The organism is Microscilla marina ATCC 23134 (assembly GCF_000169175.1).
Lineage (GTDB): Bacteria > Bacteroidota > Bacteroidia > Cytophagales > Microscillaceae > Microscilla > Microscilla marina.
Genome location: NZ_AAWS01000024.1, coordinates 1 through 57671, shown reverse-complemented (window position 1 = coordinate 57671; position 57671 = coordinate 1). Strand labels below are relative to the sequence as shown.

Sequence of the window (57671 nt, the reverse complement as noted above, 5' to 3'; positions counted from 1 at the left end):
ATATACCACGAAGCAAACAAGTAGTAACTTAAGTAAGTTATAAAGAATTGTTTATCTGATTTTGAATCCAATTGATGGACATTTTACCCCCTAAATAACGATCATTTTACCAAAGTTCAAAATAAGGAATGGCATAGCAAAAGTTAATCTGCCGAAGCAGTAGTAGTAAAACCACAAGTAATGGCTACTCTTTGGGCTTGTGCCATGTGACGTTGGTTGTGTGCCACCACAAAATGGATACAGTCTCCCAAACGAAGTTTGACCAATGGATGCAAAGAAGTGCGGGTTTTGAGCTTGTTTAAATGCACGTGTTTGGCTTGTGTTATGAGCTGGGTTAAAGTGTGTTGATGCTGCAAAAACTCCTGGTAAACATGCTGAGGAGACTGTAGACTGATGATGGGTTCAAACTTTTTCACCGTACGGGCTTTTTTTATAGGTACGCCTGCCTCATTGAGTTTTACCCCGTTGATTGAAAACTTACCCAACCAGTTGGAGTGTACTTGCTCCACGGGCTTTTGGTAAGCAGCAGGGGCTTGAGCCAATACTCGTTTGATTTCGGAATGGTAAAAACGAGCGTAAATATTCAAGTGCTCCAGGCACTCTGCCATACTCCAGCTTTGAACAGCAGGAGACTGTTGCCATTGCTCAGTGGTAAGGTTTTGCCAGTCTTGTTGCAACGTTTGTATGACTTGCTCAGTGGTGGTGTGTACATATTGATACCAGTTTTGTAGGGTCATTGTTATATCGCGTTAAGTTTGTTAGAGCTTGTTTAAGTTTTCGCATTTAGCGTAATTTTCGATGAGCTTTGTTCTCAGATGCGTTAAATTTTGAGGGAATAGCAGCGCTATTACAAATAAATTTAACAATATATGAGGGCAAAAATCACGTAAAGTGCCTATTAGGTGAAGTTTAAACAAGCTCTTAAATTCATTCGTACAAAATTAGCGGAAAACAACATTTAGACCTGTGACTCAACAAGACAAAAAAAAGACCATGCACGACAAAAGCCTGCCCCAACACCGCACCCTGATGACCATTATTCGTGATTTGGTGCTTGCTGTGACCGAACGAGGGCACAACCAACAGACATTTTGTCAGCGCATAGGACTCACCCAAAAAGAATTACAACAAGACAACACTTGGGTAGACCTGGAAACCGGGCATCAAGTATGGCAGGCGGCACTGGAAGCCACCCAAGACCCTTATTTAGGTTTATACATTGGGCAAAAAAGCAATGTATCGGTAGCGGGTACGGTGGCTTACCTTATTCAAAGCTGCCCCAATTTGCTCACCGCGTTTAACAAAATGTGTGAGTACAACGCTGCCTATACTACAATGTTTGACTATGAAACCGAGGAAAAGGCACCACACGAGGTTTGGATTCATTATACCCCTATACACGAGTGGACAAGTAGGTACCCGGCTACTGCCCAACAAGCTATAGAAACCAGCATGACGCGCACTTGTGCCCTACTACGCCTGCTATCAGGTAAGCACTTGGCACCACTTCGGGCTTTTTTTAACTATCCACTTCATAAAAATGTGGTAGTATATAAGCAATTGCTTTGTGAAAAAGTATATTTTGAACAAGCTCAAAACAGTTTAGTATTTGCCTGGCAAGACTTACAGCAGCCAGTACTTACTGCCAATGCGCAGCTACGCGAACATTTTGAGCAGCTTGTCAAGGAGGATTTGCTCACAAAAAAACCGCAAGAATGGGTAAAAAAGGTAAGGCAAGTTATTTTAAACCAACCTATCAATCACCTCCCTTCGTTGCATCAGGTAGCTCACGCACTTCATCTTACACCACGGTCGCTACAACGTAAGCTCAAACACGAAGGGCATACTTTTTTGGTGATTGCCAATGATATACAACAACAAAGGGCGATGCATTTGCTGCGTCAAACTCAACTCAATGTATCTGAGGTGGCTTATATGCTAGGCTACGCCGAACCCAGCGTTTTTAGGCGGGCTTTTAAACGTTGGACAGGGAAAACACCTAAAGAATACCAGCAGAGCTTTCCCCTTTCTTAAGGTGAGTACCGTATATTATATCAGTATTTAAAAAAATTAAAACCTAAATATGAGAAAATTAGCAGGAGTTTTTGCGTTGTTTTTGATGTGTTCGGTGGCAAGTGCCCAAACAAGCTCTTTGAACACCTCTACAATGAACGGACAGGGTGGCTTGGAAGACTGTATTGAAGAAGTAGCATACATAAGCCCCAGCGGGCAGGCTTTTACCAAAACTGAATACAAGGAAGCCTTGGTGTACATGCTCAAAACAGGTAGTTGTAGTTACAAAGGCATTAAACTCTACGGTAAAGTAAAGTTTGTAACTTCGTTTCCTGATATTAAAATTCAGTATGTAAGTTCATTTCCTGACATTAAAGTGCAGTTTGTAGACTCGTTTCCGGATAAGTGTGGCAAATGGAAAGAGGTAAGTTCATTTCCCGATTTTAAAGTAGAGGTAGTGAGTTCTTTCCCTGACCTGAAAGTAAAAAAAGTAACTTCTTTTCCTGGGATGAATTAGGTTCACTCAATTTATCAAACCTATCAAAAGCCAGGCAAATTATATTTACCCAACAGGCTTGGCTTGTTTATTTTACCACCTGATGTACCATAGTCAGCCACGGTTCCAACCTGGGCTATTTGGGCTTTTCCACAAAGTACATATCTACATTTCCTTTGTTTTTGGCATTAATTTTTCCCCGGTACTCACATTGAAAATGATCTTTGATCAATGCGTAGGTGTCGCCCGATATATTTACTTTGCCTGCCTCTCCTCCCGACTCCATTCTTGACGCCAGGTTTACCGTGTCGCCCCAAATATCATAAGCAAATTTTTTCTTGCCAACCACCCCTGCAATAATTTCCCCGGTATGAATACCCAGGCGAAGCTCCCACACGGGCAACCCTTGAGCTTCTTTGTCTTTTTTCCAATGTACCATAAACGCTTGCATTTCAAGCCCAGCTTTTACAGCATCTACCGGGTTGGTTTGGTTGGCCAAGGGAATTCCCCCAGCTGCCATATAAGCATCGCCAATGGTTTTTATCTTTTCCAGGTTATGCTTCTCCAAAATTTTATCAAAGGCAGTAAAGCAATAGTTGAGTTCTTCGATTACTTCTTGTGGGGTAATCTTTTCGGCAAGCTTGGTAAACCCTTTAAAATCGGTAAATAATACTGATACCAGGTCGTAATGCTGAGGGGTGGCATAGCCTTTTTCTTTGAGCTCGGTGGCGGTTTGCTCAGGCAAAATATTCAACAACAACTCGTCAGACTTGGCTTTTTCTTTTTCAATCAATGTATTTTGCTGCTGAATAAACTCGTTTTTTTCGCTCAACTCGTAGTTCGACAGTTCTACCATTTTATTTTGGCGGCTAATTTGGTCGTTCAGCTCAGCAAGGTTGTCTCTTTGTGCTTCTATTTCTTCTTTTTGTTGCTCTATTTCTGCAGTACGTTCTTTTACTTTCTCTTCCAGTTTGCGGTTGGCATTTTTTTGCATTTCAATCACTTCTTCCTGCGCCTGGAGCTTTTCATCTTCTATCACACGAATGCGTTGCCCCAAACCCAATGAAAAGAACAGTATCTCTAGAAATACACCAAACAGGCTAAATACATACCAGTTGACCATTACAGGAATTTTCAACGAAGTAAATATAAAAGGAATAAGGGTAGACAAACTTAACAATAAGGTACCCGCTAAAAAGAATAAAAGCACCTTGTTTTTGGGCAAGCGAAGGTATAGTAAAACCAAAATAACAATTAACAATATATCTCCCAAGGCATTGGTGTAGTATACAATATTGGCAGCCAACGGACGATTAAAGCTGCTCGCCAAAATGCCCACTACCCCTACCAACAACACCAAACGTAAGGCAACCCAAATCGAAAATATTTTATCAACTAAAGGAGCGGTTTTTCTTGTATTGAGAAAGTACCGACTAAACAAAAAGTAAAAAATTTCTACAGTCATGCCAAACACCACTTCTATATAAAAAGCAGCCAACGGTGAGTTATCAAGAAAGTAATCGGTCAGAAAACCACCTTCCGATAAATTGGCAATGGCAATGGCTAATAAATAAAAAGTGTAAAATAGATAGGTGCGGTCACGGGTGGGTATAAAGATAAATAAATGATACAAAAGCATTATCCATAAAATACCCTGAAAAACACCCTGCAACAGGTTACGTATGGTGTTTTTTTGATAATACTGGGTTTGGGCAGTCATAGGCACCGCAAGCGCCAGATTAAACACAGGGGGCGTATAATCTATGCTTTTGAGCTTGACATAAAGCACTACCTGTCGGTTGCCAAACAAAGATATTTGCACTCCCGCTCGTTTAAACGGAATATTGTCTGTTTCGCTCCCCGGACGAAGGCTCCCGCTTTTTTTAACAAAATATTGTTGTTGAATGTCAGGTACATAACACTCTATAAAATTTGCTCCTCCTATATTTAGAAACCAGTCAGTGTCCCAGTTGAGTTTGTTTTGGATCACTACCCGCCCCCAATAAGTACTGCCAGGGCGAAGGTTTTGCCCAGGTTTAAACAATTGGTACTGAGGCTGTAGTTGGGCAGAAGCTACTTTTTTAAACCCTATTTGATTGGTGGTATCTTCATAAATATAAAGATAAGGGGTAAGGCTTTGACTCTTGATGTTTTCTAATTGAAAGGCTGACACCTGTGTTTGGGCGTAGGTAGTCTGAGATGCTCCCCATAGAACCAACAAAAACAGCCAAAACTTCAAAAAAAGACGGTAATTGATATAAAATAAATGCATGATATGTGCTAAAATACTCAAGTCAAATGGTACAACTATGGTAGTAATATGTTTAGTACTTGGTCAAGTATTGAGATTTAGTGAAATAGTAAAGTTCGCTTTTTGAACTCCAATGCACGCCAGTACCTGAGCTACGTGATTTTTTCGCAACGAAGAAAGACAACACTATTCCGTAAATATATACTTAAATTTGGTCTTGACTGAGTACTAATAATTTTTAGAGTTTGGCTATTTATTTTAATTCTTTCTACTTGGATTTACCAATATAGTGATTCCCTCCGTTTTTTAAATGACCTAAAGGAATTATTAATTTTATGGGTCTAAAGTGTATGCATAAATCCTATCCAATTATGTACACGCTCAGACATTCTTTGACCATAACGTATAATAATCTATAAAAAAATAATTAGGCAATGTTAAGATTTAAAAAGCTGTTTTTTGTACTTGTTGTATTGGCGGTTACCAACACTGTAGGCCATAGCCAGGAACTGTTGACCACTGAAGATTGTGATTTTAAGGTAATGATTGTGAAAGACCGTTATTTGTTTGGGAAGGCTTTTCTCAAAAACGAAAAAATAAGGCGAACCAGCGTCAAGTTTACAGCTAAACTGGTGAAAATAAAGGTGCCTTATGGTAAAAAATCTATGTTGTTGGCCATAAAAAACACCAATTGCCGGGCTTATTGTCCCAGGGCAAAACGCATCCGTCAACTTCATTCGGGCGATGAACGTTTATTAATAAGGTTATTAAAAAAACGAAAAAAAAGTCTTTTGAATCAACTTAATGATTGTAATTTTTAAGCCATATTCAAGAGTTGTTATTAGCACAATGCCCAGTATTAAAAGTCATTTGTATAAAGTTGGCTTATTATGGATGAAAGCCAAACGAAAAGGCCGCCCTTTTACCCTACAAGAAGGTAGGCTATGGTTAGAAAAAGCAGGACGAAAGTTTCCTGTACCCCCCAGTACATCTATTACTCCTGTATCGGCACAGGGCGTTCCCTGCGAATGGATTGATACGCCACTGTCTAATACCCACAAGGTAACCTTGTTTTTTCATGGAGGAGCCTATGCGGCAGGCTCGTTGCACTCACACCGAGGGTTGGCTAGTCGTTTGGCACGGGCAACAGGTAGCCGGGTGCTTTCGGTAGATTATCGTTTAGCACCCGAACACCCTTTTCCTGCGGCCATCAGCGACACAGTTACTGCTTACCAATGGTTGCTCAAGCAATGTAATGCTTCACAAATAGCACTTGCCGGCGATTCGGCCGGAGGTGGGCTGGTACTTGCTACTTTGCTCAAGCTCAAAGAAGACCAACTTGAGCTCCCCACGGCAGGGGTTCTTATTTGTCCCTGGCTTGATTTGACTTCTCAAAACCCTAACTTGGACAAACTTGCCAGTCGTGACCCTATTTTGTATAAGTCGGGGCTTCACAGGGCAGCACAAATGTACGCCAAGAAACAAGACCTGAAAAACCCTTACATTTCTCCACTATTTGGCAATTTATCGGGTTTGCCGCCTTTACTGGTACAAGTAGGAGCGCTGGATATGATTTCGGTAGATGGCATAGCGCTTGCCAACAGGCTCAAAGAAATGAATGAACGGGTACAGTTCGAGCAGTGGAAAAATATGGTACATGTATGGCACTTCCTGGGCGACAAGCTTCCTGAAGCTACTCAAGCAATGGAGCGAATCGGTCAGTTTGTAAATACTCACTGGCACTGAGGTTCTAGCGGCTAGGTGCAAGGTTCTAGGTACATCCTGCTCCATAGGTAGCCAATAAATTTATAGCACACTTATTTTCAGTTAGATAGAGACCTGTAAAACTTCTGAGACCACCCCTTGTAACTTATACACAAAACAAGCTTTTTGTGTGTTCCCTACATATTTGTCAATAGTTTTTTGACCACTGCTTGTAAGGCAGGCACTACCTCATCTTCAAACCAAAGGTTTTTTCGTTGCCACATCAGGTTACGGGGCGAGGGATGCACCAAAGGAAAATAATCGGGTTGGTATTCGTGATAAGCACGTACAGTTTCGGTCAGGTTTTTCTTGCGTTGTTTGCCCAGGTAATACTTTTGAGCGTATTGTCCAATCAATAAAGTAAGCACTAGGTCGGGCAGTTGCTCCAGTAAACGCTCGTGCCAAAGTGGGGCACATTCAACACGTGGGGGAAGGTCGCCCCCTTTGCCCCTGCCCGGATAACAAAACCCCATAGGCATAATGGCAATTTTACTGGTGTCATAAAACGTTTCCTTATCTACCCCCATCCATTCCCGAAGGCGTTGGCCACTGGCATCGTCCCAAGGCACACCGCTGGCGTGTACTTTGGTGCCAGGGGCTTGCCCTATAATCATTATTTTGGCACTGGTTTGTGCACTTACTACCGGGCGAGCTCCCAAGGGCAGATTTTCTTCACATACTTTGCAGGTGCGTATTTCAGTCAATAAATGGTCTAATGCAGGCATATTTCCTATAAATCTCTTATAATCATAATAATTCACTGATAAGGCTTATTTCATCAATCACTTTGGCACAATATCATAAGCAATATCTTTGGGATCTTCGGTATAAAAATACTTAAAGTTTTCACGCAATTTATCCCACTTGCTTTCGGTAGCATACATTTGGTTCATGATGTCTTCCCAGGCAAGGCGCATTTGCAATGCACACACCATGCCCGACACCTGCCCTACCCCAGTACCTAAGCCCGGAACAGCTATGGTTTTTACAGCTTCACTTATATTGGCACCATCGTCAAAGTGTCCATCCCTGACCAAAATGAGAATAGCGCGCATGGCGTGGTATACATTGGGGGTGCGATTAATGCTCATGGGCAACCGCATAGTGGGTGCCGAAATCAAGTAAGGAAAATCTTCATGTTGAGTCTCAATAATTTCGGCTTGCCCTACCAACAACTCTCCATAGTGTTTTTTGCGGAGTTTCTCTTGCAGCAAGGTCTCTATATGCCAACCCAATGTTTTAGAAATGGCAAAATCGATGCCGCCATTCATATGACCATAGCTATTTGCCGGGCTTACCAAAGCATCGCAAGGATGGTCGAAAATAGACCCTGACTGAACGTTTACTTCGGGTACATCGGCAAATACTTTAGCCCAGGCTTGTACCACTTCGGGGTTAATGTCTACTAAGGTTAAATGCATATCATTTTTGATTTAAATATAAAATGGGTTTTTTGCTATTTCAAGCTACAAATAGCTAAAAACAAATTTAGCGATTGTTTCAAGTTTATCTTATAGGAGGTTGAGTTATGCTGCGTTTTTTGACCACGCCTTTCAGCAAAATAGTGGCTTAAACTATAGAACTTTACTTTTGTACTATTTACAAGACAAAAATTTCACGCAAAGTAGTATTATTTTAAGCTTGCTTGTAATAACTTGAGAGAAAAACCGGGGAATTATTCACCCAACTATTAGCGATTGTTTGCCAATAACTAACCAATCTTCTAACCTCCTTGCTTCTGTAGTTGCAAACTACTATTATTGTTCTATTATAAACCACCATAGATGATGACAAAAATGATACACCTCAAAATATTACAAACACCTATTCAAACCGCAGTACAACTGCCCTCGTCGAAAAGTGAAAGCAACCGTGCGCTGATTATTCAGGCATTGGCAAAATACCAGCAAGCGGCCGCCAACATTAAATTGAGCAATATCTCAGAAGCACGCGACACCCAAACCCTGCAACGTTTGCTGGGCGAAGAAGGCAAAATCCTTGATGTATTAGACGCAGGTACTACCATGCGCTTTCTCACCGCCTTTATTGCCGTGACTCAACAACATAAAATACTCACTGGTACGGCACGTATGCAATCGCGCCCCATTGGTATTTTGGCAGAAGCCCTCAAAAGTCTGGGAGCCTCTATAGAGTTTCTCAAACACGCAGGCTATCCCCCAATAGAGATTCACCCTAAGCACCCACTACAGGGCAAAGCCATCCAAATGCGTGGAGACATCAGCAGCCAGTACATTTCGGCTTTGTTAATGATTGCCCCTTTGTTGCCCGAAGGACTAGACATAGAGCTTACCGGAAAAATTAACTCTCGCCCTTACATAGAGATGACACTACAGTTGATGATGCATTTTGGCATTCAAAGCTCGTTTGAGGGCAACCATATAAAAGTAGCACACCAGACCTACCAAGCCAACCAGTACGCCATTGAATCTGATTGGTCGGGAGCCAGCTATTGGTACGCTATTGTGGCATTGTCTGAAAACACTACTACTAAGATCACCCTTAAAGGGCTACGGGCTGATTCGCTACAGGGCGACCGGGTGATTGTAGAGCTGATGCAGCATTTTGGTGTAAAAAGTACTTTTGTTGCCGATGGAGTGGTGTTAGAAAAAGTAGCCATTGCTCCAGAGAGCACTCCGCTGGAACTAAACTTTGCGCAATGCCCTGACCTTGCCCAAACTGTAGCTGTGGTGGCAGCTGCCAAAGGAATGCCCCTGCAAATGAAAGGGCTTGAAAGTCTTAAAATTAAAGAAACTGACCGGGTAAATGCCCTGCAACAAGAACTTAAGAAAGTGGGCTCACACCTGGAAGAAAAAGAGTCACAAGCGGAATGGTTGCTACACCCTGGAGCCGAGCTCCCTACGGTACCTATCACTATTCAGACCTACGAAGACCACCGGATGGCGATGGCTTTTGCTCCCTTGGCTTGTTTGCTCAACCTAAACATAGAAGACCCCGAAGTTGTGGCAAAATCTTATCCTCGTTTTTGGGATGACCTACAAAAGGCAGGAATGGAAACCAAGGTGTTGTAACACGCTTTTAATTTTTCACTCCTGACACTGTAAACTAAATATCTTATCATTGTTATAGTTTCTCTGGCATGCGTCGAGACTGTAAGCTTTTGTCCTTGGCATTTTTTTTTAATCAAGGTTTACAGCGATACAATGACGAGTTTCTAAACCCTCCGAATCAAGTTCAGGGTTGTAAGCTGAACTTGACTTGGAGCTTTGCCAAAGGCTACAAACAAAATACTTCTAAGTAAAACTACAAAAATAACCTAGTCCACAAAACGACATCTCTGGCAGGGGTGCTTTTTCAAAAAATAGTTCCATAGCTTTGGCTATGCAAAGATTTTTTTCATCGCCCACCTACCAAATATTTTGTTCTACTGGAATACTTTATTTTTTACGTTTTACTAAATCAATTGGCAACTTAATTTACAGTATACTTATACTCAACAACTTATGAAAAAATCATCTATTGTTCTTCTCGCTATTTGCATGTGGTTGTTGCTCAATGGATGTAGTATCGATTCATCTGAAGACTCAGGGCAACGGGTAACTTCGGTAGATACTACCCCCAACGACTCGATGGACATCCCCTACAACGCCCAACCAAAGGTGCCCAAAATAGACAACATGAAGCTACACAACAGCGAAGTAGCATATTGCCTGACTCACCATCGTCAATCGCCCATTAACCTAAACACCCCGGGCAAAAAAGCAGCACATACGTTGACCTTCAACTATGTGAGTTCGCACGAGGTGGTCAAAAACCTGGGGCATACCGTAGAGCTGGAGTATGACAAAGGCAGTTCGGCAGTGTTTGACGATAAGACTTATCAGTTGATTCAGTTTCATTTTCATACACCGTCTGAACACCGCATAGACGCCGAACGCTATCCAATGGAAGCACATTTGGTACACCAGGCTGCTGACAGTACTTTTTTGGTTATTTCGTTGTTATTTGAAGAAAAGAAAGAAAATACTTTTTTGAAGAGTTTTATCAATGACATTCCTAAAACCGCAGGAGACTCTACCGAAAAAAGCCAGGAAATAGACCTCACTAAATTCTTTCCATCCGATCAGCGATTTTACACTTATTCGGGTTCTTTAACCACCCCTCCTTATACCGAGGGGGTGCGTTGGGTCATTTTTAAACAACCCGTCAGTTGCTCGAAAGCCCAACTGGATATATTCAAAAAAACAGAGGGGTTTAATGCCCGAAAGCTACAACCCATGAACCTGCGTAAGTTAGAAGAGTTTTAAAGATTAGTATAAAAACATCAACGTTCCTGCTCCTGAGTCGTATGTTTTATAAAAAAACACTGGTACGCTGAATACTTTATACACTTAGTATTCAAAGTACTGGTATAAATTTAAACATACGACTTATCATTATGAAAATTTACAAACCTCTCCTTGTTTTACTGGTTGCCCTGTTTGCATTCTCTTCTTTTGTGCCGCTGCCCAACGATCGGAAAAAACTCTTGGTTCGGAAATGGAAACCCGTAAAAATGGAGGTAAACGGTAAACTAGAAGAAGAAGGAAGTGATGACGAAGCCGACATGGAGTTTAAGGCCGATGGAAAAATTTTCTCTGAGGGGGAAAAGGTGGGTTCCTGGAAGCTCAAATCTGATAATAAAAGCTTGGTAATTTATATTGATGACGATGGTGAATCTGCCACTATGACCATCGAAAAACTTACTAAAAAGGTGTTGGTTTTGGCAATAACAAGGGGAAGCGACAGTGCCAAAATGTACTTTACCGCCCTGTAATCACATACCTACCTTTCAACATTCGATATTTATTATCAGGCCTACTCATCACTATTTTTGCGGTAACTTCTTATACTTTTTCAAACAGTGACCAACGCAAGTTGTTGACAAAAAAGCAGGAATCGACCGAGTTAATAGAGCATGTTGTTAAACAGGTGCTATGAGGTTACAACTCATTCATTTTACCAAATATGACCACTGTTGGGCTGATGGAGAAAATAAAGGACAGTGGAAACTGTTGCCAAAGCAATCAACCATTGTGATAGGCTACGCTTCTGGCTAAAACAACGATACCATTTCTATTAGTCAATCTTACGTTAAGAGAGCTGGTGCTTAGCCAGCAAAAAGATTATAACTGAGTAGTCATTTACCTAAGATCAGTAAAACCACCTTCTCTCATTCCAGCAAAGAATGCACAAACAAAGCTGTTGATAAAGCAGTGAAAGTTAACAAACTATTGTATACAGGCAAAGCCAAGTAGGATAACGGTATTATAACACTGGTACTGAAACCTAATGGAGAGTTTGAGGATAAAAAGTGGACAATAGGCATTTGGAAGTTTACAAAAAAAAAAAATGCTTTTATTGCGTTACAATAATGATGGTGCTGAGCTTACTTGTAAGGTAAAAAACTTACTAAATGGCTACCTATAATGAGTTTTTATTTAAAAAATAAATCAGTACAAACACACTTAGCACCATTTTAAAACACTTTATATTATTAAAATTTAACCTATATACATTATGAAAACTTACACAAAAGCAATGATAACTTGTTTTACCTTATTGGTTGCTTTATCGGCGTTTACTCCTGTGGTTGATGCTGGCAAGGAAAAATTATTGATTCGTAAATGGATGCCTGAAAAGATAGTAATGGGTGAACATACTAAAGAGTTTGACCTAGATGATGGCGAAGAGCGTAGCATTGAATTTAAAAAAAATGGCAAATATGCCAAAGATGGAGAACCTGATTCGGGAAGTTGGAAACTGAGCGAAGATGGAAAAAAACTTATCATGGAGGGGGGCGAGTTTGGCTCCGAGTGGACCATAGATGAATTGAGTAAATGCCGTTGTACTATTACTACTGGTAAAAATGGTGAAAGTGCTACTTTGTACCTGATTCCTTATAAAGCCCCTGTCAAGAAAAAGGAGTAGTTTTGACTCGCTACTTTTAACCCACAAAAGGAGCCAATAGGGGCGACACTTGTGATTTAATATTGACCTGTATTCAACTATAGCCCCATTTGCGAGATTCCAATTTATTTTATATTGTATATATATGGAAACACTAGAAATCACCAAAGATACAGATATAAAAGAATACCGTCGTCAATTAATAGTACGTCTCTCAAAGCATGATTTAACTCAGGAAGAAATAGCTGATGTAGTGAGTTGTAGTCAAGGTTTGGTCAGTCAGACCTTACAAAACTATGCTACTGATGGGTTTTCTGGTATAGCCCCTGTGCCTCATAGCGGACCAACCTCAGGCTTAGATTCCTCAGACTTGGCAACACTTGAGCAATTACTATCCAAAGGAGCTTCTGACTATGGATATTCAGAAGATTACTGGGATCGCAGCCGTGTTCAAAAGTTAATTTCTTCTCATTTTGGTTTGGATTATTGTTTGTCCAATATTAGTAAGATTTTACAAAAAATTAGGTGGAGTTGAACTAAACCTGACACTTACTGCCCTAAACAGGATGCCAAAAGTGTCAAAACGTGGAAAGAACAACGTTTACCAGAATTGCGCAAACAAGCTCAAAAAGAGGGTAGAGTGATCTTTTATGGTGATGAATCCAGTTTTTTGCTTAACCCTTTAAAGCAACGAAGCTATTCTCCTGTGGGAAAAACTCAGCACCTACCACTTTGGGATAAAGGTTTTAAAAGCTATATGGTTTGTGCAGCAATTTCTGAAAAAGGACAATTAGTGTATACACACCAAAAAAAGCCTTATGATGGGGAGGCAATCGTAGAGTTTCTAAAAGTACTGATTAAACAAACTGATATCCCTGTTACTCTGATATGGGATGGAGCGAGTATCCACCATTGTAAAATAGTGCAGGAGTTTTTGGAGACATTACCAGAAGGTAGGTTGTTATTGGTCAAACAACCTAGCTACTCTCCTGAGTTAAATGCTTCTGAGCAAGTATGGAATTATCTAAAAAATGTAATAATGAAAAATCAGGTATTTCCAACTGTCAAAAAATTAGGCCGAAAGCTAAAGCAAATACTTCGGGAGTTTAAAAACAAAAAAAGCATCATCAAGAAGTTTTTTGAAAATCCTGATGTTGCTTTTTATTAATTATCCAGTGTCGCCCCTAATGGCTCCTTTTTTTGCTAATAAACCTACTTTGTCAAGTAGCAACCAATTACTTTACCTGAAAGCTTCCCAAACTTATCTCTTTTTTACGCCCTTGATTTACTTTAAACAAACGCCAGTAGTGTTTGCCACTTTTTAGTTGTCCCGTAAACTGGTATTGACTGGTAGCTCCATCAATTTTAATAATTTGGGGCATACCCTGCGTATTTTTAGTGAACAATCTCAGCTCAAAGGCTTCAGCTGCCTGGCTACTGTCCCAGCTAAATCCAATAGATTCACCAGCCTTAAACGTAGCACCTTGTTGGGGTTGGCTTGCCTTCTGGTTACCCCTGTTGTGGGTATTTCGCTGAATCTTTTGGTCTAAAAATGCAATAGCATCGTCAAAAACAGGTGCAGGTGGGTTTTGAACTACCTCTTTTACTTTAGGTGGTTCATTACTCTTTTGCTTTGCCGAATCAATGTTTTTCTCTGCCAATTTATTGGGGTGAGTCTTCACAGACTTGTCTTTGACCGAGGGAGTGTTACGGTTGGTATCTGATACATTTTGATTGGCAATCCCTGGATTTGTAGCGGGCTTTTTGTTGATGTTTTGTGCCACCCAGAAACCTGCTACCAACAAAACAACCACACTGGCAGCTACTGCAATTTGCCTTTGTATGATGCCTGTTCTACCTTTGGCTTTAACGGTTGTTATTGGCTTTACAGGAGTCTGTTTTATGGGTTGCTCGCTTACCTCCTTATTATCAAAATAAAAATGATTTGCCAGTTCAGCAATATCATCCTCTTTCTTAAACTCATAATAATCAAATACACTCATTCGGCATTGACTGCACAGTTCGAGATGTTCTTGCAGTGCTTCGGGTAGTTCAAGCTCTCGCTGTAGCCGCATTGCATCTGCCCAAAGCATTATTCCGGCATCGTTGAGATGTCCCTGTTCATCAAAAAAGTTGGAATTTTTATTCATAGTTGACTTTTGAATGCCAAATAACTGTTTTACTCTTTATCAACACTACTTACTGGTTGTGCTCCTGGAAAATGGAGATTTAGGTAACATTTGAATCAAGTTTTTTAGTTTTTCTTTGTCATATTCCCGCTCCCCACCCTCGTTCAACATTTTCATGAGTTCTTGAGTACGGTCATTGATCCATTTGCGTAAAGCATCGGGGGTATTTTTTTTCTGGTCACAGGCATTAAACAAAGGGATCACATCATTGTATACTTCTTTGTCTTTTTTGTTGCTGTAAGGCACACCATAAGTTGCCAAAAAATCTTTGAGGGTTTTTGCCTGAATCTTGGGACAATAGCTGGTCAAGTCGTTTTTATCGAGCACAATGCGGGCATACAGCTTGAGCAACAGCAACAACCTAAACTTGGTGCGGGTAAACATGCGCAGGTAGTCTTTTAGTTTATTGACCTCCCCTTCTAATATTTCCTGAAAAATAAGTTTACTTTCAGGGTTGGCATTTTGAGGTTTGATCATATAACCCTCCAACGCCTCCTTGCGGTTTTCTTGCTGGTGTATGCTCAACTTACTAATGTCAATGCACTTGTTATATACAGCACGCTCAAAGTAACTAATCAACAAGCCATCGTTGGGCTTATAGTTTTTTTGAATATACGCCATTTTTTGGGTCAAAAACGCCATATTAAGTTCTTGTTGCAAGTCGTCTACTGCAAACCCTTTAAAAAAACCCCGTTTCATAAATTTATATACCACCCGTTTCATTACCTGTTGGTAATCGTCCCGCACGAGCAGTTTGTCGGGGTGGGCGTGCAACAAATTGTAGTCTTCAATATTATTATCCATAGTGTATAGGTTTGGGACTTATTTTTCTTCGCTCACAATCACTCCATCTTGCATTGTAATGCTATGGTCTATCATTGGGTGGTCTTCTACCAAAGGATCGTGGGTAGTCAATATCAAGGTTTTTCCCTGAGCTTTTAGCGCAGCAAATATATCTAAAATATTCACCGAAAGCTTTCGATCGAGGTGCGCAGTAGGTTCATCGGCAAGAATAATTGTAGGGTTGTTTACCAATGCCCTGGCTATAGCTACCCGCTGTAGCTCTCCTCCCGACAGGTGGTCTACCTTAAAGTGCAAGCGATGCTGTAGGCTTACCTGAGCTACTACCTGCGCCACCATTTGGTTCATTTTACTTTGCTTTATTTGTTGGGGCACCAGTGGCAAAGCTACATTCATTGCAGTGGTAAAACCTTTGACCAATTGAAAATGCTGAAAAACCACTCCAATGTGCTGTTGCCTAAAACGGGTGAGAAACTTTTCAGACCACCGCGATACGTGTTCGCCCATACAAATGTGTTTACCCGAGGTAGGTTTAGCAAGGCAGCTCAACAGGGTAAGCAGGGTGGTCTTGCCCGACCCCGAAGGACCTTTGAGCACCACACAACTATTTTCTTTGATCTGGAGGTTTACTTCACGCACTGGGCGTACCTCGTTGGGTTTGCCTGCATTAAAAGTTTTTACCAACTGATGGGTCTCTATAATATTCTCCACGGTCTTTGTTTTGGTAATGTACAGAGCAAATAAATTGATAAAGTCATTAAAATGCAATTTAAGTACTCATTAAGCTATACGTCTTTAAGCGTTAACTTTTGGATTTTATTTATTTCAAAATCTTGTCTATAGTCCATCACTGGCAAGTCAAATTTTAACAATGCGCTTCTTACTGAGTTGGTTTTCAGGCTTTACTGCCCGAAAAAAGCACCGAAAGTACCAGCACATCAATAAAATGCTTGAGTTGTTTTGTCAACCTTGCCAAATTCAGTGGCATAATTTTAGCCGTAGGTGGGTAAAATTATTTTGAATGGTTGCTGGCTTATTAAAAAATATTTTAGTTGTATTCTTATCTGTCTTGTTATTGGAGGGCTGTATTGCCAAAGCCGAAAACGAGATTACAGACCGGGTAAAGGTGGCGCTCACCCAAAGCAACTACCACATGCTTTCCCGTCAATTTACCGAAAGGGTAAGCCTTAGCATCAATCACGAAAACTTCCTCTACAGTAAAACTCAGGCTACTTTTGTGATGCGTGAGTTCTTCAGACAATACCCTCCAGTAAACTTTCAATACTTGCACCAAGGCATTATGAAGTCGGGGCGTCACTATACCCTTGGCACCTATAAATCGTATGGCAAAAACTACAGCCTGGCAATGTTGCTTGTTCCTCACCAAAAAGATTTCCTGATCGAAAAGCTGATCTTTGTAGAAACGTTTTAATTGAGTTGCGTAGCTGTAGCGGCTCCAAGGCACTCTCAAATTTACAAATACGATAAAAAGGCTTGTCTCTTCAGCCTCGGGCTGTGTCTTCACACCCGATCGAGACCTCGAACTTGGTAAGCTTCAGAGAGATTTCTCATTTTTTATAAGAAAGCCCTATGGGGGCTTAAGGCTTATCTCTATTAGGGCTCTCGACTAAAAATTATACTTTTGCTGTATGAAAACTCAAGAACTAACATATTTAACTCCCGAAAATATCGAGCAGTTTATCCAAACTGCTTTGATAGAAGATGTGGGTGAAGGTGATTTTTCTTCGCTTGCCTCTGTTCCCGCCGATGCTGAGCGTCAGGCACGTTTAATTATCAAAGACGACGGTATACTCGCTGGGATAGATCTTGCCCGGCATATATTTCGTCAGGTAGATGCTGACCTTACACTGGATGTAAAAATAGAAGATGGCACCAAGGTAAAGCATGGAGACATTGGTTTGATAGTGACAGGCAAAGCACAGTCTATTCTCAAAGCAGAGCGTTTGGTGCTCAACTGTATGCAACGCATGAGCGGTATTGCTACTTATACCGACCAGATTAACCAACGTATTGCCCACACCAAGGCAAAGCTGCTGGATACTCGAAAAACTACGCCTAATTTCAGAATGCCCGAAAAATGGGCGGTGGCAATTGGTGGTGGAGTCAATCATCGCTTTGGTTTGTATGATATGATCATGCTCAAAGACAACCACATTGCGTATGCAGGGGGCATCGAACAGGCAATCAACAAGACCCTACAGTTTTTGCAAGCCAGTGACAGAAAACTCAGAATAGAGATTGAAACTCAAAACCTTGACGAGGTAAGAGAGGTGCTGCGAGTGGGCAATATAGATGTGATCATGCTCGACAATATGTCGGTAGAGGATATGACCACTGCCGTGGGATTGATCGGAGGTAGGTTTACCACAGAGGCTTCGGGAGGCATTACGCTCGAAACCATCAAAGAAGTGGCCGAAACTGGAGTCAATTTTATTTCGGTAGGGGCGCTTACCCACTCTATCAAAAGCTTAGATATTAGCCTTAAGGCGATTGATTAATGATATAAGGTTCCAGGGGCGCTGGGTTCTAGGTACACCCTAACTGCGTTGAACTCATTACAGCAAGCTGCTGCCCCGATAAATATAAATCGGGATTTAGAAATAGGTTCAGTTCACGGGTAGCTAACTAATTCATAGTACACTTATTTTCAATTAGTTAGTAGGTAGTAAAAAAAATCCCGTTTCAGACATTCCTGAAACGGGATTTGTGCTTTAGAGCTTGTCATTTAATCATCACCTTTTGGGTGATTTTGTATTTTAATATGATAAACCCAATAAGCTTATAATAAGTAACAAAGTTTTTCTTGCCCTTTACTCTTTTACTACCTTCCTTACATACAGCTTCCCTCCTACTATTACTTTCATCAGATAAGTGCCAGTGGGCAAACTATGGATACGAGCATTCAAGGCATTTTGTACCTCAGACAGGTCGCCTTTGGTGCTTATCATTGTTTTACCCTGTAGGGTAATGATCGCTACCCTTAAAGGTAACTTAGTAGCAAAACTGCCGCTCAGACTCAACGTCATTTGTTGGGCAAAGGGATTGGGGTATATCACCAGGCGAATCAGGTCGTTTCCTTGTACAAAGCGTACCTGACTATAAGTAACCTCTCCGTTTATATCTACTTGCTTTAGGCGGTAATATGCCGATGATGAAGCATTGTTGTCTATAAATTGGTAATACTTTTTTTCCACACTATTGCCCGCTCCATCTACAAAACCAATGCGTTTGTAGGCTGTCCCCTGCTCGCTTTTTTCTATGGCAAACCCTGCATTCTCGTGCTCCGATATAGTGGCCCAACGCAATTGCACCTGGGCATTTGTTTGACGTTTGGCTTCAAAACTTCCCAACACTACTGGCAAACCAGACGTACCGTCGCTGCCTACCAATACCTGACTAAATGAGGTAAAGCCGGTGAGGTTGCTAAAAGTAATCACTTTGGTGGTGTTGCTGGCGCTGGCTGCCCCACCTAAAGCAGCGCCCCAACTACCATCGGAACCAGAAGCCCGTTTAAATAATTTGATGTTTGCCGGCGTAAACTCATCCTCGTTAGATACCTCATCGCCAGAAGGCAAGGTAACCTCTACTGTGGCAAGGTTGGTAAAAGTAGGATTTGCTCCATAATTGTGGATCACCCAATAGGTACTGGCAGTAGTAAGGGTAGGCGAAGTATTGGCGAAAGCATCTAAACGGGTAACTACTACATCGCCCCCCGGCACCTCGGTATTGCCAAATACAATGCGTAGGCGGGTAGCGCCAAAGGTAACGTCCTGACTCACTGTAGATACATCGGTGGTATTGCTTGCGCCTCTGCCTATAGGTGCGGTAGAAGTAGTAATTGCCGGGGTATTGTTATGAGTAGCGTCAAAATCACCCACATAGTCAAAGGCAGTACTACCGCTGGTTTCATTCAACTGCCAGTTGGCAATCAAGTCAGCTTCATTGCCAAAATTAATCAAGTGCATGCGTTCTCTTATCTCGATAATGGTACGGGCAACACTCCACATACGCCACTCGTCTAAACGCCCGTTGAGGTGTTTTGCTCCGCTGGTACCTCCACCCAAGGTAGCGCTTACTGTGGGTACACTGGGGGTACTGGCATTGCTCAGGTCAAACTCTACCCCATCTACATAAATAAACCAATTGGTGGCTCGACGTACCAAGGCTATATGCACCCATTCGCCTGCTGTAAGTGCCTTGCCCGAGCTCAGCTCGGTAAGGGTTGCTGTACCATTGCCAATAAATGCGGTAACGGTATTGGCTTCGTTGATACCTACCCCATACCCTGTGGTAGCCGTCAGATTCTCAGAATCGCCATTATAAAAAAACAAGCGATCGGCAGTGCCTCCACCGTCCCAACGTACCCATCCTTCTATAGTAAAGTTATCTTGTGCATTGGTCACTACAGTAGCGGTACTCAAATATTGGGTAGTTCCATTGAAGCTCAAACAATTGCCCGCGCTACCTGTAGGGGCAGCTTCGGTAGTACGCACCACCATATATTGTCCTATGTCGTTGATACCCTCAAAAGTAATAGAAGTGCTGGTGATAGAGGTAGCCTGTGCCACTGCCAGTGTCCAGGTACCATCGGCACCCACATTGCGGCGGTACAAAGCGTAGTTTGCCGCAATGAACTGGTCAAGAGTATTGGCAGGAAAAGTAAAGGTAATATCTGCCGTAAACGTAGCCGTTGCATCCGCCTTGTTGATTGTCCACATAGGGTTCTGATACAAGGTAGTGCCCGTAATACCCACCACTGCATTGGGGGCAAACTGCTGATAAGTAACGGTAAAGTTTTCGGTCGTCGAGTGTGCTGTAAAACTCACACTTACATTGGCGGCACTAAAGTTTTGGGTAGAAACTCCTGTAGCAATACTATGGCTTTCGGTAGCTCCAGGTCTGCCTACGTTTACAGTAGAGTTGGCCGCAATGCTGGCGTTGCCGTTGAGGGTACCATTATTTGTCCCAATGTCGTCATTGCTATCTCCGTTAAACTGATAATAACTCACAATGCCAGTCTCTGAGCCTCGCAAGGTCAGGTGCATTGCCTCTCTTATTTGGTCCTGACTTCGTACGGTGTTCCAAAGCCTCACCTCATCTATAAAGCCTTGAAAGAAATTGGTTCCCGCTACGTTTGCCCCAATGCGCAACGCCAAGGCATTGCTTGGGTCTATTACTGCCTGGTTTGCCTGTACAGGGTTTTGCCCATTGATGTATACACTTGCAGCTCCAGTAGTACCATTATAAGACACCGCCACATGCGTCCACTCTGCCGCACTTAAGGTAAAACTATTTACGGTGGCGGTTGCTATGCCTCCTGCGCCATTGTCTACGATAAACTCCAATTGACCAGAGGCTTGTTTATAGATCAGCTCATAGCCTGCTCCTCCACTGCGTTTGCTTATCAGGGGTTGGTCGTCACTGCCTCCATTGGCTTTTGCCCAAAGGCTTATGGTAAAGTTTTGTCCCGCAAAATCAAGGCTGTTGTTGTCGGCTATTTCTACATAGTCGCCCACACCATCAAGCGTAAGCATAGTTCCCCGACTCCGATCGGGAGCCACTTCGCTAGTGCGCACTACCATCAACTGCCCTATGTGGGTATTATCGAATCCAGCAAAAGTAATGGTGTTATCAGTAATTGATGTAGCGCTCAAGTTGGTAATTACCCAGGCACCGTCAGCACCCATATCACGGCGATACAGTTCATAATTGACCAAAACATAGCGGTCGGCAAATACATTGGTGGGGAAAGTAAAGGTAATGTTGCCAGTAAATGTGCCATTGGAGGTAGACTTGTTGATCGTCCACATCGGATTATCCAACAAGGTAGTACCTGTAATGTTTGTATTGGTATTGGGGGTAAACTGTTGATAAGTGACGGTTATATCATCGTTGGCCACTGCCTGCGCCGCAGTAATGGAGATTGATACATTGGCACTTGCCGTAAAATCTTGATTGCCAGTAGCAGCCACGGGCACGTTTACTGTTTGCGAAGCACCACTACGTCCAACGTTTACAGTAGAAGCCACCGTAACCGAAGCATTGCCATTGAGGGTGCCATCATTGCCCCCAATATAGTCTCTGGCGTCGTTGTTAAACTGCCAGTAATTTACCAGGTTGCTTTCAGTACCCAATAAAGTCAAGTGCATGTTTTCTCTCAACTCGTTGGCGGTTCGGAGTGTGTTCCACAAACGTACTTCGTCTATGGTTCCCTGAAAAAAGTTTGCTCCAGCGCCATCTGCTCCAATACGCAAAGGCAAAGCATTACTGGCATCTAAACCGGGAGTTCCAACCGTAGTAATGGGCGTCAAACCATTGACATATATGCTTGCTTCGCCATTGGTGGCATTATACGATGCCGCCAAGTGAGTCCAATTAATGGTACTTAAAGTAAAACTACTCACTGTAACACTTGCCAAGCCTGCTCCGGCATTTTGCACGGTAAACTCCAACTGGTTGGTGGCCGATTTATATACCAACTCATACCCGGCGGCTCCGCTTCTTTTACTTACCAAGGTTTGATCGCCCCCACCCCCGGTTGACCTTGCCCATAGTTCTACAGTAAAACTTTGGTTATTAAAATTAAGGTTGGGGTGATCAGCTACTTCCATCTGATCACCAGTACCATCCAGGCTAAGCATTTGCCCCCGAATAGTGTCAGGTTTGTCTTGCTCACGCACCACCATAAACTGTCCTACTGTAGTGACCCCATCAAACTTGATCGTGTTGGCAGTCATAGCACTGGGCACCATATTTAATTTAATCCAGGTACCATCAGCACCCATTGCCCGGTTGTATAACACATAGTTGCGGGGTACTAAGTTGTCAAAAGTATTGTCAGGATATTGGAAGGTGATATCAGCGACAAAAGTACTGGCATCATTGGCTTTGTTGATAGTCCAGCGGGGGATGCTATAGTTGGTTTCTGACACAGTAATGCCGGTAGTAGCATTGGGCGCATACTGCTGATAAGTTGCCGTAAACTTTTCGGTGACTGAATGTGCCGAAACACTCATGGTCAGGTTGGCATCGTTTCCTGTGGTAAAATCTACACTTATAGGGAAACCAGCCGCACCTACCGTTTGGGTGTTGCTAGTACCATTGCGCCCCAGGTTAATAGTAGAAGTAATAAAAGTAGCATTGCCATGCAATGTCCCGGTAGAAAACCCAATCAACTCGGCAGTAGTAGTGCTTCCGGCGGCTTCGCTCAACTGGTAATACGCCACCAGACCGGCTTCATCGCCTAGCAGGTTCAAGTGCATATTTTCTCTGATCTCATCTTCGGTACGTGCCGATGTCCAAATACTCAACTCGTCTATTGCACCATTCAACCCATTGGCTCCGGCATCATCGGCACCTATTCTTAAAGTAGCCGTATTCGACAAATCAAAACCTGCGGCTACTCCAGCACTGTTTGCTCCCTCTACTCCATTTACATACAGGGTCAAGTCGCCATTGGTACTATTAAAGCGTGCGGCAATGTGGGTCCAATCGGTCACCGAAGGGGTAACTACATAAGAAACGCGCTGCTCGTTGTTGCTTCCGTTTTCTACAATAAAATTAAATTGGGTGCCATCATAATTAAGTTCATAGCCCTGTCCGGCGCCCGTTCTTTTCTTTAAAAGGGTTTGTGTACCTGTAGTAGCGGCAAACTTTGCCCAAAGGTCAATCGTCAGATTTTCGCCACTGCCCCCGTCAATATCCAGCAAGTGGTTATCTGCTGCTTCTACATAATCGCCCGTGCCATCCAACGACAAAGCATTGGTGCGGGCATTCAATATGGCATAGGCTGTTACCTGAATGTCATCCAGGGCTATTTCGTCGGCTTCAGCGGCCGCTGACAAGGTATTGCTCCAGCGAAGGTATAAAAACGCGCCCCCCGCCAAACGCAAACCACTGATAAACCCACTCAAGGCATTGGCTGACGACCAAGCCGCCCCAGTGCTGATAGTAGGTGAAGTAAAAGTAAAATCAGGAACGGCAGTGTAACTTACCCCATCGGTGCTGTACTCCAAATTGATGGTAGAGGCAATGTCCTGGTCGTTGAACACAAACAAATTATACGCAACTTGTACCGCCGTAATGGTAGAGCCTGTTTGGTTTTGCAAACGTAGTACAGCTTTTCCGTTGTCAAAGTCAGTCCCATTGGCTTGCAATCCAAAAGCAGTATTTCTATTAATGTCAAAGGCGTATAACCCCGCAGTACTCACTCCACCAGTACTGGTGCCTTGGGCATAGTCCCCGGTAGTGTTGGTTTCACCGTGCAGCACCTGTCCATCGCTCATTCCTGAGAAAGCCCAATTGGTAGAGTGTAATTGAGCAATGGTAGGATTGGCAGAAACCCCTGTTCCGGTATAATTCCTAAAATCCAAGGTCACTGTTTTTTGCAGCGCCTCTATTGCCAACGGCGCCCGTGGTGTACCTGTACCCTGCACAGTGAATGTATACAGGTTTTCATCGCAATCGTTGCTGCGAATGGTCACCGTGGCAGCGAGTGTGCCTACATTATTAGGAGTAAATTTAATGGCAAAAGTCTGACTACCTCCCCCCACAATGCTTCCAGACGCAGGTTGCTGGGCAATACTAAATACACTTGTACCTGCTCCCGAAAGCGTTACATACGCACCAGGGTTGGTAAGGCTCAAGGTTTCGCTCCCTGTATTCTCAATAGTAAAGATTCGGGTAAGGGCGGTGTTGGCGCTTACCTCACCAAAGTCAGTGTCATCGGTGATTACAGGAGTAATATCGCCACTGGCTATAGCAATGCCGTTGCCTCGCAGGTTTATCTCTCGGTTGGTATTGACAGCAGCACTGCCCGCTACAAAATTGGAGGTGGCATTGCCCATCGTCAGGTCAAAATTATTGAGGTCGCCATGGCGGGCATTGGCGGTGGCATCGTTGAGGGCAGTAATAAAACCATTGTTATCTTCAGCCACGCCTTGGTTAAAGTTATAATAAGCTTCGAGTCCGGTTTCGCTGCCTGTAAGCTCACAGCGCATTTTTTCCAAAATCTCCAGTGGGGTACGTGCCACACTCCATATTCGCAGCTCATCTATAGTACCCTCAAAAAACCGGGTATCATCGGCATTTTTTCCAATCAATACCGTACTGGATAAAATATTTGTGTTAAACGAACCACTTACTACCAACGATGACGCGTCTACTACGCCGTCTACATACAGCAGGGCATCGCTTATATTGGGGGTGCCATCATTGGCAAAACTTACCGCTACATGGTGCCAATTACCATCGGCTATATAAGCCGTACCAGCATTAGACTTGCCATTGGCCACTACCTGAAGCTTACCCTCAGTTACTTGTACCAACCACTCTTCGCCATTGCTGGCTCCCCATCGGGTAATCACTTGAGTACTGGTGTTGCTGGTTTTTATCCAAGCTTCTACGGTGCGGGCATTGGCACCACCAATACCTGCATACCCGCTCACATCTACAAACTCGTTGGTGCCGTCAAAAGCCAATCCATTATGTGCTACAGCATTGCCCAATAAAGTAATGACTTGGTTGGTGGCACCTGTACTGCTGAGGGTAATGGTAGCCGACTTGTTGCCTGCTGCCAAGCCCGGTTTAAGGCGTGCATAAATAGTGACTGGCTCGTTGGTCAGGTCGTTTCCGGTGCGTCCCAGGTCGGCAAGGGTTGATGAAAAAGTGACATTGTCGATAGACAACTCAAAATCGGTCGTAGGGTTCAGGGCAATTGCCACATCCGCCGTGAGGTTTTCGGCGCTTACGCGAAAGCTTTGCGAAACCGATGCCCCTGCTCCTGCGGCAGTGCTGGCACTAAAACCAGTAAGGGCATTGGTAGAGGTGGCAATGGTAGCACTTACTGCATTGACTACCCCGTATACGGCTAAATCGGCAGTGCCTGGAGTAGTAGTTTCAAAACCAAAGTTGCCTCCTACATTGGTAGCACCCGCACCATACAAACGAAAAGTAATGGGTTGCACCACGTTATCAAATCCGCTCAGGGCTATGTGTTGAGTTTCGGTGGCATCGACTGTAGTAAATGAGAAAGACCCTAAATTGGAAGTATACCCGTCTAAACTACTGCGTAGCACAAAGCTGTTGGGACCAGCCGAAGAACGTTGCATATTTAACAATACTGCACTTAGGCTCATGGCAAAGCCATCGTTAGTCTCTATAGTCCATTGCACATATTCATCGGTAGCAATGGCATTGGCTATAGTGTTATTGGTAGTTGCCCAGCTATCTGAAGTAAACCGATCACCATTTGGCGAAGGGTTAATGCCTGCTCCACGAGAGACGACATTGCTAGGGCTAACGGTAGATACATTGGTGGCTTGGGTACCAGACACCACATTGGTTTCGTTTCCGGTAAGCCCGTCAAAATCCCAGGTAAGCAACGCCGCCCTTGGGGTAGTGCTTAGCTCTACTCCGCTGCCCCACACAGTTCCTTTACGCCCAAAAACTTTAAAAAAGTAAGTGGTATTATTGGTCAGACTGGTAATGGTTTCGCTGGTGGCAGTGCCTTTAAACACCACAAACTCTGAAGCGCCCAAATCGGTACCTGATCCAAAGGCAGCATCTGCCGTATAAGCCGAACCATCGCCTGTAGGGACATTGGTTACAGTGCTGCCACTTTTTGCTACTACCAATATTTCGTCATAACAAAGGCCATTTACCCAGTTTAATAATACCTCAGTGTTTAGGGCAGTTGCGCTTAGGTTGGTTACATTGTCGGGAGCATTGCAAGCGACAATGGTTTGGGTGCCTCCAGCGACCGCAGTGCCAAGTTTATTGACCACCCCCGAAAAAGTCAGATCGGCGGTAGTGATTGCCGGGGTTACCTCTATAGTATTATTTACTGTAGCCAGTGGAGCTACATTGGTAGTAACAAAAAAGTAGCCTGTAGTGCCACCGTTGATTGCTTGAGTAAAGGCAGTAAAAGTATGTACCCCAGCCCCCAAAGCAGTGGTGAGCGAAGCAATTGCCTGGTCGGTGTTTACATCAAGGGTATTGTCGGCAGAAAACCACAAAGTAAAAGCATTGATATCTGAAGCAGTGTAAGTTCCCGCAGTAGTAAAGCTGACCTGAGTAAGTGTAGCGTCAGCGTTGGCTGCCGTCAGATCAAAGGTGTACACGAGGTGGTGTTGGCTGCCTTGTATTACATTGGCAGCTACAGTATTTACGCTGGAGGCAAGGGTTACGTCGGAGGTTTCTATGCCAAAAGAAAAGTTATCGAAGTTTCCTGAATTGTTTGGGTCAGCCCCGGTATTATGTGCCCAAATAGGTCCTGTATACTTTTGGTTGGCATCAGCAAATAAAGTGTTGTCTGTTCCTGTGGCACTGCCCGCATCAATATCGGTCGCTGTCGCTAAAGCTCCCCCTGCTTCCCAGTAAACGGTCCAAATTCCCTCGGTGGTTACCTCTACCCGCGCATTTACCCCAGCCGTTCCCACTGTTCCATAAGTTAAACCAGTAGAAACCACTATGGTTCCAGGGTCATCGCCAGCAATTCCATTTTCAAAACGTACCAATACTAATTCTTCATTGGTTTTTGTCCAAAGCAAAGCATAACCATCTACGGTGGCACTACTCAAGTCGGTTTCGTTGGCAGCAAGTACCCAACCTAAACCATAAGTAATGCTCCCCCAACCAGTGGGCGGTCGATTGAAATCCATGTGAAAGGACCAACCTATTTTGGACTGCCCCAAGTCAAAGCTGGCGTTAATGGCGGTGAGGTCACGGGTAGCATTGGTAGGCTCCAGCCCAGTAAGCCCAGCATTCACTGCATTCAAGACATTGCCTGTAATAGAAAGTTGGGTTACATCGGCTTCATTTTCTATCCAGGGTGCCCCCAAAGAATTATTGTCGGCACGGTCAAAGTTGTCAACGCTATTGTAAGCAACTTGTGCCTGGGCAACTGCCCCCCAGCAAAGCCATAAGCCCAGGGTAAGCCAACAAAGTTTAGATAAAGTTTTTTGTGTAAAATGTACGAACGAAGCTAAGATGCTTTGTGGGTAAAGAACATGGGTTAACCCGCATAGTTTACGATGGGTACTCATTTGCATGTTTGTTAAAAAATTCAGGTGTCAAATAATAATCTTACCAGCATAGTTGATCGGCTATCTCAAGCGCGGTGGTTAGTTAGGTTATAAAAATACGAATAAGTAAGGGGGTTTGAAAATTTTCGACAAACCAGCCAAGGGTACAAAAGGGGTATAAGGGCAATTTCAATCCTGATTTACAAGCCCTTAGCTCCTAGGTTAAATTTATATTTATTCTTGACATGATCACAATTGCACTTGGTTCACCACAAAAAAAACTTTTTTTTCTCATTAACTCAGTACACCCCTGCCGATGCCTTCTTTACAGATTTACATTCCCTGACAAGGGAATTATTTTTATCAAAGTAATTTTATTTTTCCTCTTAATTATTCATACAATGAAAAGTTTAGAAAATTTTCAAGCACAAGCATTGGTTACATCTCAAGCACAAGCCATTAAAGGAGGTACTTACCCTGACTATATTCAGGCAATGCAAACCCAATTGGCGGGTATACAAAGTAATATAGATACCTTGATGAGCAACGGAATTAGCAGTCCTTCTGACATGATGCAATTACAATCTTTAATGAACCAATACAGTCAACAAAACTCTGCCTTAAATAACCTGATCAAAACTTATAATGACAGCCTAAAAAATATTGCTCAAAACATGAGTTAAGGACGAAATTAGGTGGTATTTAATCACAAAAAACCTGTGGAATATCAAGACTCCACAGGTTTTCTCTCAACTTACAAAGTAGTGTGTTTACTGCTTCATTATTCTTTTTATGTAGACTTTATTGCCCACCATCACCCGCAACACATACATGCCTTGCTGGAGGCTGGCAATGCCTTGATTGATGGCAGTTTGTATTTCGTTTATTTTACCACGGTGTTGCATGAGCCACTTGCCTTGTGCAGTGTATAATGCAACATATACAGGCAGTTGGGTGGCACTCTTGCCACCAAAATCAAGCGTAAGCTCGTTGGTAAAAGGATTGGGGTATACCCTCAAGGTTTGTAGGTCTACACCTTGTACAAACTTTACCGGGCTGTAGCTAAACTTGCCGTCATTGTCTAGTTGTTTCAGGCGATAGTACGCCGAACGATTTGCTTGAGCATCGGTAAACTGGTAGCTGCGTTTCTCGTTGCTGTTACCAGCCCCATCTACAAAACCCAAAATCTTAAAGTCGATGCCATTTTCACTTTTTTGTACTTCAAATCCCGCATTATTGTGCTCGCTAAGGGTTTGCCAGCGAACCAATACGCGTTGATTGTCTTCACGCACTGCGTCAAAATTACTCAAGGTAACAGGTAAGCCACTGGTTCCACCATTCACGGTAGCAGGCATTACCTGACTAAATGTGGTAAAGGCAGGGCTGAAAGTAGTAAAAGTAATGACTCCAGTAGAAGCGTTGGCAGTAGTAGCACCCCCCATAAATACCCAAGGGTCGCTATTGCCCGCGTTAGAAGCACGCTTGTACAACCCAATGTTGCTGGGGTTGGTTTGGTCGTCTACCGATACTGTGTTACCTGTAGGAATGGTAAACTCAATTTGGGCAAGCTGGGTAAAGTTACTATTAGCGCCGTAGTTGCGCACAATCCAATAAGCACTCGGATAAGTTGTTACGTCGGTAGGCACATTGGTAGGAGCATCTACTCCATCGAGCTGAGTCACTACTACATCGCCTTGGGGCAACACTCCTGTAGCAAAGTTGATGGCTACTCCGGTATTGGCAAATACTTGGTTGCCCGATGCCGTAATGTTATTGGTAACACTGCGCCCTTTGCCTACGGGGCAATCAGAAACAGTACGGGTTACACCATTTTGCAAAGTACCATTGTTGCTGCCTATGGCGTCTATTGCATTGCCACTGTCTGCATTGAACTGATAGTAAGCTACTACGCCCGTTTCTGAACCTTCTAAAGTAAGGTGCATATACTCCCTCAACTGAGTTTCTGTACGGGTAACATTCCAAAATCTTACTTCTTCTATTTTTCCAGAGAAATAGTTGCCAGCACCGTTGTCTGAGCCAATAAAGGTACCTGTAGTAGGCACAGCAGGCAAGGCAGTAGATCCTAAGATTTCTTCTTTTCCGTTGACGTATAGTTTAAGATTGGCACCATCGCCTACCAACGCTACATGGTACCAGGTATTGGCAGTAATAGTGGTGGTAGTATTGCTTACTTTAGTCCCGTTTACCCTAGGCACCACATGGGTACCGTCAAATACTAACCCGTAACCATTGCTGCTTCCTGTGGCACCATTGTAAAACAAGGTGCGGTCGCCTGCCCCGGCTCCATCCCACTGAAACCATACTTCTACGGTAAAGTTAGTATTGGCGTTGGTTACCAATGAAGCAGTAGACACATGATGACTCGAAGCGCTGGTGCAAGACAAGTAACTGCCTTTTTCGCTACTGGTGGTAGTTCCTTTCCATTGCCCCAGGCTAATGTACTTGGTAGTGCCACCAAAATCCACCTCATTGAAAGTAACCACATTGCTGGCAAATTCGCTGGCAATGACTACGGTAGCATTTGAGAAATCAGTACCATCATCGTCTATCAATAGGGCAAACTCTCCGGCGGTGATAGCGGTAAAGTTACTAAATTGGCTAATGTCAAATTTTACCTGGGTGGCTCCTACTCCACCGTCTTGTATTTGCCAAACTCGGGCAATGCGCTTATCAACCCCAGCATTGGGTACTCCAGCGTCTACCCCAGCACTATAATTAATTGTTGCAGCATTGTGCCCCCAAGTCATAAATCGTTTATCAACCGAGAAAGTATTGGTATTGCTGGCATTGTCAGTAGCTACAGTGCCCAAACCTACGGTAAGGGCTGCCCCCGAGTTGATGCTCTTTGATTGCTTTTGGTTCAGAGCAGAAAGATCATCGCGCCCTATGCCCGCAATATCATTCAAGTAAGTGGCTCCTGCGGTAGCATCCCACATTTTAGTGGTTCCGTCCGAAGCGAGGTAATCGCCCGATTTGGTAATGCCATATTTAAGCCCTAGGTAAGATTCTATTTGTTGTTGCTGAGTGGCATTCAGAGAAGATGTATAGACAATCATTTCACCCAGAGTAGCATCCCAGTAGTTAGCCCCATCTGTTCCTATAAGCATATCATTGTTTTGCCCAGTAAAACCAGTAGCGGTTGCATCATTGCCAATGTTTACACCATTGCGGCGAATGTCCTGATTATTGCCATCTGGAGTGGTAGTAGTACTACTATAATTTAGCGTCCACAAAAACGGATCAGTGGTATTGCCTCCCCAAGTGGCAGTAAGTACATGATCACCCGCATTATTTCCAGCATTCCATTCAATATCGGTTGTTCCAGGAATAAAGGCATTGAATGCCCCCGTACTTACTGTTTCTTGAAATGCGGCATCGGTGTTGGTGCTATTGGTTCGGCTTAACATATACACGTTCACATCGGTAATAGCACTTGCCCCAAAAATACCCCCAGAGGTAGTCAAAAGTTCACTGTTGGCACGGTCAAAAGTAAGCACAGGGTTAAAGTTAAACCCGTTGGTTACTAACAAAGGACCATTAGTAACCTCTGTAGCATTTGCCACTCCACTTCCACTTTGGTCGTTCCACTGGGTCACATTAGTTGTTCCTGTGACTCCTGCATTAGCCTTTAGCCACAGCCTCAACCCAGTAGTAACTCCACCAGGCGCGGCTTGTTGCCCTATCCCCTGAATAGTAAAGTTATACACCCCTTCGTCACAATCGTCATTGTTAATAGTTATTTCTGCTTCGCGGGTGCCTATAGCACTGGGGCTAAAGGTCACTGTAAAAGTAGCCGAACCACCCGCAGCAATGGTGGTAGGTGCAGTACCCAAGGTATAATCGCCAGGCACAGCGCCGCCTAAGGTAATATTGGTAATATTGAGCGTAGCGGCTCCTGTGTTTTGAATGGTATAAGTAATAGTATTACTAATGCCTACATACACATTGCCAAAGTCGGTGTCTATAGTTCCATTGATTGCCGTACTGCCATCTACAATGTCATTGTTATTACCTTGCACATTGGCTTCGGGCTGGTTGGCAGGCGTTGTTCCACTTACATTGTTGCCCGAACCATCTACCCAGTTAGAGGTTTGTCCACTGTTTACACTGCCGTCGAGTCCCACAAAGTTGGTCAAAGTACCCGTATTGTTGTTGGTGCTTACATCAGGCAAAGCAGTAAGCCCAGTATTGTTGCCTGCAGCGGTTCCGTGGTTAAAATTATAATAAGCCACTAACCCTGTTTCGGTACCTGCCAGTTCTATTCCTTTGTAGGCGTTTATTTCGGCACAAGTGCGGGCTACATTCCAGATACGTACCTCATCTATCACACCATCATAGTTTCCAACCGAACCTTGTCCCATAAATATGCTAGAAGCATTGGCAATGTTGGTAGTTCCTCCAGTGTAAGTACCAACCAATTGTCCATCCAAATACAAACGCCAATCGGTGCCATCATAAGTAACAGCCAAGTGGTACCACTGCCCCGCTGTGATAGTTGTAGACAAGTTATCTCCGCCATCTACATTTACGTTAAGCGTTCCCGAGTTATCCTTAAAATCTATAAAAGGGTTGGCTCCTGCCAAAGCATTGTTCCAATGGAAAATATTGTTAGTCCCCAAAGTTCCTACATTGACCCACATTTCCAGGGTTACATTAGTAAGCCCTGTTCCATCTACAGTGGCTTCCACATAATCATCTATTCCATCAAAATCCAACGCATTTTTCACCTTAGTAAACCCAGCCAAATAGTTAGAAGATGTCCCTTCGTTCAAACTAGTAGAGGCTGTACCTGTCTCGAAACCAGTAGTGCTAATATCAGTACTATTGTTGCCGTTAAGACTAGCATCTAACACGGTAAGTTCGGTAGTATTATTGCCTCCGGCAGTTCCTTGGTTAAAATTGTAATAAGCTACCAAGTTGGCTTCGGTTCCTGCCAGTTCATTGTTCATATTAGCAATGAGTTCATTCTGAGTACGTACATCACTCCAAACCCTTACCTCATCTATCAATCCATCATAATTTCCAGCAGCTCCCCCCGCCATATACAAAGCGGTAGCGTTGGCAATGTTGGCAGTTCCACCTGTATAGGTTCCCGCCAATTGTCCATTTTTATACAAACGCCAATCAGTACCATCATGGATCAAAGCAATGTGTGTCCATTGCCCCGCCAAAATAGTAGTAGAAAGGTTGTCTCCTCCATTCACATTTACATTGAGGGTTCCCGATGCATCTTTAAAATCTATAAAAGGGCTGGCTCCTGCCAAAGCATTGTTCCAGTGTAAAACATTGCTGGTGCCCAACACACCTGGGTTTAACCACATTTCTACAGTTACATTGGTTAGCCCTGTTCCATCCAAACTAGCCGTTACATGGTCACCTGTCCCATCAAAATCTAAAGCATTGGCATTGCCCGAAGCACCAGTACCACGCACCTGAAAAGTATAAGCCGCTTCGTCACAATCATTGCTATTGATGGTGATGGTAGAGGTGTGCACACCCGACATGGTAGGGGCATAAGTAATGGTAAAGGTGGTATTGTTACCCCCCGTAAGGTTGCTCAAAGTAGATACAGAAAAGTTGGCATCTGAGCTAGTGACTGAACTCACCATCAAAGTACCTGTGTCTGTGTTTTGTAAAGTAAAAGTTTGTGATACATTGCTACCAATGGCCGTAAAAGGAAAGAAGGTGTTGAGGGTAGTATTGATAGTGGTTTCGCCACTGGCAATGTCATTGGTGTTGGCTTGCACATTTATTTCGGGTTGCAAGTCGGGGCTATTGCCGCTTACATTGTTGCCTGAACCGTCTACCCAGTTGCTAGTGGCACCCGAAAGAGTAAAAGTATTTAAGGTACCATTGTTGGCATTGGTGCTTAGGTCAGGCAAAGTAGTTACACTAGTATTGGTACCCAAAGCTACTCCATAGTTGAAGTTATAATAAGCTGCCAACCCAGTTTCGTTGCCTTTGAGCTCTACATCTTTGGTTTCTTTGATTTGGGCACAAGTGCGTGCTACATTCCATATACGTACTTCGTCTATGCTACCATTAAAATAGAGTGTTCCGCCTCTACGTCCTATCTCTACCTCATTGGTATTATTGGTAATTGTTCCTGTGTAAGCTACCGTATTTTCTTGCACCCCGTCGACATAAATTACTACATTAGCTCCATCATACGTAGCTGCTATATGGTGCCAGTTTCCATCATTTACATCACTAGTACTATATAACCACGCAGCTGATACGCCTTCTAAAAAAATTCCTGCCTTGCCTGCCGAAACATTCACTGAAAGATACCAAGAAGAAGCACTTTTAGTTGTAATATATTGTTCTGTAGTGTTGGTAGTGTTAACCCAGGCTTCCAAAGTAATATTTGAAGTAATCGCTAGAGAAGCATTATGTGGAATACTTACATAATCATCTATTCCATCAAAATCCAACGCATTATTTACCGCTGTAAAGCCTCCCACAAAATTAGAGGTGGTACCCGTTTTGGTAAAGTTGGTGAGCGTTCCATTCAAGTTGTTGGTTGTAGCATCAAACACTGTAGTCAAAGCAGCATTGTTGCCATTGGCTACTCCCTCGTTGAGCGGGTAATAGGCTACTAGGTTGGCTTCGCTCCCTGCAAGAGTGTTGTTCATATTGAGTGAGATTTCTTTTTGGGTACGAATGTCATTCCACACACGTACTTCATCTATTTGCCCTTGAAAATCATTGGTAGCTGCTCCGTTAGTGCCTATACGAAAATCTAAGGCATTGCTCAAATCACCCGCAGCGTTGTCACTCCCTTTGGCTACTTCTACCCCATTGATATAAAGCTTGATATTGTCGGCTCCAGTAGAAGGATCATAACTTGCAGCAATGTGCGTCCAGCTCGTCAGAAAAGTAGCCGTATGCGATAGTTGCACTGTATTGGGTATCCCGTCTACTACCGTAAACACAAAATCGGTTCCGTTATGCACCAAGTCATACCCCTGCCCTCCGTTTCGTTTACTAATCAAAGTTTGGGTGCCTGCCCCTGCATTTTTCGCCCAGAGTTCAAAGGTAAATGCTTGGCTATTAAAATCAAGCGAGGCATTGTCTGGTACATTTACATAATCACCAGTCCCATCAAAATCCAGCGCATTATTGGTTTGTGCCCACCCCTGAGAACCAACTAAGGTAATCAAACAAAGTAAGGTTAATAAATACCGCCAAACGGCAGCTTTGGGTTTATTTTTGTGAATCGTTTGAAGCAAGCCTACATACTGCAGCCTTTGAGTAGTTGTTGTTCTCATTTCTATAATTGTATAAGTTGAGGTGTCATAGTCCGACAAAATCAGCAAAACTGATCAATCGTACAATGTTAGTTTCAGAATGTTTTTTTAGCAAAACAAGGTATTGCTTCTACCAAAATACAAATACAAGGGGTTAATTAAAATTTTACTCCAATAAATATCGGCTAAATAGCACGTAAGTTTATACAACAACTACTACAATTAATCTGATGAGGTAATTTTACTTACATAAGTAATAAGGAGGGGTAAGCTTGTGATAAGCAAATAAGTAACGACAAGCCTTAAAAAACAATGCATATTGGTGTAGCGCACCATCAAAAGGTAGGGGTGACTCACGGTAGGTGCCTGTTTATTAGCTTCATTTGAACAGCGTTTTAGAACTTTACTTGTTCAATAAAAAATTATAAGCTAACCCCCATCACCAAAATATCATCACGTTGGGTGGTGTCAGTCATGTGGGTTTGCAAGAATTTTTGCAGGTCTTCTTTTTGGGCATTTAGTTTTTTTGGGGCAATGCTTTGCAATAATTCTTTGAAGGTATCTGTCCCAACTTTTTTCCGATCTTTGTTATTTTGATCTACAAATCCATCCGTAGTCAGGTAAATAACACTCTCTTGGTCAAGCACCAGTTCGTGCTGAATAAACAATAAGTTATTACGGTGAAAACCACCAATAGACCGCCTACAACCTTTTATCTCTTGCAGATGGGTTTCGCCCGCAGAAATATAATACAACGGACGTTTGGCTCCAGCAAAAACTATAGATACCTGCCCGTTTTCCAGCGGAGTCAACGTCAGAAAAATAATATCCATCCCCTGTTGGTTGGTTTCATTACTTCCCTGCAACGATTTTTGTAAATCTACGTGGCAACGGTTCAAGATATCGGCAGGATTGTCTAGTTTTTCCATCATTACCAGCTTGTCCAACATCATATAGCTCACCATAGACATCAGTGCTCCCGGTACTCCGTGTCCGGTACAATCAGCCACCGCCAAAAACACCCGATTGTCGCGGTGGGCTACCCAGTAAAAATCACCTGAGACAATGTCTTTAGGTTGGTACAACACAAAATAGTCAGACAGCAAAGCTTGTAAACGCTGTTCATGCGGCAATATGCCATTCTGAATCACTTGAGCGGTTTGTATGCTTGCTGCCACTTCTTTATTTTTTCGCTCCAGCTCTGTATTTTTATTTTCTATAAAATGCTGTTGCGTCAATATTTGCTCTTGCTGCTGTCTCAGTTCTTCGTTTTTACTGGCAAGCTCGGTACCTTTTTGCTTTAATAGTTGATTGCTTTTTTGTTGCAACTGGTAGCGACTATAAATAAAAAATGCAATGATTAATATTGCCAATACTGCGATGACAGAGGCGTTGCGTTGCCATACCTGCCGATTAATTTCCAGTTGTTTTTTGGCAATTTCCAACTCCTTGAGTTCTTTTTCTTTAGTTAACAGCAACACATTTTTATCATTGCCGCTTTCGGTTCGAGCTATTTGCCAAATCAGGTCGGTTACATCGTCTCCAAAGTACTTTTTTATCAAACGATTGACCAAAGGCTTAAACTCTGGGGAAGCAAAGAAGGCATTGATTGGCTCATCCCAGTCACTTTTCAGGGGCAATACGATGGCCATCCCTATTTTATTGATTTGAAAAAGGTTTTGCCGTTTTACCTTTATATTGTCCTGTAGGGCAGTAAAATAGGTGGTCAATTGTACATAAGCAATACAGTTGTCGTTTTGAGACACCATTAAGGGGGCATCTTCAAAGTGCTCAATATTTTTATATTGGAGGTTAGAAAAATAAGGGGCTATTCGCTGAATGTGTTTTACATCGGTACTATTGGGCACTTGTACTACAGTCAAGCTATCAAAGCTGGCGTTTATGTCGTTGGTGTCGGCTAGTATAGGGAGATTATTGCTTGAAATCACAATAGAAATATCGGGCATGTAGATCGGGCTAAACTGTACTTCTTTTCTGCGGGCACTGGTTACCGAAAAAGAAGAAGCGGCAAAGGTTCCCGATGGTCCATTTTTTACTTGACTGTATACCTCTCCAAAGCTGTTTTGCAAAGCGAAGTTGAGTTGGGTTTTCACCTCATATTCTTTACCGACAAATTTCACAAAGTAACGTAAAAGTTCTGCCTCTAACCCCGTAACCTGTTGGTTTTTGGTATAAATAAAGGGGGCAAAGTTGATATGATACACCGTAATGTCCGCTTGTTTGGTCTTTTTGGCTTTGCGCCAGGAAGTTTGTGCTGCTAAGCCTACTCCTACTAATAGCATCAGGGTGGTTAAATACCACTTCAAACCAAAATACCTTGTTAAAATCATCTCAATATTGTTTTATGTGACTATAAAAATCACCCATAGCCAGTGTTAAAGACAGATACACTTTGAACGAAAGAATTCAGTGGTTGATTTGCCCAAAATGTTGCAAGTATCGATTATCCCAGGCGTTTTTGCATCAAAGCACTTTCGCCTACTTTTTTATGCTCAAGCCACCACAGGAAAAGGCACATGGTAGTTGTACCCAAAATAGCTCCAAAGTAAGTGTCGACAAAGAAGTGCTGCAACAAATATACCCGTGATATAGCCGCAAATAATGCCAGGAAAAAAAACAATGCTTTGAGGTAAGAAGACCGCACTATAAAAGCAAACGCAAGAAAAACCGCAAAAGCGGTAGTGGTGTGCCCCGATGGAAAGCTATTGCAGCAGCTTAAATGTTCAAATTCATACCCGCTGACAAAATTGAGCGATGAATCGTTGCCAAAAAATGACTTGGGGCGTCCGGCATTGGCGTAAATAGTACGTTTGAACAACTGAGTAACCAAACCACTCAGTAAAGGTAATAAAGCCAATAAAGCATAGTAAAACCGGACAAAAAGCAACACTCCCCCCATGATCAAGCAAAAGGTGCCATCACCCAAAAAAGTGACATATTTAAAAAACACATCGCCCAATGGGGTATGTCTTTGATTGAGCCACAGCTCTAGTTCTCCTTTTTGGTGGTTTAACAAAAGGATGCCTCCTATAATAAGGTAGAGGGTCAGTAAGATGAAAAATATGGAGTTTTGACGGATAATTTGGCGCATTGTCTTAAAATTTGATGCAAAAATAGAGAAATTTGCCAATAACTCACTTTAAAACAATGCTTTCATGAATCACTCTATCGATGACATCAGCAACTTGGTACGATTGCTTAACAGCGAAAGTACAGAAAACTTTCAACTGGCGATTCAAATTGCCAAAGGAATGGACTTGCCCAAGACATTTTACCAAGGGCTTACCAAAACCAAATATTCCTGCTGGCTGTGTTTAAACGAAGAGTTGATGGCTCCTTTGCAAGAAATGACTACGCTGGACTTCTCATTTATGGGCATCAAAAGTTTGCCCGATCAATTGGGTCAGCTCAAGCAACTTCAAACCCTGAAACTAGACTATCATCGTTTGAAGCAGCTACCCGAAGTAGTCAGCCAACTTACCCGCCTCGAAACCCTGGAACTTTTTTATGGCATGTTGCATTCATTGCCCGCTAGTTTGGTACAATTGACTCAACTTAAGCACCTCGACCTCAGACAAAACCGCCTGATGACCCTGCCCGAAGTGCTCTGGCAAATGCCCCAGCTCAAAACTATCCAACTTACGGGCAATTTGCTCACCGTAGAACAAATACAAGCTTTGCAAGAGGCATTGCCTCAGACCAATATTTTGTATTAGTCCATAGCGCCTGCAGGGGAAATCTTCAAGCGACAAGTCGCAAGTCCTTAGATACCGATGAATATCGGTGCTACACCCTATTCCACAGGTAACTACACTTTTTCTATCATGTTGATTTTTAGTAACTTATAAAAAGCCCTGACAAGGTGCTAGGTACACCCTGTTCCATAGGCAACTAACAAATCCATCGTATGCTTGTTTTCAGTGGTTTACAAATTTTATAGTTAGAAGCACTAACAGGGGCAAGCTTTAAGCGACAAGTCGCAAGTCCTTAGATACCGATGAATATCGGTGCTAGACCCTGTTCCACAGGTAACTACACTTTTGTATCACGTTGATTTTCAGTAGCTTATAAAAAGCGTAGTTAGAAGCTTCTACAGCTATTATACCAAATCGCTGCCATTACCCGTACACTAAATTCTTTGTATGTCTACCTCTAAAAGCCATCACCAAGCTTACCCTCCTCCTCTTGGTCTTAAGCGCAACTGACCAAGAGAGCGGGTAACAATAGCGAAGAATGTGCATTGTGTTGGTCTTGCCAAAAACCCAATACAAGAGATAGTTATGCTTGAATTACTTAACAGTGAGTTTGTATGGGTTTTCAACCAGCCTTGGTATTATATTAGCTTTAGGCTAGTACTCCAGACACTAAATATGTAAAGCACTATTTCGCTTCCTTTGCCCTTTGACTTCTCTTGAAAAATATCACGTAGCTACGGCTATGCTCAATTTTTCAAGATCGTCAAAGAACAAAATTTAACCAAATTGTTACTTTACCTACTTAGAAGCTAGAGTACTAGTTTGCAGACACGTGAGCAATTTTATAGATTACTGATTATTAATGGTTTACAAAATGGATAGATGGAGGTTTAGCCTCACTTCGAGGGGCTTCAGAGCACCTCAGCAATAAAAAAACAGAGCCCTCTAACCATTTCTCAATACTAAACCACCAACAAGTTACACCCCCGAATATCGCTGTTGTCTAGGCGTCCTAATACCTGAAAGGTGCGCTCGCCAGTGACTTTACCCAGGTCTTGGGTGGCTATAAAAGCACAAGAATCTACATTGGCCAAGTCTATTATATTGATGGCTCCATAACGCAGATTGTTGTTTATATACAAAGGGTCGTTTACGTCGCGTAATAGTATGCGCATGGTAGTGGGCATGTCAAACTCTTCGTGCCCACTAGAGTAAGCTTGCGACAACAGTTCGGTCATGCCATACTCTGAGTGCACTGCTGCTACCCCAAAGCGCTCTTTTAATGCTTTGTGTACTTCTGATCGCAACATTTCTTTGCGCCGTCCTTTCATTCCTCCGGTTTCCATGAGTATTACCTCCGACAAATCTACCGTGTGCGCTTCAGCAAGGTCTAGCAAGGCAAAAGTGACTCCTATCAAAAGTATTTTACGCTGACTGTTTGCCTGCAAATGCTTTAGCTTGTCTACCAACATTTGGGTGTTGTGCAGAAAAAAGTCCGATTCGGGTGATTGGCTTTGCTCAATGAAATGCTGTACCATATATACCAACGAAGAGTTGTTGCGTTCGAGGTAAGAGGGCAACAAAGCAAGGACATGAAAGTCAGTCAACGCCCCGTATTTTTGCTCAAATAGTTGTTGACTCACCTTTCGGTAAAAGTCCAAATCTAACACATGATGCTTGCTGGTGGTTTGCATAGTGGTAGCACTACTTTCAAACGTCTTTTGAATGATAGCTTGGCTATTGCCACTAATGATTTGATGCGATTTGAACAACTCAACGGGCAAAAAAGGAATATCTGCCAAGCGTTTTACTTGAGCAGGTTTTACCGATAAATAACCCACGTATTCTTTGTACACGGCATTGTGCGCTACCTGATAATGAAATAATTCAGTAGCATATTGCTCAAAATCAGCGTCCTGTAGTTGTAAAATATTATTTTTAAAGCTTTCGCTGAACTTCATAAACTTGGAAATAGGTTTCAAGTAGTAAAATAATTGTATTATTGTATTTGTTTTACAAATACCCAAGTATACCACACAGGTATAAAACTGCAAGAGGATTTCATCATAGAGCTTGTTTAAGGTTTAGCTTCGCTGAGCTTGCCCTAAAGGGCTGCGGTTCTCCAAGTGATTCAAAACTTAAATTTTTGCTCTCAAAGCATAAACCTTAAACAAGTTCATAATTTTCATACGAATGAAAAAAACAAGTTATATTTTTTTGAGTGTTTGGTGTATGTATTTAGCCTGGGCAATGACAGGCTGTATTTCTAAGCCCAAATTTAGCCTAAGCCCTGACATAGACTTTGACAAAATAGAGGTAATCAGAACTACTGATCAGTTGGGCAACCCGTCCGACTCCATTTCTATTACCATCAAGTTTACCGATGGTGACGGCGACTTGGGTGCCTTGTCTAATAATGAAGGGGATAATTTTTTTGCCAGCATTTACCTAAGAAGAAATGGCCAATTTGTCAAATTTGAACAGCCTAGCTCAAGCCTTACATTCAACGGTAGGTTTGATGACTTAAGCGGAGGCTCTCCGGGTCCTATTCAAGGTACATTGCAGTATAGTTTTCCTGGTATTCGGGTAGCCAGTTACACAGAACTGGGGATTCCGAAAAACGATATTTGGAAGTTTCAAATATATATACAAGACCGGGCAGGCAATACAAGCGACACCATCTTTACTGACTCTGTCACAGTTAACACCGACTAATTTGAACCCTCTTTTATACTTCTTTTTGTGTTTTGTATTACTTGGAAACAACTGATTCAACTTTTTATTGTTTGGGTTGCTTTCTGTTTTTTAGGCGGGCAATCAATGTCTTTATATCTTGCCACTCTATTACTACTAACAACGCCAAGTAGCCTACAAACAAGCCTTGATGCAACAAAAAATTCATCAAGGCACTTCCCAGATTTACAAACTGTACGCCAAACACCAACACCGCTGCCAACCCTATATGAACCAAGGCTGATTTTACCTGATAAGGCACATAAAAGTGTTTTTGCCCAATGAGGTAAGAAGCTACTGTCATACCCATATATACCACCAGCAAAGCCACCGCTGACCCCATATATCCCATGACTGGAATCAACCAGTAGTTAAGTAACAATGAAAGCAACGCCCCTCCGGTTACCAACCAGGTGCCATAAAATGTTTTATCGGTGAGTTTAAACCATATCGACAAGTTGGTATATACTCCCAAAAACAAGTACCCCAACAACATAAAAGGTACTGCGCCGATGGCTTCGCGGTACACTGGTTTGCGTAAAAGCAGTACTATAATATCTAAGTTGAGCCCAATCCCCACCATAAACACAGCACCCGTAATGATGAAATATTTCATCACCCTGGCAAACAACTCTGGTGCTTTTTTGTCTTCTGCCCTGGAAAAAAAGAAAGGATCGGCGGCATATTTAAACGCTTGAATGCCTAAGTTCATAAAAATGGCAAGTTTACCGCAGGCTCGATAAATGCCCACCACTGCTTCGTTGCTTTTGCCATAATAGTAGCCTTCTGGCAAATAGTATTTCAACATAATGGTGTCGAGCAACTGACTGGCAATGCCCGCAATGCCCATAAACATCAACGGGTAAGAATAAATAAACATGGGGCGAAACTGCACCCAATTTAAGCGAAAGCGAAACCTAAGAAAAGAACGGTAAAGCAACAGAAGTACCAGGGCGTTGGCCACCAGGTTTGATAAAATAATGTAGCCAATGCCCATGTCAGGGTTATAGACACGGGCAACCAACGCCTGGTATTGCGTCAAAAACTTGCCTTCATAGATGTTTTTACAGAAGTATAGAAAAAACAAATTACAGCCAATGTTTACAAATATGTTGATGAGCTTGGTCACGGCAAACTGCTTTGCTTTGTTTTCTAACCGCAAACGAGCATAAGGAATAATCAATACAGCATCTACGGCTATGATAATGGCCAGCCATACAATGAGGTGGGAGCTTTCGGGATGCCCCAAACTACGCGCTATAGGTTGGGCACATACAATAAGTAAAGTAGAAAAAATGGTGCTAGTCACCAATATATAAGATAAAGCAGTGTTATATATCTCTTGTGGGTCGTTTTCTGCCTTGGCAGCATACCTAAAAAACGTGGTTTCCATACCATAAGCATACAACACGTTTAGAAAAGCAACATATACGTACAATTCACTCTGAAAACCATAGTCAGCAGCAGCCAATACAGCAGTATACAAAGGCACCAGCAAAAAGTTGAGCATTCTACCCACAATACTGCTCATCCCATACAATATGGTTTCACCTGCCAATTTCTTAAGTACGCTCATAAACTTTATTTGTCAAATACAATAGTCCACAGTGTTCAGATGATAGTCCAATACTGTTCCCTTAAGCCTTGATTGGCTGAAAGTAGTGGGAGCACCTTTGTCCATAATCCACAGTCGATAGTGGCTGACGCACGCACAAAATCTCTACTAAGGAACCGAGCTTGCGAGCTCTGCGTCAGCTAAACAGCATTGAACGATAGTCTATAGATAACTCGAGTAACTACTCACTTTATAAGTCTCTAAAAATCAAAAACTTACACTACAATTACTTCACTTATTTGTTTTTCAAGCACCAGCACTTTTATAACAAATACTCAAGTAAGTAAAAACTAAATAGTTAAGTTATTGCGGAACATTGAAATAATGAGTTTGCAAACATAAAAAAATCCCTCTTTATAATGGTTAATTAAAAGAGGGATTCATCAAGGAAACTCCTTGAAAATATCGTTGTGTTGTATTATTCGCCTTTAAAATCGGGCTTTCGTTTTTGCAAGAAAGCTTCCATTCCTTCGTGAAAGTCTTCTGTACCAGCTGATTGTCCAAAATATCGGGCTTCTTTCAAATACCCTCTTTCATCACTGCTATATACTTCATTTACCGACTTGATCACCATAGCAATCGCCAAAGGCCCTGACCCCGAAATTTTAGTCAAAATCTCCCGGCTTTTGTTCATCAACTCTTCGTGAGTAGTTACCATGTGGTTTACCAAACCAAGGTCTTTTGCCTCTTTTGCCGATAACATGTCGCCTGTCATGATCAACTCAAGTGTTTTAGACTTCCCTATGCTTTGAGTAAGACGTTGGGTGCCCCCAAAACCTGGCAATGTGCCCAGCTTTACCTCAGGTAAACCAAACTTGGCTGCTTCTACAGCAATACGCATATGACAAGCAAGTGCCAGCTCACAACCCCCTCCCAATGCATAGCCGTTAACAGCCGCAATGATTGGTTTTGTGCAGTTTTCGATAATGGCAAATACGTCTTGTCCATTTTGCGAGTAGCGTTTAGCGCCCACCTCGTCCAATTTGGCGAGTTCGGCAATATCAGCTCCAGCAGCAAAGGCTTTAGTACCTTCACCTGTAATAATTACCGACAGAATATCACTGTTGGTATTTACCTCCTTCATTGCTTTGCGCAAATCCTCGATCGTATCATAGTTCAAGGCGTTTAGTTTAGAGCCACGACGGATAGTAATGGTGGCAATACCATCGGATATTTCTATATCCAGGTTTTTAAGTTCTGTATTGCTAATAGTAATCATCATATACTCACATTAGTTTTCGAGCCCAAAATAGCAAAAAGTAGGCGTATGTTTACATATAAGTACTTTATTTCAGGTTTTTGTTGAAATGTTACAACAAAAAAACAAATAAGTAATAACGAATATACAGCAATGAATATTTGCTAAAAACACTAAAATAAAAACTTAGTTCAATGCATTTTTTAGATACGCAAAAAAAGATTGGGAAAAGAGGGTAGTTTAATACTTAAACAAAAAGAGTAGTTGATTTGAAAAAACACCTGAGAGCAGAGAAAATTAAATTGTTATTTGATAAATCTGTTGTATTGATAAGAGTAGATTTGAACAAAGCCAAACTATTCATTTTAAAAAAACTACCTTTTGTGACTACTCTGCTCTTCAGGTGATACTTAGATAGATTTCTGCAACGCAAATGTAAGAGGTATTTGACAAAGGTGTATGTCATAAATTAACACCAAGGTAGATAATTGGTAGGTTTAATTACAATTAATAAACGGCCATCTTTTATGGTTGCCCTCGCAAAGACAATACGAGGGCAAAAGCTTCAGGAAGTGGCTATTCTCCAAAAACATCCCCCCCATGTTGGTCTTCAGACCAGCACTTGCTGAGCAAAAAATCGGCAAATGAGGTTTCTACATTTTACGCGAAAGTTGAATTCAAAAATAAGTTGTTTTTAAATTTTAGGGTTTGCATTGCTCAGGTCACCCTTTGGTAAGACCTTCACAGGGAGTGATACACATTTTTCTTGTTTTCTCCTTAAAAACAACTTTTTTCAGCTAAAATACGGGCAAATACCTGTCAGGTTGTCTTGACGTCGTCTTACAAACCTGACAGGTATGGAATAAACCGAATGTAGTGGTTTTTATAGATTTTGAATATTTTCTTGGGGAAGAAAGTCACTAATTTTGAACAGCCTACCCGGCAGGTTTTCGGAGGGATAATGCAAGCCAAAAACTTACCCCAAGGCTAGTACTGTTTTAATACTTCAAACTCGTCATAACCCAAACGCCACTTGCCTTGCTCTTTTACCCATTTTTCCTGATAAATTTTACCTTCACCTATATTCATAGACCAATGTGCGGCTAGTTTTATCACACCTGGAGTTACTGCCTCTGCCTTCAGCTGATGGTAGGTAAGGTTGCGGGCTCCATCTTTGACAAGCTTTGCCCAAAAACTCAGAATAGCTGCCTGGCGATGCACACTGGTAAAAGGTACTCCATTGAGGGTAGCGTTTTGTGCATACAGGTTAGCACATGCAGCTGCTTTTTGTTGATTAAAACTTTGAACCCACTGCATAGAGGTTTGAATTACCGCCTCTAAAGCCTCATGACTTGCTACTGCATTTGCCTCATAAACAATGGGGGCGGGGTATTTTTTCAATACCTCAAAATCATCGTACACTAGTACCCATTGGCCGTTCTCTTTACTCCATTTTTCCTGATAAATTTTGCCTTCACCTATATTCATGCGCCAGTCGGCTGATAATAACGCTGTATTTTTATTGACTACTTCTATGGCCACTTGGGTATATTCCAGTTGGGTAGCTCCTTGAGCAATCAACGAAGACCAAAAAGCAGTGATTGAAACCCGCCCTTGTTTTACCCCAAAAGGCATTGCCCTCATCGTTGCATTTTTATGGTGATAAGCTCGGCCACATTGCGTTGCTTTGCCTTGGTTAAATGCATCGATCCAGTTTTTGCTGGCTTGCAATACCTCCAATGCCACCTGGTGGTGCGCTACTGGAGAATGATGGGTATAGCGTTGTTTATTTTGCCCCAAGGCAACACTCCACCCACTAATAATCAATACTATAAGTAATAAGCTTGTTTGATATGTCTGTTTCATCGGTATTATTTGGTTTATTTATTTGATGGAACAAAATTAAGGGAACGTAGTAAGACATACCTGTGACTTTTGGCACAAGTAGGCAAATAAATGTGAAGTGACCGTTGAATACATTCCATTATCATACATAATAATAGCTTGCTACTGCCTAGCTTGAATAAATAATCTGAATAGACTTTTGCCCCAGACGTATTCGTTGTTGTTTTTCCAGTTTTTTGAGCAATCGCGATACCACCTCACGGGTAGTACCCAACTCGTTGGCTATTTGCTGGTGCGACATAAGTACTACATTGTTTGTCGGAGGGCAAGTGTTATTGATGAGGTACTCCCACAACCTTTCGTTGAGGGTTTTAAACGCCAACATTGAGTAACTTTCCATCAATACCTGATAACTATGCCTGAATGTATCAATGGTGAAATGGTTCCAGGAGGGGTATTGGTAGCACCAATCTGTGACAAACCTTACCGGAATGTTGAGTACTTGTGCCTGGTTGCTTTCTACAATGGCAGACACGGTGCTTTGGCAATCGCCAAAACAAGCCGATAAAGAAAGTGTACAGGTTTCCATTTGAGAGAGGTAGTAGATCAAAATCTCCCGATCTTCGTATTCCTGAAAAACCCGTACCCTTCCCTGCAACAAAATTTTAAGCACTTTGATATATTCTCCTGTTTTTATTAGGTGCTCTTGGGCAACATGCGCTGTTACAAAACCATGTTTTTCAATGGCTTGCCTGAGCGTAGGTTCACGTATGCCCATTTGCTGATAAAACGGCTCCAGTGCTTTCATTCAAAAAAGATAACTTTAGTCGAGGTGTGCCTGAATGTGTCCAACAATTTCGGTCAGTTCTTCGGGGGTAAAAGAAAGTTTGTCAGTAAACTGCAAGTCAGCCATGCTATTGGAAGGAATAAGGTGAATATGCGCGTGAGGCACTTCAAATCCGGCCACTACCACACTGACACGCTCACAAGGAAAAGCTTTTTTGACAGCAACGGCTATTTTTTTGGCAAAAAGATGCAGCCCGGTCAGGGTTTCATCGTTCAGGTCATAAATATAATCTACCTCTTTTTTAGGAACCACCAAGGTATGTCCTTTTGCCACCGGAAATATATCTAAAAAAGCAAAATAATCTTCAGTTTCGGCTACTTTGTGGCTTGGAATGTCACCAGATATAATTTTGGAAAATATAGTGGACATAATTATCTATTGAAATTGAGTGAATGAATGATAATAAATAGCAAATCACTACCTCAATGGCAAGTTTGGCATGTTTTGCCATTGATGCAAAGCTGTGAGCAAAATACAATAAAATTTGATGATTATTGGAAGTATGCCAGAAAGACCTGGTAGTATACGATTTAATGATGCATTCATTCACCCAGAGCTATGTGCTCTCACAGAATTTCTTAACGGGTAATTTCAAGTATTTCGAAATCGGTTTTGCCAGCTGGGGTATGTACTTCGGCTACTTCACCCACTTTTTTACCCAGTAACCCTTTGCCCACGGGCGATTGTACAGAAATTTTACCTTCTTTGAGGTTGGCTTCTTCTTCTGAAACAAGGGTATATGTCAATACTTTTTTAAGCTTTTGGTGCTTTATCTTTACCGTTGACAAGATAGATACCTTTGAGGTATCAATATTTGACTCGTCTATAATGCGAGCATTGGCAACCGTGTCTTCCAGTTTGGCAATTTTTAACTCTAACAAACCTTGAGCATCTTTGGCTGCATCATATTCTGCATTCTCACTCAAATCACCTTTATCACGAGCTTCTGCTATTTGATATGCCATGTCTGCACGCCCTTTGGTTTTTAGGTGCTGAAGCTCATCCTTAAGCTTTTTCAACCCTTCTTTTGTATAATAAGATACTTTAGCCATTTTTTTTACTATTTTTTATCAAAAATATTTTTGTTTTTTAGCGCTATGCCAAGACTAAACTTGTGGATGTTGCGAATAGTTTTGCAATGCTGTTTTATTGCAAAAACAGGACTCACTTACACCTCACCTATTTTAATGCCTTGATTTGCAGCACCATTTAGCAATAATGTACCCATACTTCAGCGATGAATATAAGCATTGTCATGTAACCCGTAACTACTCTGCTGAGCCTAACATCGCCATGATTGCTCCTTAGTAATCCTAGAAAAACACCTGCTCCACTCCACCAGGTTGAACTGATCAAAGCAAATAGTTAAATAAACCATTGTCAGCAAAAGCTTTGTATCATAGCATACCAATGTTTACTCACTGTATTGAATAATTTGTAAACCTGGCGCTTGACAAACAAGTATTTTGCCTGTTTGGAACGCTTTGTTTTTTATAGGTTACTTCACTATGGATAACAAAAAAAGAACGGTAAAAGAGCCGTTCTAAATTGCTATAGAAAAATATTTCTATTTAATGAAAATTATATCTTGTATGGAAAGACTAGATACGTATTTTTTTGTTGAATGTTTTGAAAAAAAAATCCCCTTTCGTAGTAAAAGAGGCGTGTCACAAATTTAGCTTTAAATTATGATACCAACAATTTTTATACTCTAAAAATTACATATTATCCAGATTCATACATATTTCGTCGAAAAAATGCAACACCCGTTTATACGATTAAGTATAGGTTGATAATGACCACTTATTTGGCTAAATATACCTTTTATGAATAAAAAACTACTTTTTTCATCTCTTCCTTTGGCGTTGGTTTTTATACTACAAACAAGCACATACGCACACGATCCTTACATACGCATAAAAAAGGGTGAAAATTTATTTTTTCACAAAATCAACTTCAAAGTAGACCGTACCAAGCCACATATTAAGGTCACTATTGCAAACATCCTGGGACAAACTGTCAAAGAATCTAAAATATTACGAAGCCTCTCCTTTGTGCCTACAGCATCGCTCCAACCAGGTTATTATATTCTAAAAATATCATCAGGAGCATACACCACTACCCAACGCATGGTTGTCACTAAGTAATGGACAAAAAATAATCTTTCGATTTAGGAAATGATCTTTACTACTGATATTTCGTTACCCCGGCAGTTCGCCGGGACTGTGAGTTTTTATTGCTCGTAGCGCTGCTACGAACGCAAGCTGGCTCAACATCCACTAGGGGCGACAACTGGTATTTAATAATTATAAAATGATTTTTCTATTAAAAAGTTGTCAATCATTAAACACACTTGTGTAATGATTGATTCGAATATCGGTGAGCCGTTACTTTTTTCTACAGGTAAAAAAGTAACCAAAAAACCCGCAGCTGTAGTTTGTTTTGCCTAAATCTGCTCCACTACGCCGAAACTGCTCAAACTCGCTTCGCTCAAACAGTGATCAGTTTTTACGGCTTCGTTTCACAGATTTTTAACGGCAACAAACTAAGGCTGAATCCAGCTGACGCAACCACTGTTACTCGATTATTAAAAAACAAATGCCTGTCCTACAGGATGTTGCCATCTCACCTCAGTGGTAAATCTCTATCTCCAAATGGATATCTTATTTTTCAACCATTACTAAACTTTAAGTTTTTTTACGTTTTGTCCACCATTTATGGAAACTGAAGCTAAGCGGAAGATGTAACAGATAAGCCATAAATGGTAAAAAACCTACTTTATAACGTGACAAACTGCCCAAATTGGGCGAAGCAAGGGCAAGTAATACTGCCAGCAAAGTAATGTAGGTAAGTGCGCCCACCAGCAAAAGCCCCAGCTTAGGGTGTTGTTTTGTATCAATAGAGCGACATTTGTCCTTGATAAGAAAAACCACTGCATAACATAACAACCCCATCAACCATAGGTTTTCTACCCCCGCCAATAGTTTTACTTTGTTGTTGGCTTCCCATATAAAAGGGCGAAACAGCCCCGAAACAAAGGCAAGTGGGGTGTTGTATAATAAACTACTGGGCGCAGAGGTAATATTGAAATACCCCCCCCCGATTCTGGCATAATGGATGACATCGTCAGGGTTTGAAAAATTAAAACTGGCGTTGTGGTTGAGCACCAGCACATGCATAAACTGAGACAAGTGTAATTTGGGGTGTAGCATACTCGCCAACCATAACAAGCCTGCAAAAAAAACTACAAACAACCACAGTTTATTGCGTGCCTGAGCAGTAGCTGCAGCCATTGGCCATAATTTCCTGGTGGCTAACTGTGCCAATGCTATGCTTAACATCACAGGAACCAAACCTCCCATATAGTAAAACTTAAGCTGCCACAACCAGGCAATACCAAGCCACCATAAAACACTACTTTTGAGCCAAAATGCATAAGATTGCTTGGTAGAAGGTAAAAAAGCTTGCAAAAACTGATGTACCATCCAACCTATCACACCAATGGCAAGGCTTTCTTTTTGTAACCCACTGCTCCAGAACACCACTGAAGGAAACAATAAAAACGCGGCAATTGCTGCCCAACGAGTAGTTGGAAATTGTTTGGTCAAAGTATTGGCAAGTTGCCACAACCCCCAAAATGAAAATAAAGATAAATAAAAAGAGGTAAGCCAATAGCTGGTACCTGTGAGCAAGTGCAACACACTGACGAGCTTGACAACAAAAAGGTAGCGGGGTTGCTCCCACATATTGGGGTAAGACAAGTGCGGAATATGGTAATACTCATTGAACAGCAACAAACGAAGGTATGATAAGGGGTTTTGCCACGCCACCCGACTTAGCTCTGTAGCACTATAGTGTATGTTCCACGAGTCGCCACCATAGCCATAATAACGTTGAAAAAATAACCCAACGGCAATGCCAGCCAATATTTTGAGACACACTCCTGGTACAATCCAGGCACGTAAAGGGGCTTGTTGGTTGTTTCGTTTCCACACTACTACCAATAGTGTAATGAATATACAATGAATACTAAAAAAGAGGATACCCGGCATATAACAATGAAGTGAGTAAACAACAGAATACCGAAAGTAGGGGGTAGATCAATCAATTCAAAACAATGATATCAGAAAACACAGAGAAGTAAATGCTCGTGGAGGTGGGTGTACAAGTGGAACTATGCAACCCAAGCCGATTCAGGAACAAAAAGAAAGGAATAAACAGGGATAGTATTAAAAAATAACGGGTAATTTAGATACCTGAAGCAATTTCAGTACGCAAGTGAACATCTGCGTTTTAAGAGGCACGTCCCAATAGTTTTTTAGTGGTTTTGTTTAAGTGACGGATCGTCGCTTCGTCAATTACATCGGGGTGCGTGTTTTCAAGACGATCTTCGTGCAGTAAGTTGTTTTTAGAGTCATAAAACTTAATGATGGTATAGTCTACATCCTCAAGGTTGGGCTCTATTACCCAAAACACGTGTCCTTGTCTTGTGCTTTTCTTTACAGCTACAGCAAATACTGTCATAAAAGCGTTTGTCAGATTTTTGATGGTCTTTTCCATGGCTATTTTTATTTAGTTATAGTGTTGAAAAATATTGTAAGTAATTTTGGTGAACTTGTTTATAACTATTAGTAGATTGTATAATGAAAATATTACAGTGTCTACTACTTTTTTTTGTTTATATGGTATTGTTGTTTACTTAAAAGACTCAAAAAAAATGTAGTTGGTTGCATCCTTTAACGTTTTTAACATTGAGTTAGCAGTCTTAAAGTATGTCTTAAAAAAATATTAATTTTCCAATACACTTTTTTTTCGTTGTTGTTTATTATGTAGATGAAACTTACACGCATTTGGTTGCACTCCCTTCAAAAAAAAATAAGTTTTTTTTGTTTTATCCCTCAAATTCAATCAGTTAGCTTATTATTTTTTTTCTTGCCTGTAATTTAAGTTTCTCTATCAGTATTTTTATTCGTGTACTTATTGTTGTAAACGGTTTTTTATGAGTAAAATGGAGTGAAAAAACTGTGTTTTCGCCCAAAAACCCGATTATCAATGCAAACAACTCTTTTTAACCCCTTGAATCCATTTACCATTATACACTTGATACTTGGCAAAAGGTTACTGGTATTGGTCATTTTATGTAGCCATTTTAGTTGTAAGGGGCAACCCGAAAACAAATCGTACAAATACCTGAAACATTACTACACCAAAAGAGCCACTAAATATTTAATTAAAGACAAACAGGTGAAGCAAGCATTTAGCATAAGCGATAGTGGCATTGTGTTATATACAACCCCTGAAAAAGGGCATAAAAAAGAAGTAGAGTACTATTTGCCTTGGCAACACTTAAGGGCTTTTCAAGAAAGAGCTGCTGCTCGCCCATCAGAAGCATTCAAGTATTATAAGCAAAAGAGACTTCCTCAATTAACTGCTGGCTTGATGAGACCAGCTAAGTTTATAATCAACGGAGACCCTGCTCACCCGCTCAAAGGGCTTAGGGTGGCGCTTGACCCCGGACATATTGCAGGTAACCTGGCTATGGCCAAAAAAGAAAGGAAGTTTATAGACTTGACCCTTGCCAGTGGTAAACGCCTGAGTTTTTTTGAGTCGGAACTAGCCTGGTATACCTGCCGTGTACTCGCCAACCTGCTGGAGCAAAAGGGGGCACGGGTAATACTTACCCGCAAACGCTTTGATTTGATGGCGCTGGATTCTACCTATCAACAAGTTTTTGAAAACTATAGGCAACAACAAGCCAAAAAAGGAATCAAAGTAAAAAGGAGTCAAAAATGGTCAGTGTTTTTCAAAAAATTTCGTAAGGCTGATTTTAACGCCCGCGTTGAAAAAATCAACAACTTCAAGCCTCACCTCACTATGATTGTTCATTATAATGTAGATGGCGCCAATGCACCGTGGAACAAACCCACTCCTCATAATAATTGCATGGCGTTTGTGGCGGGTAGTTTTATGAAAAACGAGCTAAGTGCTACCGAACACCGTTTCAATTTTTTGCGACTGTTGCTCACTAAAGATATTGAGTCATCGGTAAGTTTTTCTAAAACAATATTGCAACAGATAGTTACCCAACTCAATGTACCTATTTTGCCCAAGCAAAATAACCAACCTTTTATCAACAGGGCTTGTATGGGCACTAAGGCTACTGGTGTGTATGCCCGCAACCTGTCGATGGCACGCAAAGTATATGGCACCTTGTGTTTTATTGAGCCTCTGTATCAGGATAATAAACAAGAAATACGTGCATTAAGTAACAAAGATTATGAATTGAAAGGCAAGAAAATACCTACGCGGGTAGTAGAGGTAGCAAAGGCTTATTATAAGGGCATTGTGGCTTATTTAAAAAAGTAGACGTTCTTTCTTTGGATAGCGTTCATGCATAAAGCATGCGTCCCAATACTTGATCAAGTATTGAAGATAAGATTGAGTGGAATAATAAAGCAATTTACGCTAAAAATGAGCATTTTTTTTACTGTCCAATCAGAAATTCTGTAAGGCGGAACAAACAGATATTACCTTCTCTTGGAACGCTTGATTTTTTACGCTTTACTTAAGTAATTTTACAGACCTAATTTTTTGATTCAAAACTTATTAATAAATACTATATGCTATGGTCAAATGGATACTATGCATTGCCTTGCTTATTTGCGGTGTAGACATTGCTCAGGCACAAACTTCATGGCAAGAAGCCAAAATAACCCAAAAGGCTGAAATAAAGATTTATCATATCAATATCACGCCTTTTATCTATAAAGAAGATAATGAGGTAAAAGGACTTGAGGCGGACATTATACGTGGTTTTGTCAAGTTTGTAAAGAAAAAATACAACATTGAGGTTATCCCTACTTTTCAGGAACAGGAAAGTTTTGGTAAAGTATACCAACTGATGAAGGGAGGCTACCCTGGCGAATTTGCTGCGTCTACTTTTTCGGTTACCGAAGAACGAAAAGAAGAAGTCGTTTTTAGCCCGGTATACATGCCCGATATAGAGGTGCTCATATCCAGCGCAAACCTGCCTATACTTCAGGATAGCAACGAAGTAGCAACTAGTTTTAAGGGGGTTACTGCCGCCGTTGTACCCCGCAGTACTGGTACTGCAAACCTTCAACGTATAGCTACCTACCTGCCCAGCCTTCGTTATAAAAAAGTGAAACACTTTGACGATCTAACAGCTGCTGTAGCTACCCATACCAACCATATTGCTTATATACAACTTGCTGAATATTTGATGACATTAAAAAAAGGCCTGAAAATAAAGCGACAAAACCTGTTTCAGGTTAACAAAGCAGGACGAGCTATTGTGCTTCCTAAAAAAAGTGGCTGGAAAGAACCTATTGATGCTTTTTTTAACTCGGCAGAATTCAAGCCCTGGATCAATGAACTCATCAAGAAGTATTTTGGTCACGATGTAAAAGAACTGATCTGGAAACTGTCAAGTTCTCACAATCAAAACCAGCAAAATTTATTGCTTTTTACCAAAGAAAAAGAAATCAGCGAGCTGGAAATAGCCAAAAAGCAATTGGAAATAGAACGCCAAACGCTGCTCCGTAATGTTTCTATAGTTATTGTACTTGCCATTTTGCTCATTGCTTTCTTTATTTTCAATCGTTATCAACTCCAGCAAAAAACCAATCGACTTTTACAGAAAAAAAATGAGGAGATTCTACACCAAAAACAAGAACTCATTGGCAAGAATGAAGAACTTCAATTACAACAGGAGGAAATTTTAAGCCAGCAAAACTTTATTGAAAGTAAGAATACGGAACTAGAGCGTAAAAACAAAGAAGTAGCAGATAGTATACAAGCTGCTCAAGTGATTCAAAAAGCTATTTTGCCCTTTCGGGAAAGAATGGCAAAACACCTCAAAAACTTTTTTGTGCTATATCGCCCCAAAGATATTGTATCTGGAGACTTTTATTGGCTGCACCAACGTGACAACAAGGTCTTTTTGGCAATAGTAGACTGTACCGGACATGGGGTGCCAGGAGCTTTTATGTCTATGATTGGCTATATGATTCTGGATAAACTCGTGATTGTAGATCGTTTGAACAACCCTGCCGAAATACTGAATCGCTGCCATGCTTCGGTAATGAACGTACTGGAAGGCAATGATAACTCAGGGGACTATGGAATGGATGTGGCTTTTCTGATGATGGAACGTATCAATGAACAACAAACCAGGGCTACTTTTTCTGGCGCCAAACGTCCATTGCTATATGTACCCGCTGGTACTAAAAGCATTCAGGAGGTAAGTGGCAACAGGCACTCGATTGGAGGGGTGCATAAATACAAATTTCATTTTAGCAACCACGAAGTTACTTTAGAAAACGGTAGTTTGATTTACCTAAGTACGGATGGGTTTTCTGACCAAAATAATGCTGAGCGAAAAAAATATGGTAAACAACGGTTCAAAGAAATGCTCAAAAGCATCACCAACCAACCTTTGACCAAGCAAAAAGAAAGTCTGGAACGGGCACTGAACGACCACATGTTTGGCACTGTACAACGTGACGATATTTTGTTAATTGGTTTTCGGATATAACACCCGCTTAATAAGTTATGTGTGTCTAACCACAAAGTGTCGCTATACACCTTTATCCGACTTTCCGCACCTGTGTAGCTAAAACCGAGTAATTTATTAAACCACTGTTTATGAGGCGTTTATTCAAGGAGATAGTATTTCCTAACTTCTTGCCCCAGTAACCTAATGACCTTTGTATGCATCTCATTCATATTAAGAATGAGCATAGGTTGTTCTTGATTAACCCACAAGCAGTGAATGCCTCTAAAAAACTCGAAAATCCATTTCATTGTGGGTTTTTGAGTTTCTTTTTTAGTTTGATCCAGGACAAACTCCTTTTCCTGCTGCAGGTTTTTTCTTAATTCTCTCTCCAAAGCTGCATACACCATCAGCGACAATGCCATAATCATGAGTATAGCTTCAAGTCTCTCTGGCTTTTTTACAAAGAAGCTATCAGCAAGGAAAGCTTTATCTTTCAAAAACCTAAAACCTTTCTCGACATTAGATTGTCCTTTGTAAGCCAGTAGTTTATGTCCATTCCCCCACCTTTGTGCTGTATCATTGGAAGCAATCACAAACTTGCCCTGTTTTTGTCTTAGTTGTTCATAGTGTGTGAGTTTGGTTAGTGGACACCCTGTAATACGATACCCTATGGTCTGTTTTTGAGCTCCTTTGGGAGGTTTACCTGGTTTTTTAAACCCCTTGACTTGTTGAAAATTCAGGTCTTCTATTGACAAGTACTGGCACTTTTTTGAAAATTGTTCCCAGGCTTTTTCTGCATCCTGTTTACAGCTAAAAACCTTTTTGCAAAGCTTGATAAAGTCTTGGTGCTCTTCACTGCTTTTTTTTAGGTAACGTTTTTTCAAACTATGAACATCCCGCTTATAACCTGCCTCAGAAAAGACAACCATCCATTCTTGTCTTACACCTCCATAGCTGTTGCATACTTTCTGGTAGCGGTAGTTTTTCAATTTTTCTTCTGTGAAGAATTGCATATGCTCTGGCTGTACCTGTAGGAGTAATTCTTGAACAGCAGTAAGCTTGGAAGGAACACGGGTGATCCAATAATGCCGACCTGAGATTTTACCGATGGTTTCCTCAGTGTATAAGGCACTATCTGCCACCCAACATATAGGCTGACCATTATTCTGCAAACGTTCTACATAATCATCAATGGTTTGACCAAAGCTTGTTTGGTCACTTGTATTGCCATGCAAACCTTCCATAAGCAAAGGTATGCCTGAGGAGTTTTCTACTACCAAGTTAAGCATTACCTGATTTAGGTCAGGGCGGTGATCCCGGCTGTAACCTTGGGTGATGTGAAGGCAAGAAACCTCTGCTTCGTTAAGTTCACTATTATATTGCCCTTCCAACCCAAAACTGGTCGCATCCAAGTGGCGAAACTCTGAGTCTACTTCTTCTGACAAACCCAGTATTTCATAACTCTGTGCAGCCAAATGGCTGAATAACTCACTTACACCAAAGGCATACAAATCATCCAAGCAACGACCAAGACGATCATCATTGAACATTTCTGCGCTTAGATTTTCTCCTAATAAGTGAGCAACAGGCTTATCAGAAAAAAAATGAGGACTCAGGTATAAGCGACGCTCGGCAAAACCTAAACCATTTAAAATCAAGGCTTTGACGCAAGTACCTGTGCTTACTTGATGAAGCCCATTGGTGTTAGGTAAAAGCTCATCTATTTTAGAGCTCAAGTTTAAACGATCACACATGCCACTTACCAACCCTAAGTGGTCAAGGTTTTTACTTATGGGAAATGATTGCATACCAAAAAGTAAAACTTTTGGTCGACATAAAAAAATAATGCTTTTGCAATCAAGCGATTACATCAATTATTTGTTTTCCCGAACATACGTGCGGAAAGTCGGCTTTATCAGTATTTCGTGAAGCATACGCTCATCAAAGAACAAAAGCAGTCAAACAGTATCAGGCAGGGCATCATAAAAAAGGGTTGTTACTCGTTCAACGGTAACAACCCTATGCTATGCATTATATATGTTTTTTATTAACGTCTTTCTAAGCCTAGCTCTTCATCAGGAGCTCCTGAAAAAGGAGGATAACGATCGTTCATAAAACCAAAATACAAGTTAATTCGCATCACATACCTTAGTGTATCTACAGCATACTTGTGACCACCTTCTGGGTACTCAGCTGAGATAAGTATGGTAAAAAATGCCAATAAAGAATAGAAGTACAATACAATTATCCTGAAAATTAACACAAAATAATGGGGAATGAACATGAAAAAACCCAGAAAAAACTTCATGATAGCATCTCCTTGGTTTTGTTTGCCTGGATATTCTATCACCAACTCTACGGCTTCATCTTGGGCGTTCATCCCGTGGGGTGGATTTCCATCTATCAGGTTTAGCATTCGTGCCTGCACTCTCAATTGCCAGT

At 41.8% G+C, this 57671-nt stretch carries 40 protein-coding genes and 1 pseudogene; 19 read left to right on the top strand and 22 right to left on the bottom strand.

Annotated features, from left to right (window positions below):
* Positions 1-143: 143 nt before the first annotated feature.
* Positions 144-737, bottom strand: a complete 594-nt coding sequence (locus M23134_RS21105) for a DinB family protein (protein WP_002699707.1) — start codon at positions 735-737, stop codon at positions 144-146.
* 229 nt (positions 738-966) lie between these two features.
* On the opposite strand from M23134_RS21105, the gene M23134_RS38605 reads away from it, so the two are divergent.
* A complete protein-coding gene (locus M23134_RS38605; protein ID WP_002699706.1) occupies positions 967-2034 on the top strand; it encodes an AraC family transcriptional regulator in 1068 nt (355 codons plus the stop codon).
* A gap of 49 nt (positions 2035-2083) precedes the next feature.
* The gene (locus M23134_RS41835) at positions 2084-2530 is read left to right on the top strand and encodes a hypothetical protein (protein WP_002699705.1); all 447 of its coding nucleotides are present in this window, start codon (positions 2084-2086) and stop codon (positions 2528-2530) included.
* Positions 2531-2645: 115 nt separating this feature from the next.
* Here the strand turns inward: M23134_RS41835 and M23134_RS38600 are convergent, their stop codons facing one another.
* Positions 2646-4781, bottom strand: a complete 2136-nt coding sequence (locus M23134_RS38600) for an adenylate/guanylate cyclase domain-containing protein (RefSeq protein WP_002699703.1) — start codon at positions 4779-4781, stop codon at positions 2646-2648.
* A gap of 413 nt (positions 4782-5194) precedes the next feature.
* Between M23134_RS38600 and M23134_RS21085 the strand changes: the two genes are divergently transcribed.
* Together M23134_RS21085 and M23134_RS21080 are read left to right on the top strand one after the other, a co-directional pair.
* Positions 5195-5581: a hypothetical protein gene (locus M23134_RS21085; RefSeq protein WP_002699701.1), complete on the top strand. Its 387-nt coding sequence runs from the start codon at positions 5195-5197 to the stop codon at positions 5579-5581.
* Between the two features lie 28 nt (positions 5582-5609).
* The gene (locus tag M23134_RS21080) at positions 5610-6506 is read left to right on the top strand and encodes an alpha/beta hydrolase (protein WP_002699699.1); all 897 of its coding nucleotides are present in this window, start codon (positions 5610-5612) and stop codon (positions 6504-6506) included.
* 155 nt (positions 6507-6661) lie between these two features.
* Here the strand turns inward: M23134_RS21080 and M23134_RS21075 are convergent, their stop codons facing one another.
* Both M23134_RS21075 and M23134_RS21070 read right to left on the bottom strand, forming a co-directional pair.
* Entirely contained in the window at positions 6662-7249 is a 588-nt protein-coding gene (locus M23134_RS21075) for a uracil-DNA glycosylase family protein (RefSeq protein WP_002699697.1), read from the bottom strand.
* Between the two features lie 57 nt (positions 7250-7306).
* Positions 7307-7945, bottom strand: a complete 639-nt coding sequence (locus M23134_RS21070; protein WP_002699695.1) for a macro domain-containing protein — start codon at positions 7943-7945, stop codon at positions 7307-7309.
* A 363-nt stretch (positions 7946-8308) separates the two neighbouring features.
* On the opposite strand from M23134_RS21070, the gene M23134_RS21065 reads away from it, so the two are divergent.
* The 7 genes and pseudogenes from M23134_RS21065 to M23134_RS42190 form a co-directional block, all read left to right on the top strand.
* Positions 8309-9574, top strand: coding sequence for a 3-phosphoshikimate 1-carboxyvinyltransferase (locus tag M23134_RS21065; RefSeq protein ID WP_002699693.1), 1266 nt, complete (start codon positions 8309-8311; stop codon positions 9572-9574).
* A 432-nt stretch (positions 9575-10006) separates the two neighbouring features.
* A complete protein-coding gene (locus tag M23134_RS21060) occupies positions 10007-10810 on the top strand; it encodes a carbonic anhydrase (protein ID WP_082226631.1) in 804 nt (267 codons plus the stop codon).
* Between the two features lie 131 nt (positions 10811-10941).
* Complete coding sequence (locus tag M23134_RS21055) at positions 10942-11319, top strand: hypothetical protein (RefSeq protein WP_002699688.1); 378 nt, start codon at positions 10942-10944, stop codon at positions 11317-11319.
* Positions 11320-11479: 160 nt separating this feature from the next.
* Positions 11480-11602, top strand: coding sequence for a hypothetical protein (locus M23134_RS42525; RefSeq protein ID WP_002699687.1), 123 nt, complete (start codon positions 11480-11482; stop codon positions 11600-11602).
* Between the two features lie 460 nt (positions 11603-12062).
* Positions 12063-12473: a hypothetical protein gene (locus M23134_RS21050; protein WP_002699686.1), complete on the top strand. Its 411-nt coding sequence runs from the start codon at positions 12063-12065 to the stop codon at positions 12471-12473.
* Positions 12474-12597: 124 nt separating this feature from the next.
* Positions 12598-12987, top strand: coding sequence for a helix-turn-helix domain-containing protein (locus tag M23134_RS21045; protein ID WP_002699685.1), 390 nt, complete (start codon positions 12598-12600; stop codon positions 12985-12987).
* A gap of 63 nt (positions 12988-13050) precedes the next feature.
* A pseudogene (locus tag M23134_RS42190) lies at positions 13051-13620 on the top strand (IS630 family transposase); the annotation flags it as partial.
* A 67-nt stretch (positions 13621-13687) separates the two neighbouring features.
* Here the strand turns inward: M23134_RS42190 and M23134_RS41830 are convergent.
* The 3 genes from M23134_RS41830 to M23134_RS21025 are packed head-to-tail and all read right to left on the bottom strand — an operon-like array spanning position 13688 to position 16153.
* On the bottom strand, positions 13688-14602 hold the full coding sequence (locus M23134_RS41830) for a hypothetical protein (RefSeq protein ID WP_002699683.1): 915 nt from the start codon (positions 14600-14602) through the stop codon (positions 13688-13690).
* 45 nt (positions 14603-14647) lie between these two features.
* Entirely contained in the window at positions 14648-15445 is a 798-nt protein-coding gene (locus M23134_RS21030; protein ID WP_002699682.1) for a hypothetical protein, read from the bottom strand.
* Positions 15446-15463: 18 nt separating this feature from the next.
* Positions 15464-16153, bottom strand: a complete 690-nt coding sequence (locus M23134_RS21025; RefSeq protein ID WP_157558575.1) for an ABC transporter ATP-binding protein — start codon at positions 16151-16153, stop codon at positions 15464-15466.
* A gap of 310 nt (positions 16154-16463) precedes the next feature.
* Between M23134_RS21025 and M23134_RS38595 the strand changes: the two genes are divergently transcribed.
* Both M23134_RS38595 and nadC read left to right on the top strand, forming a co-directional pair.
* Positions 16464-16874, top strand: a complete 411-nt coding sequence (locus tag M23134_RS38595) for a DUF4783 domain-containing protein (RefSeq protein WP_002699667.1) — start codon at positions 16464-16466, stop codon at positions 16872-16874.
* 217 nt (positions 16875-17091) lie between these two features.
* On the top strand, positions 17092-17961 hold the full coding sequence (gene nadC / locus M23134_RS21015) for a carboxylating nicotinate-nucleotide diphosphorylase (RefSeq protein ID WP_002699665.1): 870 nt from the start codon (positions 17092-17094) through the stop codon (positions 17959-17961).
* A gap of 312 nt (positions 17962-18273) precedes the next feature.
* On the opposite strand, the gene M23134_RS21010 is transcribed toward nadC, so the two are convergent.
* Complete coding sequence (locus tag M23134_RS21010; protein ID WP_198145066.1) at positions 18274-27507, bottom strand: LamG-like jellyroll fold domain-containing protein; 9234 nt, start codon at positions 27505-27507, stop codon at positions 18274-18276.
* A gap of 380 nt (positions 27508-27887) precedes the next feature.
* Here M23134_RS21010 and M23134_RS21005 point away from each other — a divergent pair, with 380 nt between their 5' ends.
* Entirely contained in the window at positions 27888-28169 is a 282-nt protein-coding gene (locus M23134_RS21005) for a hypothetical protein (protein ID WP_002699660.1), read from the top strand.
* 87 nt (positions 28170-28256) lie between these two features.
* On the opposite strand, the gene M23134_RS21000 is transcribed toward M23134_RS21005, so the two are convergent.
* The 3 genes from M23134_RS21000 to M23134_RS20990 form a co-directional block, all read right to left on the bottom strand.
* The gene (locus M23134_RS21000) at positions 28257-34778 is read right to left on the bottom strand and encodes a LamG-like jellyroll fold domain-containing protein (protein WP_157558574.1); all 6522 of its coding nucleotides are present in this window, start codon (positions 34776-34778) and stop codon (positions 28257-28259) included.
* Positions 34779-35179: 401 nt separating this feature from the next.
* Positions 35180-37108: a SpoIIE family protein phosphatase gene (locus tag M23134_RS20995; protein WP_002699654.1), complete on the bottom strand. Its 1929-nt coding sequence runs from the start codon at positions 37106-37108 to the stop codon at positions 35180-35182.
* Positions 37109-37221: 113 nt separating this feature from the next.
* Complete coding sequence (locus M23134_RS20990; RefSeq protein ID WP_002699652.1) at positions 37222-37869, bottom strand: phosphatase PAP2 family protein; 648 nt, start codon at positions 37867-37869, stop codon at positions 37222-37224.
* Between the two features lie 64 nt (positions 37870-37933).
* Between M23134_RS20990 and M23134_RS38590 the strand changes: the two genes are divergently transcribed.
* Positions 37934-38494: a leucine-rich repeat domain-containing protein gene (locus M23134_RS38590; protein ID WP_002699651.1), complete on the top strand. Its 561-nt coding sequence runs from the start codon at positions 37934-37936 to the stop codon at positions 38492-38494.
* 941 nt (positions 38495-39435) lie between these two features.
* Here the strand turns inward: M23134_RS38590 and M23134_RS20980 are convergent.
* Entirely contained in the window at positions 39436-40434 is a 999-nt protein-coding gene (locus M23134_RS20980) for a LuxE/PaaK family acyltransferase (protein ID WP_002699649.1), read from the bottom strand.
* 232 nt (positions 40435-40666) lie between these two features.
* Between M23134_RS20980 and M23134_RS20975 the strand changes: the two genes are divergently transcribed.
* On the top strand, positions 40667-41188 hold the full coding sequence (locus M23134_RS20975; protein ID WP_002699647.1) for a hypothetical protein: 522 nt from the start codon (positions 40667-40669) through the stop codon (positions 41186-41188).
* A 64-nt stretch (positions 41189-41252) separates the two neighbouring features.
* Here the strand turns inward: M23134_RS20975 and M23134_RS20970 are convergent, their stop codons facing one another.
* The 6 genes from M23134_RS20970 to greA all read right to left on the bottom strand — a co-directional run bounded on the left by M23134_RS20970 (position 41253) and on the right by greA (position 47763).
* Positions 41253-42782 (bottom strand): lipopolysaccharide biosynthesis protein, encoded by a 1530-nt coding sequence (locus M23134_RS20970; RefSeq protein WP_002699645.1) that lies wholly within the window; start codon positions 42780-42782, stop codon positions 41253-41255.
* Between the two features lie 457 nt (positions 42783-43239).
* Positions 43240-44043: an enoyl-CoA hydratase/isomerase family protein gene (locus M23134_RS20965; RefSeq protein ID WP_002699644.1), complete on the bottom strand. Its 804-nt coding sequence runs from the start codon at positions 44041-44043 to the stop codon at positions 43240-43242.
* Between the two features lie 963 nt (positions 44044-45006).
* Entirely contained in the window at positions 45007-45885 is an 879-nt protein-coding gene (locus M23134_RS40555; protein ID WP_002699639.1) for a hypothetical protein, read from the bottom strand.
* A 148-nt stretch (positions 45886-46033) separates the two neighbouring features.
* Positions 46034-46672 (bottom strand): Crp/Fnr family transcriptional regulator, encoded by a 639-nt coding sequence (locus M23134_RS20955; protein ID WP_002699637.1) that lies wholly within the window; start codon positions 46670-46672, stop codon positions 46034-46036.
* A 15-nt stretch (positions 46673-46687) separates the two neighbouring features.
* The gene (locus M23134_RS20950; protein ID WP_002699635.1) at positions 46688-47080 is read right to left on the bottom strand and encodes an HIT family protein; all 393 of its coding nucleotides are present in this window, start codon (positions 47078-47080) and stop codon (positions 46688-46690) included.
* Between the two features lie 209 nt (positions 47081-47289).
* Positions 47290-47763 (bottom strand): transcription elongation factor GreA, encoded by a 474-nt coding sequence (greA, locus tag M23134_RS20945; RefSeq protein WP_002699631.1) that lies wholly within the window; start codon positions 47761-47763, stop codon positions 47290-47292.
* Positions 47764-48537: 774 nt separating this feature from the next.
* Between greA and M23134_RS20940 the strand changes: the two genes are divergently transcribed.
* Positions 48538-48858 carry a T9SS type A sorting domain-containing protein gene (locus M23134_RS20940; RefSeq protein WP_002699629.1) on the top strand — a complete coding sequence of 107 codons (321 nt, stop codon included), beginning with the start codon at positions 48538-48540 and terminating at the stop codon, positions 48856-48858.
* Between the two features lie 540 nt (positions 48859-49398).
* Here the strand turns inward: M23134_RS20940 and M23134_RS20935 are convergent.
* Together M23134_RS20935 and M23134_RS20930 are read right to left on the bottom strand one after the other, a co-directional pair.
* A complete protein-coding gene (locus M23134_RS20935) occupies positions 49399-50763 on the bottom strand; it encodes a hypothetical protein (protein WP_157558573.1) in 1365 nt (454 codons plus the stop codon).
* Between the two features lie 241 nt (positions 50764-51004).
* Complete coding sequence (locus tag M23134_RS20930; protein WP_002699627.1) at positions 51005-51271, bottom strand: hypothetical protein; 267 nt, start codon at positions 51269-51271, stop codon at positions 51005-51007.
* A gap of 492 nt (positions 51272-51763) precedes the next feature.
* Here M23134_RS20930 and M23134_RS20925 point away from each other — a divergent pair, with 492 nt between their 5' ends.
* Positions 51764-53077, top strand: a complete 1314-nt coding sequence (locus tag M23134_RS20925; protein ID WP_002699625.1) for an N-acetylmuramoyl-L-alanine amidase — start codon at positions 51764-51766, stop codon at positions 53075-53077.
* A gap of 259 nt (positions 53078-53336) precedes the next feature.
* Positions 53337-55268, top strand: coding sequence for a SpoIIE family protein phosphatase (locus M23134_RS20920; protein ID WP_002699624.1), 1932 nt, complete (start codon positions 53337-53339; stop codon positions 55266-55268).
* A gap of 119 nt (positions 55269-55387) precedes the next feature.
* On the opposite strand, the gene M23134_RS20915 is transcribed toward M23134_RS20920, so the two are convergent.
* Positions 55388-57037: an IS1634 family transposase gene (locus M23134_RS20915; protein WP_002695583.1), complete on the bottom strand. Its 1650-nt coding sequence runs from the start codon at positions 57035-57037 to the stop codon at positions 55388-55390.
* Between the two features lie 239 nt (positions 57038-57276).
* The coding region (locus M23134_RS20910) for a DUF4389 domain-containing protein (RefSeq protein ID WP_045114028.1) at positions 57277-57671 on the bottom strand (395 nt) is incomplete at its 5' end.

What these genes read in the sequence shown, in the direction of transcription:
- M23134_RS21105 (WP_002699707.1), bottom strand. Translation starts at nt 737, where the DNA reads ATGACCCTACAAAACTGGTATCAATATGTACACACCACCACTGAGCAA.
- M23134_RS41835 (WP_002699705.1), top strand. Translation starts at nt 2,084, where the DNA reads ATGAGAAAATTAGCAGGAGTTTTTGCGTTGTTTTTGATGTGTTCGGTG.
- M23134_RS38600 (WP_002699703.1), bottom strand. Translation starts at nt 4,781, where the DNA reads ATGCATTTATTTTATATCAATTACCGTCTTTTTTTGAAGTTTTGGCTG.
- M23134_RS21085 (WP_002699701.1), top strand. Translation starts at nt 5,195, where the DNA reads ATGTTAAGATTTAAAAAGCTGTTTTTTGTACTTGTTGTATTGGCGGTT.
- M23134_RS21080 (WP_002699699.1), top strand. Translation starts at nt 5,610, where the DNA reads ATGCCCAGTATTAAAAGTCATTTGTATAAAGTTGGCTTATTATGGATG.
- M23134_RS21075 (WP_002699697.1), bottom strand. Translation starts at nt 7,249, where the DNA reads ATGCCTGCATTAGACCATTTATTGACTGAAATACGCACCTGCAAAGTA.
- M23134_RS21070 (WP_002699695.1), bottom strand. Translation starts at nt 7,945, where the DNA reads ATGCATTTAACCTTAGTAGACATTAACCCCGAAGTGGTACAAGCCTGG.
- M23134_RS21065 (WP_002699693.1), top strand. Translation starts at nt 8,309, where the DNA reads ATGATGACAAAAATGATACACCTCAAAATATTACAAACACCTATTCAA.
- M23134_RS21060 (WP_082226631.1), top strand. Translation starts at nt 10,007, where the DNA reads ATGAAAAAATCATCTATTGTTCTTCTCGCTATTTGCATGTGGTTGTTG.
- M23134_RS21055 (WP_002699688.1), top strand. Translation starts at nt 10,942, where the DNA reads ATGAAAATTTACAAACCTCTCCTTGTTTTACTGGTTGCCCTGTTTGCA.
- M23134_RS42525 (WP_002699687.1), top strand. Translation starts at nt 11,480, where the DNA reads ATGAGGTTACAACTCATTCATTTTACCAAATATGACCACTGTTGGGCT.
- M23134_RS21050 (WP_002699686.1), top strand. Translation starts at nt 12,063, where the DNA reads ATGAAAACTTACACAAAAGCAATGATAACTTGTTTTACCTTATTGGTT.
- M23134_RS21045 (WP_002699685.1), top strand. Translation starts at nt 12,598, where the DNA reads ATGGAAACACTAGAAATCACCAAAGATACAGATATAAAAGAATACCGT.
- M23134_RS41830 (WP_002699683.1), bottom strand. Translation starts at nt 14,602, where the DNA reads ATGAATAAAAATTCCAACTTTTTTGATGAACAGGGACATCTCAACGAT.
- M23134_RS21030 (WP_002699682.1), bottom strand. Translation starts at nt 15,445, where the DNA reads ATGGATAATAATATTGAAGACTACAATTTGTTGCACGCCCACCCCGAC.
- M23134_RS38595 (WP_002699667.1), top strand. Translation starts at nt 16,464, where the DNA reads ATGGTTGCTGGCTTATTAAAAAATATTTTAGTTGTATTCTTATCTGTC.
- nadC (WP_002699665.1), top strand. Translation starts at nt 17,092, where the DNA reads ATGAAAACTCAAGAACTAACATATTTAACTCCCGAAAATATCGAGCAG.
- M23134_RS21010 (WP_198145066.1), bottom strand. Translation starts at nt 27,507, where the DNA reads ATGAGTACCCATCGTAAACTATGCGGGTTAACCCATGTTCTTTACCCA.
- M23134_RS21005 (WP_002699660.1), top strand. Translation starts at nt 27,888, where the DNA reads ATGAAAAGTTTAGAAAATTTTCAAGCACAAGCATTGGTTACATCTCAA.
- M23134_RS21000 (WP_157558574.1), bottom strand. Translation starts at nt 34,778, where the DNA reads ATGAGAACAACAACTACTCAAAGGCTGCAGTATGTAGGCTTGCTTCAA.
- M23134_RS20995 (WP_002699654.1), bottom strand. Translation starts at nt 37,108, where the DNA reads ATGATTTTAACAAGGTATTTTGGTTTGAAGTGGTATTTAACCACCCTG.
- M23134_RS20990 (WP_002699652.1), bottom strand. Translation starts at nt 37,869, where the DNA reads ATGCGCCAAATTATCCGTCAAAACTCCATATTTTTCATCTTACTGACC.
- M23134_RS38590 (WP_002699651.1), top strand. Translation starts at nt 37,934, where the DNA reads ATGAATCACTCTATCGATGACATCAGCAACTTGGTACGATTGCTTAAC.
- M23134_RS20980 (WP_002699649.1), bottom strand. Translation starts at nt 40,434, where the DNA reads ATGAAGTTCAGCGAAAGCTTTAAAAATAATATTTTACAACTACAGGAC.
- M23134_RS20975 (WP_002699647.1), top strand. Translation starts at nt 40,667, where the DNA reads ATGAAAAAAACAAGTTATATTTTTTTGAGTGTTTGGTGTATGTATTTA.
- M23134_RS20970 (WP_002699645.1), bottom strand. Translation starts at nt 42,782, where the DNA reads ATGAGCGTACTTAAGAAATTGGCAGGTGAAACCATATTGTATGGGATG.
- M23134_RS20965 (WP_002699644.1), bottom strand. Translation starts at nt 44,043, where the DNA reads ATGATGATTACTATTAGCAATACAGAACTTAAAAACCTGGATATAGAA.
- M23134_RS40555 (WP_002699639.1), bottom strand. Translation starts at nt 45,885, where the DNA reads ATGAAACAGACATATCAAACAAGCTTATTACTTATAGTATTGATTATT.
- M23134_RS20955 (WP_002699637.1), bottom strand. Translation starts at nt 46,672, where the DNA reads ATGAAAGCACTGGAGCCGTTTTATCAGCAAATGGGCATACGTGAACCT.
- M23134_RS20950 (WP_002699635.1), bottom strand. Translation starts at nt 47,080, where the DNA reads ATGTCCACTATATTTTCCAAAATTATATCTGGTGACATTCCAAGCCAC.
- greA (WP_002699631.1), bottom strand. Translation starts at nt 47,763, where the DNA reads ATGGCTAAAGTATCTTATTATACAAAAGAAGGGTTGAAAAAGCTTAAG.
- M23134_RS20940 (WP_002699629.1), top strand. Translation starts at nt 48,538, where the DNA reads ATGAATAAAAAACTACTTTTTTCATCTCTTCCTTTGGCGTTGGTTTTT.
- M23134_RS20935 (WP_157558573.1), bottom strand. Translation starts at nt 50,763, where the DNA reads ATGCCGGGTATCCTCTTTTTTAGTATTCATTGTATATTCATTACACTA.
- M23134_RS20930 (WP_002699627.1), bottom strand. Translation starts at nt 51,271, where the DNA reads ATGGAAAAGACCATCAAAAATCTGACAAACGCTTTTATGACAGTATTT.
- M23134_RS20925 (WP_002699625.1), top strand. Translation starts at nt 51,764, where the DNA reads ATGCAAACAACTCTTTTTAACCCCTTGAATCCATTTACCATTATACAC.
- M23134_RS20920 (WP_002699624.1), top strand. Translation starts at nt 53,337, where the DNA reads ATGGTCAAATGGATACTATGCATTGCCTTGCTTATTTGCGGTGTAGAC.
- M23134_RS20915 (WP_002695583.1), bottom strand. Translation starts at nt 57,037, where the DNA reads ATGCAATCATTTCCCATAAGTAAAAACCTTGACCACTTAGGGTTGGTA.